The organism is Rheinheimera nanhaiensis E407-8, assembly GCF_000296695.1.
Taxonomy (GTDB): Bacteria; Pseudomonadota; Gammaproteobacteria; order Enterobacterales; family Alteromonadaceae; genus Alishewanella; species Alishewanella nanhaiensis.
In genome coordinates this window covers 115,344-171,499 of sequence record NZ_BAFK01000005.1, presented here as the reverse complement: position 1 = coordinate 171,499, position 56,156 = coordinate 115,344, and the positions used below count along the sequence as shown (strand labels likewise).

The following is a 56,156-nucleotide window of genomic DNA, read 5'->3' as shown; positions in this document are numbered from 1 at the left end:
GCTTCTGAGATTGAAATAAGCGTGTCTTTTATTCAAACCTCAGGCATACATTTATTGTTACCGGCACTTACAGATGCGCTTGCAGCCGGTGCCAGCATCAAAATTCTGACGTCGGATTATTTGCAAATTACCGCGCCGGAAGCGTTACGCCAACTGTTATTACTCTCAGAGCGCGGCGCAGCCATCAGGTTGTTTTGCTGTGGTGCCAACACTGCCTTTCATATGAAGGCTTATATTTTTGTCAAATGTCAAAACGGGACAACAGAGCAAGGTTGCGCTTATGTCGGTTCAAATAACATCAGCCGCACCGCCCTGTTAACTTCGCATGAATGGACCTTGCGGCATGATTTTGTCGCTGCCGAGGCTAATTGTCAGTTCACTGATATTCGCCGCCAGTTTGTCAGTATTTTTACTCATAAACAGAGCGTCCCACTGACCGAGCAGGTTCTGGCCGACTATCTTAAGCGCTATCAGCAAAATCGACAGCAACGTTTGCAGTTGGTTGGCGCAGAGCTTGAACAAGAGGCCGTCATCACACCTAACCCGGCCCAACAGGATGCCTTGGCAGCGCTACAACTTAGTCGTCAGCAAGGTTATAAACGTGGATTAGTTGTATTGGCTACCGGCATGGGTAAAACCTGGCTGGCGGCTTTCGACGCAAGACAAATTAACGCACAGAAAATACTTTTTGTTGCACACCGCGAGGAAATTCTGCTGCAGGCACAGCAAAGTTTTGCCCGCTTAAACCCGTTAAAGAGCAGCGGTTTATATTTCAGTGGCGAAAAAGCTGCAACTGCAGACATGGTTTTTGCATCCATTCAAACATTAAGTAAAAAAGAGCATTTACAGTTATTCGCTACAGATCACTTTGATTACATAGTAATTGATGAATTTCATCATGCTGGCAGCCCCAGCTATCATCAGGTGTTAAACCACTTTAAACCGAACTTTTTACTGGGCTTAACCGCGACCCCTGAGCGCAGTGATCAGGCGGATATTCTGGCGTTGTGTGATAACAACTTAGTGTTCGAGCGTAACCTGGTGCATGGTATTGAAAGTGGCATTTTGGTGCCGTTTCATTACTTTGGTGTTTACGATCAGTTTGTCGATTATCAGGAAATTCCCTGGCGTAGCGGTAAATTTGATGCCACAGCACTGGATGCTGCTTTTGCCACCCGCCAGCGGGCAAAGCATATTTTTGAACACTGGAATAAGCACAAACAACACCGGACATTGGCGTTTTGCGTGTCACGCAAGCATGCCGATTACATGGCAGGCTATTTTACCCAGCAGGGGGTGAAAGCGGCTGCGGTTTATCAGGGGAGTGCTTTGCGTCGCAATGAAGCCCTTGAGCAATTGGATAACGCAGTCATTCAGGTATTGTTTTCTGTCGACTTATTCAATGAAGGAACAGATTTACCCTCAATAGACACGGTGTTAATGCTTAGACCAACCGAGTCAAAAATCTTATTCTTGCAGCAATTAGGTAGGGGCTTGCGCCGCGCAGATGGGCTGGATAAGCATCATCTGGTGGTTGTTGATTTTATCGGTAATCATCAATCGTTTTTAAACAAACCCGCTGCATTATTTAATACCAGCGGCATTAAAAATATCAGTCGTAACATTACAGAGAAACCGATAATAGCACCGGGCTGCTACATAAATTTTGCGCCGCAAATTGTTGAGTTTTGGCAGCAACTGGTACGCAAAGTTAAAAACACAGCAGCAGAAGATTTTGCCCAGCTGACAGCTGAAATTGGTCGCCGCCCAACCGCTGCCGAGTTTGCTTTAGCCGGATATGATCTGCTTAAAGTGCGTAAGCAACATGGCAGCTGGTTTCAGTTGGTAGCAGAGCACACGCAGGATCAAGACTTGGCCGGTTTAGTGCAACGTTATGGTGATTGGTTGCTCGACGGCATTGAAACTACGGCTATGGCTAAGTGTTTCAAAATGGTTTTGCTGCGAGCTTTTCTGCAGTTAGATGGTTTTAATGCTGCGGTTAATACTGAAGAGTTGTCAGCACTGAGTTGGCAAATTATCCAGCGCAGGCCAGATCTGGTTGAAAAAGACGTACCAGCGGAGCTGCAACACCAAAAGGAAGCTAGCGTAAAATGGCATCAATATTGGTGTAAAAACCCGATACATTTTTACGCCAAACAAGATAAGCATGCGGCAAAAGCCTGGTTTGTGCTGAGCGAAGAGCGGTTTAGTGCCAACTTTAAAGTTAATCCAGATGATGTTGCCTTACTGACAGAGTTAAGCCATGAGCTAATTGATTTGCGCTTGCTGCAATATACCTTGCGCACGCCAGCTCCTGCGGAAGTCTCGAGCGAATTGGATCGTCAACAACAGAACGTGACCAATGTTTTGCCGTTTTATCCAGCGCTTAAAATTGCCTGTGGTCATTTCGGTAGGGGTATGCCGGATGATGTAAAAATGCTGAAACTGCCAGAGCATTATGGCCATTTAAACCCCATACAACATTTTATTGCGCCAGCAAAAGGTAACTCCATGAACGGTGGAAAGCAGCCTATAGCAGATGGTGATTTGTTGTTACTGGAGTGGGTTACACCTGTAAATGCAGGTTCAATCTCGAATAATGTTATGGCCATTGAGCGCCTGGACGATGTCGGAGATGCTGAATACTTGCTAAGGGTAGTGAAAAAGCAGGGGCATGGTGTTTACCTGCTTAAAGCAAATAACCCGGATTATGGCGACTTAGCAGCCAATGACACTATGCGCACCTTTGCAAGGTTAAAAGCTATAATTGCACCGCAAGATGTAACAGAAATTCAGTGATACCTTCAACACCTTTTTCGCTTCTTTACTGCTAAGCCAGTTTTCGGTTTCTTGCTTTTTATCAGTCATTTACTTAGCCATAACCATGCGAAAGCTTTCTGATACTACCGCTGTTAGTCTTTATTTAAAAGCTTCACAGTCGCAGTGCTTAATTGTTTTGAAAATGTAAATTATGTTATCTTTCTGCTTTTCACGGATGAGGCAGCCCTATGAAAACCCTTCACGATATTCAGCGCACAAACCAAATTCGCATGCAAGCGCAGCAAAACCAGCAAAAAGAAGCCTTAGCCAAGGCATTGGCAGCCAATTCACACACACTGTTTGTGATGAATGAAACCGAATTTTTTGAGCTGGCGGTAAATATTAAACGCCAGCAAGGTATGCAACAGGCTGAAATAAATGCCTGGATGAAGCAACTAGCGCTTCAAAACCCAGCGCTAGGGCAGTTATGGGAGCGGTATAATGAGCGGGTTAAAATGTTCATGTCCGCAATTCCGGTAACTGCAGATGCTGCTGCACTGGCCGTGTTGGCGAAAGATTTAAGTAAAAGCGGCAATTTACTAACGAAATACCAGATTAAAACTTACCATGGCCGCACTTATGTAATTATTAAAGGCTATCCAGCACTGAGACAGCATCTAACTGGTACCCGCTATTTGGCAAGCCATCCTAAAGTGGTGTCTATGGGGATTGGTAAAATGGATGCTGCGAAGGCGATTAAAGGCGGTTTTGTGTTGTCATTAGTGTTATCGGTTGGCTTTCATGCGGTTGACCAGCTGCTGAATGATCAGAAAACCTGGCACGACTTCGTCGGCGGTGTAGCGGCAGATGTTATTTATGCCGGGGCAGCCTCGGCGATTGCTCTGGGTTTTTTGTCCATAATTGCGGGCGGCTCCGCAACTTTAATTGTTGGACCACTTTTAATCGTATTGGCCGTTGGCGCACTCGCAACAACTCTGTTTTTGCTAATTGATGAGCATGTACAACTTGGGCGTCATATTTCACAGATGCTATCAGATGCTCAGAATCAAATTGAAAGTGACATTATGAGAGCGGAAATGAAGTCAAAAAGGCTGAAAACTCAATGGAACGAAGATACATTAACATTTTTACATGAGTTATTTGCTGTTCCGAAATGGAGTCTACAGTAATGCCACAGCAGAGCGCAGACTTTGAACGTAAAAAAGGGCTTGCAGTATTATTGTCATTTGTGATGCTGGCGATGACAGCAGGCTACGTCTTTTTTGCTACTGAGTTTTTACAACAACTTGTCAATTTAGATAAGCAAGCGTTTTACTTAAGAGTCTCCATGATGGTTATCCCGGGGTTAATTGCCACGCCCATTTTATTGATGTCAATCTACATTATGCTGCGGCGGCATTTCGGCAACTTGCCAGCGCAGCATTTTGCATTGTGGGTGAGGGTGTCGCTGGTATTGCTGGCCTTGGCTTTTATGATTCGCATCGTGTTGGGTTTTTGGTTACCCAATTATGTCGCTGCGAATGGTTTTACCCAATGCAGCAAGCTTGAGAATCCATCGCCTTTTGCTTCGCAGGTGTGGGTGCGTCAGCCGCAATACTGCCATGAATTATCCTATTTAGTTAACGTTGAAGTGCTGGAGTGGTTTGATGAACAGCAAGCTGCTGGAGCCAAACCTTCTACCGATGAAGTAGCCGCGCAGATTGAATTATTTATTGCAGAGCATAAACAGCGGTATCAGTAATGACGGAGAGCAGACCAGAACCCGGCACGCCGGAATTTGAACAATGGTTGTTAGACAGGGCCAAAAAGCGAGCTGACAGAATTTTTACTGTCGAAATACCGGAAGATTTAGCGCACGTTGATAGTGGCATAATGGCTGGCCCGGGCAGTTGGAAAGACATCATGCCGGAAAAAACCATCGCTGAAGATATTGCTATTGATAAGGCGCATAAGCGAAAACACCTTAAAGTAGTGAAGTAGTGCCGCAGCAGACTGAGGATTTTGAGCGTAAAAAAGGCCTGGCAGTATTTTTGTCTTTCGTGATGTTGGCTATGACTGCAGGTTACTGCTGGATGGCTTTCGACTCCATAGAGCAAATTATGTATATCGAACAGCGCCAGTTTTACTTTCGGATCTCAATGTATGGTTTGCCGGGACTTTTCGCGTTACCAATATTTTTAATGATTACTTATGCTTTGTTAGCACGGCATTTTTCAACCCTACAAGAGAAGCATTTCAAGTTCGGCGTAAAGTTATCACTGTGGTTGCTTGGTTTAGCCTTGCTTGCACGAGTAGCATTTGGCTTTGTTCTGCCCGGCTATTTGCAGCAGCATGGCTTTAGTTATTGCGCAGAGTTAACAGGAGCAGCTTTACATGCGAATGACGTATGGGTATCAAATGAAGAGTACTGCCACCCGTTATCTTATTTAGTCAGGGGAGATCTACTGGATTGGTTTGACGAGCAGCAAGCAGCCGGGGCAAAACCTTCCAATGATGAAGTGATAGCGAAAATTGAGTTATTAATTGCACAATATAAACAGCGTTATCAGTAATGACTGAGCACAAACCAGAACCCGGTACACCAGAGTTTGAAGCCTGGCTGTTGGCCAGGGCGCAAAAATGGTCTGATGAATTATTTACCACCGAAATCCCAGAAGAGCTGGCCGATGTTGGCAGTGGCTTAATTGCCGGCCCGCGCAGTTGGGCGGATGTTATGCCGGAAAAAACGATTGCTGAAGATATTGCTATTGATAAAGCACATAAGCGAAACACCCCAGAGTAGTCAAGTGACATTGCGGCGGCTTATAACCGGCAGCGGCTGGCCAAGATTGGCTGGAGCTACTACTGGTGTTGCTTAGGCTGTATTGATCAGAACAGCCTAACCAAGTGGATTATTTATTCAGCCTTATTTCGGCGCCCATGTAAATGAAACTGACGTCACAGAGTCCAAAAGCTCTTTGTTGTTTAATGGGTGGGAAAATTTAGCAGTAATTGAAAATTGTTCATCTATGACTAAATTAAAACCCGCATCGAAGGATGCGTATGCTTTATCCAGCTTGTCTTCGTTTTCAACAAGTTCAGGAAACAGTGAGCTGGCTTTCGCTGTATTAGCATAATACCCAGATAATCCTAAAGTTCCTACAAGCCTTCCTGCCTTCTTAATTTCAGTTGACTCTGTAATTGGAAATTCAAAAGCGAACTGAGCGCTTGAATAAAATGCGGCCATACGTTTATCGACCTCAAGTTCATTCTGATAATTTAATAACTTAACTCCTGCCTGTAAATTGATATAGCAACCACCATGCAGGTTATTTGCGCTACTACCACTACCTTTGAAGTCACATATGCCGTGACCATCATCTTGGTTAAAAGTATAAGTATCATCTGCGATCTTAAAGTTGACCAAGCCAGTATCAGTTCCGAGTAGTGAATTATTCAGTGTGTCTAAGTTGAAGCTTGCATCAGTACTAGCGTTAACAATTAGATATAAGGGCAAGTAACCGTGTGCACTATAATGCAGGTTGTATCGAATCAGGTTAATTTGAGCTTCGGCTCCGCCACTGAAGGATGTCAAAGACAGGTTGCCAAAACCCTGAGGAATTTTATCACTGGCTTGTGCGCACTTGTCTTTGGTGCATGCTGTAGTTATCCCTAATGTACTCAAAAGCTCTGAGGCCGAGCTTTTTCCTTTGAGGCCATAACTGTGTATATTGGCTTCGTACCTAATTACGTTATCCTGGCTATCAAGATATAGTCGGCTTGATAAAGGTGTTTGGCTAAATGCGTACGGTGAGGCGCTAATAAGCAAGGTGTATATCAATAGTTTTTTCATTTTTATTCCCTAAATTAATTTATGTTGTCTTTTTTCATGTGCTATTAATTAAATACTTTATTTTTGATTTTGCTTAATTTATGAAGCTATTTATTGTGCTTTTTTTGCTTTTGCCTCACGCCATATTAGCTGCGCCGCAGAAAGCGCTTGTTTTTCCTCTTGATGATGAGACAGTTGATAAGGAGCATAAGGAAGATACTGGGCGTACGCAGAGAGTATTCAGGCGATTTGAACAACATGAAAATAATGTTGTTTATGCTGATTATTGGCGGGGCGATAAGTTGGATGGCCATTTGGATGTCACTATAAGTGCACGATATTTGTTAACGACACCTTATGAGTCGGAACGGAATAAAACTTTTGACTGGGCGGCTTTTTTTGCCTTCACCGGTGAGTTCGATTTTTTTTACGGGACAAGGGCATCAGGACCTGTTGAGGGGCGACGCTTTAACCCCGGGCTTCATTTTGTATATGTGCCCAACCCAAAGATTAATTATGGCTGGCGGGAATGGCGCTTTTCGCTGGAGCATGAATCAAATGGTCAATCTGTAGATGACAATGATGCGCTGTCAGCACTGGCAGTACAATATTATGAAAAATATGCTGAATCTGAAGGTATCAGCCGAACTCGGTCATTAGAGCTCGCTACCGAAAGTGTTAGTCGGAGTTCTGATTTTATAGCGTTTGGTGGCTTGTATAGCGTAGCTGGAATTAACTGTCGTTTGTGCCCATATCAGTACAATATGCAGTTTAAATTGAGAAATATTATCGGTGAAGCTGAAGATAACGTGTTCTGGGTTATGGGTGAGACCTCCCCTAAAATTGAAGATTATCAGGGTAGTGAATTAACTTTTTCTTTTTACTGGTCACCTCAGCAGAGTGGTCCAAAGCATGAGCTAAGATTCAATTACAGAACCGGGCAGTTACTTGGTGCTGATACATTTAAGCGCAATACTTTTGATCTAAGTTATTACTATAATCTGAACGTTTTCAGTGTTACTTTACCTGTAACAATTACTTATCACCATGGATATCTTGAGGAGCTTTACCGCTATTCAGAGAAAAGCAGCTATCTTTTACTCGGTTTGCACTTTCTTTATTAAAAGCCAAGATATGTTACTGTCAGTAAAAGCTTGCCTGAAAACTAACCGACGTTGGCCTATTAACTAAAGCTGGTCTGCACCTCAGTCTTCACCGCCGTCATCAGTCTATGGATCGGGCATTTATCGGCAACGGCGGCCAGTTGCGCTTTTTGCTCGTCGGTTAAATTTCCCAGCAGTTTTAACTGCACCTTTAACACATAAGTGCCTTGCGCTTCCTGGCTGCTGTCGCGGGTTATGTCAATGTCGATGTAATCCAGCGGCAGTTGCTTGCGTTTAGCGTACATCATTACCGTAATGGCTTTGCAGGCGGCCAGGGCGGCGTCGTAGTAGTCGTGTGGGTCGGGCGCGCTGTTATCACCGCCCAGGTCTTGGGCCACATCGGCAAAAATAGTGTGTTGCTGAATGCGAAGGGTTTGGCGGTAAATACCGCTGTCGCTTTTACGTAATTGTATGCTCATGCGCTACCTGTGGTGAGTTAACAGCCTTACTGGTTTTCTCAGTCTATACTGCCCTGATGGTTATTGGTCAGCTTTTTTTTGCCGTTGGTCTTGGCAAAGTGGCTTTTAGCTTGATTACATACAGCCTTGTATGTATATTGCGCAGCCTAATCTGCCCCAGTTGCCCCTTGTGCTACACAGCACGGTGCGCTAAGGGGTAGCGATAACAGGAGAGGCTATGGGGTTTAACAGTAAAACGAAGGCTGCATGGGCAGCGGTAATGTTAGCGGCTGCCGGGTTATTAACGGCCTGCAGTGAACCACAACAGGCAGGCGCAGCGCAGGGCGCGCCCACACCCGAGGTTGAAGTGGTAACGCTGGCACACAGCGAGTTGGCGCTAACCACTGAACTGCCCGGCCGCACCACCGATTACCGCCAGGCTGAGATAAGACCGCAGGTAAGCGGGATTTTGCTTAAGCGTTTATTTACTGAAGGCCAGGTTGTACAAGCCGGCCAGCTGTTATACCAAATTGATGCGGCGCCTTATCAGGCCGCCCTGGCGCAGGCTAAGGCTAACTTAGCCAGCAGTAAGGCGCTGGCGCACAACGCTAAGCTTAAAGCCGAGCGCTTTAAAGGCTTACTGGGCAGCAAGGCGGTAAGCCAGCAGGATTATGATGACGCCAGTGCCGCCCTAATGCAGGCCGAAGCTGCCGTGGCCAGCAGTGAGGCGGCGCTGCAAACGGCGCAAATTAATTTAGATTACACGGCTATTCATGCGCCGATCAGTGGCCAGATTGGCCGCTCTCTGGTTACCGAGGGGGCGCTACTAACGGCGAACCAGGCGCAGGCACTGGCGGTTATTCGCCAGCTGGACCCGATTTATGTCGATTTAACCCAGTCAGCGACCGAGCTGTTGCAGCTAAAACGCCAGCATAACGCCGATAGCACTGAGGTGGTAGTCGATTTGCTGCTGGACGATGGCAGCCGCTATGCCCAGCAGGGCAGCCTGCAGTTTTCTGAGGTCAACGTCGACCCCAGCACCGGCATGGTGACACTGCGGGCGGTATTTCCTAATACCCAGGGTGAGTTACTGCCGGGCATGTTTGTCCGCGCCCGTTTGCAGCATGGTGTGGATAACCAGGCCTTGCTGGTGCCGCAGGCGGCGGTAAGCCGCACACCCAAAGGTGACGCGACGGTGTTGCTGGTAAATAGCAATAACGAAGTAGAGCAGCGCCAAATTGTCACCGGTAACAGCCGCGGCCAGCACTGGCAGGTGCTGTCGGGGTTAGCGGTGGGCGATAAAGTGATAGTGGCCGGCCTGCAAAAAGTACGGCCGGGTGCTCAGGTGCGGGCCGTGGCTGCAGCGCCAGCGGCCAGCCAGATGGCCATAGAGTAACGGGAGCAGTCATGGCGAATTTTTTTATCAGCAGGCCCATTTTTGCCTGGGTGATTGCGCTGGTGATTATGCTGGCCGGCTTATTGGCCATTAAGCAGTTGCCGGTAGAGCAGTACCCGCGTATCGCGCCACCGGCCATTAGCATTAGTGCCAGCTACCGCGGTGCCTCGGCGCAAACGGCCGAAGATGCGGTCACCCAGGTCATAGAGCAGGCGATGAATGGCCTGGATAACCTGATGTATATGTCGGCTAACTCGGACTCGTCCGGCAACGTTAGCCTGACGCTGACCTTTGAAACCGGCACCGATGCCGATATTGCCCAGGTACAGGTGCAAAATAAACTGCAGCAGGCGTTGCCACTGTTGCCGCAGGAAGTGCAGCAAAATGGTGTGCGGGTAGCTAAATCTAACGGCGCTTTTTTAATGGTAGTAGGCTTTATCTCTGACGATAACAGCCTGGGCCGTGACGATATCAGCGATTTTGTCGTTGCCAACGTTCGGGATCCGCTAAGCCGCACACCGGGGGTGGGCAACGTGGTGGTATTTGGCAGCCAGTATGCGATGCGGGTATGGCTGGACGCCGACAAACTAAACCAGTTTCAACTAACCCCGGCCGATGTTACCGCAGCCATACAGGTACAAAATAATCAGGTGACTGCCGGCCAGTTGGGCGGCGCGCCGGCCTTGCCGGATCAGCAATTTAATGCGGCTATTATTGCGCAAACCCGGCTGACCAATGCCGAGGAATTCGGCCAGATTTTACTGAGGGTAAATGCCGACGGCTCTACCGTGCGGCTTGCCGATGTGGCCCGTATTGAGCTGGGTGGTGAAGATTACTCGGTGATGGCGCGTTACAACGGCAAAGTGGCGACCGGCCTGGCCATTGAGCTGGCCACCGGTGCCAATGCGCTGGATACCGCTGCGGCAGTGCGGGCCAAATTAGATGAGCTGAAGCCGTATTTTCCGGCCGGCTTAAGCACGGTGATCCCTTATGACACCACGCCCTTTGTCGAAATTTCGATAAGCTCGGTAGTACAAACCCTGATTGAAGCCATTATCTTAGTGTTTTTGGTGATGTATCTGTTTTTACAGAACTTCCGTGCCACCCTTATTCCCACGCTGGCGGTGCCGGTGGTGCTGTTGGGCACCTTTGGCGTGATGGCGGCCTTTGGCTTTTCGATTAATACGCTGACCATGTTTGGTATGGTGCTGGCCATTGGCCTGTTGGTGGATGACGCCATAGTCGTAGTAGAAAACGTTGAGCGGGTAATGAGCGAAGAGGGGTTAGGCCCGGTAGAAGCGACCCGTAAGTCGATGGGGCAAATTACCGGTGCTTTGATAGGGATCGGCCTGGTGTTATCGGCGGTGTTTGTGCCGATGGCATTTTTCGGCGGCGCCACCGGCGCCATTTATAAGCAGTTTTCTATTACCATCGTTACCGCTATGGCGCTGTCGGTGCTGGTGGCGCTGATGTTTACCCCGGCGCTGTGCGCCACCATGTTAAAGCCGATTAAAGGTGAGCATCAGGCCAAGGGCGGCTTTTTTGGCTGGTTTAACCGCGGCTTTGACAGTACCAACAAAAACTATCAGCGCGGCGTGGCGGGCATGCTGGCCCGGCCGAAACGCTCGATGCTGGTGTACGGCGCTATCGTTGCGGTGATGGCACTGATGTTTGTCCGCCTGCCGACCTCGTTTTTACCGGAAGAAGATCAGGGCGTGTTTTTAACCCTGGTGCAGCTGCCCACCGGTGCCAGTCAGCAGCGCACCGAAGCGGTAATGGACAAAATTTCTGCCCATTACGCCAGCGAACAGGCGGTACAGTCGGTCTTTACCGTGACAGGCTTTAGCTTTGCCGGCCGCGGCCAGAATATGGGCCTGGCCTTTGTGCGGCTAAAAGACTGGAGTGAGCGCGGCCCGGCGGATGCCGTGCAGGCGGTAATAGGCCGTGCCTGGGGCTTTTTTGCCACGGTAAAAGAAGCACAGATATTTGCCTTTAACCTGCCACCGATTGCTGAGCTTGGCCGCGCCACCGGTTTTACGCTGTTTTTGCAAGACCGCGGCGGCCTGGGCCACGAAGCGCTGTTAGATGCGCGTAATCAGTTATTGGGCATGGCCGCGCAGCAAGCCAATTTAGTCGGTGTCAGGCCCAACGGCATGGAAGATGCGCCGCAGCTGCAAATTGAAGTAGACCAGCTTAAAGCGCAGGCGCTGGGGGTGTCGCTGAATGACATTAACCAAACGCTGGCGATTGGCTGGGGCTCGACCTATGTGAATGACTTTATCGACCGCGGGCGGGTGAAAAAAGTGTTTGTGCAGGCCGAGCCCGAGTTTCGCATGACGCCGCAGGACATCAAACGCTGGCACGTGCGTAACCACAGCGGTGAGATGGTCAGCTTTGCCTCTTTTGCCAGCAGCCATTGGGTTTATGGCCCGCAGCGGCTGGAGCGTTACAACGGCGTATCGGCGCTGGAAATTCAGGGTGAGCCCGCACCGGGTACCAGTTCAGGTGAAGCCATGGCTACGATGGAGCGCTTAATCAGCCAGTTACCGGCCGGCATTGGCTTTGAGTGGACCGCCACCTCTTATCAGGAAAAGCTGTCGGGCTCGCAGGCGCCGGCCCTGTATGCGCTGTCTATTCTGGTGGTGTTTTTATGCTTAGCCGCCTTGTATGAAAGCTGGAGCGTGCCCTTTGCCGTGATTCTGGTGGTGCCGCTGGGCATTATCGGCGCCTTAACCGCCGCTTATATTGGCGGCTTGGGTAACGATGTCTATTTCCAGGTGGGGCTGCTTACCACTATGGGGCTGGCATCGAAAAACGCCATCTTAATTGTCGAGTTTGCCCGCGAATTGCAACAGCAAGGCAGAGAATTGACAGCGGCCATTCTGGAAGCAGTGCGGCTGCGGCTAAGGCCGATCATTATGACGTCGATGGCGTTTTCGCTGGGCGTACTGCCGCTGGTGTTAAGCTCAGGCGCCGGCTCTGCCAGCCGCAATGCGATTGGCGCCGGCGTGCTGGGCGGTATGATCTCGGCCACGGTGCTGGCGGTGTTTTTAGTGCCGGTGTTTTATCTGGTGATCATGCGGCTGTTTGCCAGTACAACCGTGCCAGCGGCAGCAGGTACTGAAGTGCCGGCGAAATAAGCCAGCAAAAACGGGCAGCGCCTTGATTAACCAGCGGCTGCCCGTCTAACGCTTTTACCCCTGTACCGGCAGGTTGGCACTTTGCTACTTGCCGGTTTTTTTATGGCTGTTTCAGGCCCTGCAGCATAGTATCAATCAGTACCGGCGCGTGCTGGCGCAGGTCACACTGCTGCGGTTTTAATAAGAAGTGGCTGATAATGCCGCCGACATACATATGCATTGACATGGCGGCTAAGCGTGGCGATACCCCCTCCCGCAAACTACCAGCCTGTTGCGCCCGCTCAAAGGCCCGTTGTAGCACTGCTACGGCCTGCTCATCTAACTGGTCTTGCTGGTTAACGGCCGGGTTTAACTCGTCGATATATTCACAGCGGTGAAACACTATCGTCAGCACCCGGTGGTGCTGCGCGCTGCTGGCAATAAGCTGTAAGCCATTAATATACAACTGGCGGATCTGCTCGAAGGGTTCATCTGTGGTGTTATTGTCCAGCGCATCCAGCAAATGCTGAAACGGCAGCCGTACCCGCTCTAACATGGCATTAAACAGATCAGCCTTGTTTTGAAAGTGCCAGTAAATGGCACCCCGAGTCACGTTGGCTGCCACGGCAATTTTCTCCAGCGTGGTACGCGACACACCCTGTTGATAAAACAACACTTCTGCAGCATCTAAAATTGCCGCGCGGGTACTTTCAGCTTCGGCTTTGGTACGTCTGGCCATGCAACATCTCTAACAACGAACAAAGGATAAATTGGCGCCATGTTAACACAAAACCCTTGCTCAAGCTTTAGCTAATACGCTGCGGCGGTGTAAACGAAAATCCCGCCGTAGCGGGATTTTGGTGGTTTGCCTAGCGCGAGATAACCACGCTCTGGTTATTATGCCGGTCGTACTGTAGCAGCTTGTTTTGCTGGGTGGTCAGCAATTGGTTACTGTCTGTGATAGCAAGATCGATATGGGCGTCGCCATTGTTACCGTAGGCCACACAGCTGTTGTCGTCCAGGTCAACTTCCAGCACGGCATTGGCGCTTACCAGCAGGTTATCGCTGCCGGCGTCATAAATCATATGCAGTGGCGTGGTGTAGTTCAGATCCAGCATATTTTGCTGTGCAGCATTTAAACAGCTGCTGACGATGACCTGCGCTGTCGCCGTGGCGCGATCCATCTGATGGATCAGACCTTGCGACTGACTAAGCAGGTACACTTTATCTGCACTGCTATTGAGGGTGATATCCACAATGCCGCTAACAGCGTGATTGGCATCCTCAGGAGTAATACTGATCAGCTGATGCTGGTTGGTGATTAAGTCAAGCTCAACCAGGGTATTGTCTGTGGCGAAACTGCTGAGCAGCAGCATGTTATTAACGGGGTCGATCACACCGCCACCAAAAGAGTCGACGTTAATGCCGCTGTCACCACCGCGCTGTTTTAATAGGCTAACGGCTGAGGTGGTCAGATCTACTGCGACTATCTGGTTAGTGTAAATCACTATTAACCGGTTACGCGCTTTATCCAGTAACAAATCTGACGCTGTGTCAGCAGGCAGGTTTGCACTGGCTGTGACAAAACTGCGATTGGCACTGGTTAAATCAACCGCCAGCAGCGCCTGGCTGGCGTTGTTGTTCGCGTCCAGCACATAAACCTGATCGGTGTCAGGATCTACTGCCAGAAACTGAGGCATCAGCAAGTAGCGGCCATCACCGACGCCTGAGCTTAATACTTTGCTGCGAGTGCCCGTTGCCAGATCAACGGCTAATACCAAGCCGGCCATAGCGTCGCTTAACAGTAAGCGGTTTTGCTCGGCGTCAAAGGCCAGGCTTTCTATCTGGGCAGTGACATAAATATCCTGTGCCGCTTCAGCGGAAATCGTGTCGATGGTGGCTGTGGTTAAATCGACCCGGAAAACACCGGCAAAGCCGGCAACATAAACAACAGTATCCGTTTCACCTTTAGCTAATGCCATATTAAAACCAGGAATATCACTGACAACCAGGCTACGGTTACCGCTGCTGACATCAATACTGATCAGGCCATCGCGCTCCCAGGTAAACCCCAACAGCTTATCGCCAAGCCAGGCCAACTTGTTGGTTTCCAGCCTCGGGCCGTTGCCTTTATCATCGGATGACACCAGTGTCAGGGTATTGCTATTAAGCGCGAAGCTATATAGCTCGTGTAAATAGTTGGCCCGTTCATTGGCCGGATAAGCCAGCATAAAGAACAATGTTTGCGCAGCCTCGACGTACACCATATCGGTCAGGTTGATAAACTGTTGCTCTGCCAAGGGTACGGTAAAGCTATGTACCTGATTAACCACGCCGGTGGCGATATCGGTGCTGTACAGGGTAACGCTGTTATCCAGCGCGGTGGCATAAAACACTTTACCAATGTCGGCGGCGATGACCGGCCGGTCAGCACCTTGCAGCGTGCTGAGAAACTGATACTCATTGCTGGCCAAATCAATACTCACCAGCTCATTATTTTCTACCAGCGCATAAAGCCGGTTAGTTAAGGCATCGAAGCTAAAGGTGGAAGGCGCAAATTTACGGCTGACACTGACACTGGCTGCTTGCGTATTGCTGTTGCCGGCAGAGTCGGTTACCGCTACTGCCAGAGTCGTATCCGTATTGGCTGGCAGAGGTACTTCGGCCGACCAGTTTAGCTGATACTCCGGCGGGCTGCTGGCGATACCAACCTGCTCAGGGGCAAGAGCCGAGCTGCTGCTCAGCGTTGCATCAACACCGTTAATACTGATGTTCAGCAGGGGGCTGGTACTGATGGCGTTGCCGCTGACGGTGATGGTACTGCGCTCTGTTTTTGCCTGGCCCAGCGGAAACTGAATATTGACCTGTGCATCGAGTGTGCCGCCCGTTGCCGCCAATGTCGTACTGCTAAAGCTGGCACTAACGCCACCTATGGTCAGCGTGCTGGTGGTGGTACTGCCATTGGCGCTGGCAGCTCTGTGCCGCAACCTGACGGTGTTGCCATTATTCACCGTGCCATTACTGCTGCGGTAGTTGCCCCCATTAATAGCATATTCACCGTTGCTGACACTGATAGTGGCCGCGGCATTGATACCACTAACCGTAATAGCGGCAGATTCTACCCACTGGTCTAACGGGGTATTTACCTGAGCGGCAAAACTAAAGCTGTTCGGTGTGGTGTCAACGGTGACACCGCCGGTGCCGGTGTCTGTGTTGTCGCTACCGCCGCCACCACAACCGGTGAGGGCCAATAATGTCGTAAGTAATAGCCAGGGCAGCGCTGCTGCAGGCTTGCGCAGGGTTAACGGCATAATGTCGTCCTTGAGTAAAAGTAGGGAAACAAACAGGTTAAAAAATGTACCTTTTTTAAGGGTTAATGAGTGACAAGTCAATGCTTATTTTAATAAGGTGTAACTATTTTGTGGTGTTGTGCTTATTGCGATGCCAGCTGCGTTCTAGCGCACCACAAAATCAAAATAGGTATCGGTATATACCGGCGGCTGGTGGGTAAAATGCCACCACTCCATGTTGTATACCTTAAAGCCGCCTTGCAGCATCAGGTTTTCCAGTAGCTGGCGGTTAGCAGTTTGCGCCGCGTTAACGGCCGGGTTGCCGACATTGGATACCGGATCAAACATATCAAAGGGCGAGCCCATATCAATTGGCTGCCAGTTACCTTGTTCGTCCTGTTTGGCCAGGGTGAGGTCAAGGGTACTGCCGCGGCTGTGGCCGGACTTTTCGGCAATATATTCGCCTACCAGCTGGTCTTTATTCAAGTTAGGATAGTACTGCGCCTTGGTTGTGGTATCTGCTAAGTCGGCAGCCCAGCGCATAAAGTGGTTTACCGCCCGCTGTGGCCGGTAACAGTCGAAAATCCATAAGCTGTAGCCTTGCGCTCTGGCGGCTTGCTGCACCTTGATAAGCGCCTGGGCGGCGTTTTGTTGCAGGTAGCATTTGTTGGCTTCGTAGCCATCAACCGGGGTGCCGACAAAATTGTCACTGCCCAGATAGGCCATTCTTATCTGCGCATCCGGGATTAACTGGCCAACATCGCTAAAATCGGCCGGGATATCGCTGGCTGCTAACTGAGTGCTAAGCAGCAAGCTTGAGGCTAAGGCGGTTGTTTTCATCTGTACCTCGTTAAATCATCAGCACGCCGGCGATAAAAAACGCCAGCAGGGCCAGCACACCGCACAACAGCGCATACGGCAGCTGGGTTTTTACGTGCTCCAGCAGATCACAGCCCGAGGCGACCGAGCTTACCGCGGTGCTGTCGGAGATGGGCGAGCAGTGATCGCCAAATACGCCGCCGCTTAAAATTGCCGCTAACACTAAAGACGGTGGCAGCCCTAACAATTCCACCATCGGCATGCCAATCGGGATCAGAATGGCAAAGGTGCCCCAGCTGGTGCCGGTGGTAAAAGAAATTAACGCACCGGCCAAAAACAGCAGCGCCGGGATCAGTAGCAGCGGCAGATTGTCGTTAACGATAGAGGCGATAAAGGTGCCGGTGCCCAGCAGCTTTAAACTGCTGCCCAGCGCCAGTGACAGCAGCACTATAGTCACCAGCGGTAATAGCTCGCTCATGCCTTTAAAGCCGGTATCCACTAACTGCTGATGGCTAAAGCGCTTGCTAAACAGCATCATACAATAGGCTACCAGACAGGCCAGCGTGGTGGCGTAGAGCACCGATTGCGAGCCCGAGCCCGCCACCAGCCGGCCATTGCCGGTAAGCAGCATAAAGCCCAGCATAGAGGCCACCAGGGTTAGCAGCGGCACCAGCATAAAGGCCGGGTGGCTGGGGGTGACATCAATTTCAGTGTGATTCGCCAGTGTGTGCAGCTGCTGCTCTGATTTACGCATCGGGCCATATACCTTGCCGCTGATAATGGTGTACAGCACCAGAGCTAGGGTAAATAGCGCATAAAAATTCAGCGGTATGGTGCCGATTAATACCGACACCGCCGACTCGCCCAGCGAATAGGTGCTAAGTAAACCCAGTATATAAGCGCCCCAGCCATTTAACAGGATAATGATACAGATAGGTGCGCTGGTACTGTCGATAATATAGGCCAGCCGGGCCCGGCTCATTTTAAACTTGTCGAATAAGCCGCGTGAACTGATACCGGCGGTGAGTGAGCTTAAGTTAGATTCAATAAAGGTGACTGAACTGATAAAAAAGGTCAGCAAACCGGCCTGGCGCGGCGTTTTGGCAATGCCTTTTTCTATCAGCAGTTTTACCGTGGCCGACACCCCGCCAGAGTCGCGCATATAGGCCAACAGGCCGCCGACCAACAAGGAAAACATTAAAATGCGGGCGTTGTCACCATCGCGCGTTACTGCCACTATGCGCTCCAGCGTGGCGATACTGCCATCGAGCAGCAAGCCCGGGCCGGCATTGCCCGCTCGCAGGTAAATCAGCAGCTCAGCACAGCATAGGGATAACAGCAGCGCCAGGATCACTTCTTTGCGCCACAACACCACGATAATTGCTACCAGCGCCGGTAGCAGCGTAAGCCAATCAGCCAAGCTGGCCTCCTGTCATTATTATTCTAATTTGCTTCATTGCTGAATAATTTATACAGATTGTGTCGCGCCCCCGCAAGTTTTTCGCAAACAGCGCCTTGCGATAGCCGGTTATACCAGCCGGTTCACTGCCCGGCGAATGACTTGCAATTGTTAACAGTATTGCGCCATGCTAACAGCCTTACTGTTAAGTACAGGGTGTTGTATGCAGCGCGTCAGCAATTGGCTACTGATGGCCACTATGGGGGGAGCGATGACCTTGGCGGCCATGGCGTTTAAAACAGGGGCAGAGCAGGTGATGACACAGCAAGGGTTAACCGCACAGCAATATTTGCAGATAAAAGCTGCGGACCTGGATAAGGCGCAGCTGAGTTACCCCGATATAGCGCCGCTGCTGGAGCAACACCGCGCTAATACGCAGCTGCGTTTTAGCCAGCTAGGGCAGTCGGTGCTGGGGACGCCGATCTGGCAAATTGAGATTGGTAGCGGGCCGGTCAAGCTGCTGGCCTGGTCACAAATGCATGGCGATGAATCTACCGCTACCGCGTCGGTAATGGATCTACTGCAGCTGTTGGCCACGGCAGAGGGCCAGCAATGGCTGCAAGGCTGGCAAGACAAGCTGACACTGCGGCTGATCCCGATGGTAAACCCCGATGGTGCAGCGGCCGGTTCGCGTTTTAACAGCATGGGCATCGACATTAACCGTGACGCCAAAGCGCTGCAAACGCCGGAAGGGCGGTTACTGATGCAGGCCGCCCGCGATTTTAAGCCGGATTTTGGTTTAAACCTGCATGATCAAAACCGCTTTTATGCGGTGGGCGACAGCAATAAGCAAGCGACCATTTCACTGTTAGCGCCAGCCTTTAACGAGGCCAAACAGATAGATCCGGTGCGGCAAAAAGCCATGCAACTCATTGGCGAGATGCGCGATTTAATGGCGCGGGAGTTGCCGGGTTATCTGGCCAAATACGACGACACTTTCTCCTGGCGCTCTTTTGGTGACACCTTCGCCGGCATGGGCATTAGCACGGTATTAATTGAAGCCGGTGGCCACCCGGCTGATGACAACCGCCAGGTCGCGCGGCAGCTGATCACCCAGCTGTTGGTACTGAGTATTAACAGCCTTAGCAGCGGCCGCTATCAGCAGCAACCGTTAAGCGCTTATCAGGCTATTCCATTTAACCGCGACGGCGGTATTAAAGATTTGCTGATCCATAATCTGAATATAGAAATTAACGGCCAACGCGCCAAAGTGGATCTGGCGGTCGATCTAGACATTGAAGGCGCTAAACAGGCGCGGCTGCGGGATATTGGCGATTTATCGATTTACGGCAGTTACCATCAGTTTGACGCCCGCGGCTTAAGTTACCAGCCACCGAAAGCCTATGTGCTGACCAAGCCTTTACAGCTGACCGAGCAGGCGTATCTGGCGTTACTGCGCCAGGGCTATAGCCACTTTAGCGGCGATGAGCGCCTGCTGAGTATCGACACCCGCTTGCCGGTGCTACTTAACCCCGCCGGTTTGCCGGGCGACACACCACAGCGCCAGCGCAGGGCGACCTTTTTGCTGGCGAATGCGCAGGGTGTGCAACTGGTGCTGCTAAACGGCCAGTTGCTTGAGCTAAGCAGTGGCAAGTTGTTAAACCCACTGGGCACCTAGAGCATACTTTTTGAGTGTTGAGTGCTCAGGGTTTAGCCTCTTTGCTTTGGCCAAGTAAAAAGCTTAATGGCAGGGGCAGGCGCTCGGCCCAGGCATTTTCGCTGTGTTCGGCGCCTTCAAAGCGCAGGGTTTGCCAGTTATCAGCGTTATAGCCTTTGCTGGCGACAATGGCATCGGCCTGCGCCTGCAGCGGCGGGTACCAGGCATCCAGCGTGGCGGTGCCGTAATCAAAATACAGTTTGTGGCTGGCCGGGTGTGGCAGCTTTTGCCGCATATAGGCAAAAAATGCTGCCGGTACCGGGTTGTCGTCCTGCTGAAACACGCCGGGCCAGTGGGTAGATAAACAGGCCGCGCCGCCAAAAATATGCGGATACTCGCTGATGGCATACAGCGAGATTAAGCCCCCCATGCTGGAGCCCATGACAAAGGTATTGGCCGCATCGGTGTGCACCTGATAACGGCTATCGATATAGGGTTTTAGTTCCTCAACCAGAAACTTCAGGTAACGGTCTGAGTAGATGGCGTCACTGAACAGTGGCTGCTGGCTGTCACGTTGTAGCTGATACAGCTGTTGCTGCACCGCTTCTGGCAGGCTGTTAAATGGCTGCTGCGGAAAATACTCGCTGTGGCGGCGCGCGCCGCCGTTAAAAATGCCCACTACGATAAAAGGCCGGGTGGTGCCAGAGGCAATCAGCGCACTGGCCACTTCATCTACCCGCCACTCCTGGTTATTCCAGCTGCTGCTGCCGTCAAATAACATCTGGCCATCGTGCATATAAAGCACCGCATAGCGCTGGTTATCTGTGCTGCTGTAACCGGGCGGCAGCCAGATATCGACATGGCGTGAGGGAACCAGCGCCGAGCTAAAGTGCGCCAGGCGCTCGATAGTGCCGGCACTGACTTTGGGTAAGTCGGCCAGGGCAAAACAGCTAAACAGCAAAATAAGCAGTGCCAGTAATTTCAGCATAACAGGGCTCCAACGGCATAACATAGCAGCAATACTGCGGCTAATTTTAGCCCATGCTGCTGCCGGCGCCTGACTGAATACGAATTCAGCCGCTTTGCTATACTGTATCGACTCAATGCGAACTGATGCGGCCCAGGCTGCTATAGCCGGCTGATATAAACAAGAGGAAGATCTGATGCGCTACCTGATACTACTGCTGACCAGCCTGAGTATTTTTGCTGTTCATGCTGACCAAACCACGCACTGCCAGAAGGGTGAAGCCGTGCGGCTGATCGCGGTGGTGTATCCACAAGGCGGTGAACTGCCCTGTGAAGTGCAGTACCGTAAAGAGGGCAACACTGAAGTATTATGGCGCGCCAGTAATGAAGCCGGCTATTGTGAGCAAAAAGCCGCCGAGTTTGCCGAGCGCCAGCGTAGCTGGGGCTGGCAGTGTGTTAGCACCGCCAGCGGCGCTGATAAACCGCAGCCCACCCCCTAGCAGTTATTTTTTCAGCTGCAGCGCCCACTTTTGCAGGGCGCTAAGCTGTTTCACAATCAGGCCCTGGATGCGCTCGTCGGTAAGATTACCGTCGGTGTCAAAACTGCCGCTAAAGGCATTGGCAAACACTTCCGGCTGGTTTAGCGGGTACAGGTTTAAATATACGCACACCTGGCGTAAATGGTATTGCGCCCGGCTGGTACCCATGCCGCCACCCGCGCCCATGATGGCGACCGCTTTGCCACTTAGCAGGTGGTTGTCAGGCTCGCGCGAGGCCCAGTCCAGCGCGTTTTTAAGTGCCGGCGCCATCGAATAGTTATATTCGGGGCACGCCAGCAGCAGCGCATCGGCTTGCGCCAGTTGCTTTAGCAGCAGCTCGACGGCTGCGGGTTTGGCGGCTAGGTCGGCATTGTAAAAAGGGACATCCAAAATATCGGCAATATGAATTTTCGTGCCCTCGGGCGCATTGGCCTGAGCGTAACGCAGCAGCCCGCGGTTGGTCGACTTAGCCCGCAGGCTGCCACAAATCGCCAGTATATTCATCGTCATATATCTCTCCTTCGCTGAGTTAAGGTCAATTGTGCTGTGCTCTAGTGTAGTTCAGTCGCTCTGCTTCTGCTTTGGTTCAAAAAAACTGAACATTAACGGCAAATTATTCCGCTTTTTTAACGGTGCCTGGCTGGGTAAGCTTCACTGTAACGTTATGTAGCGACAAGCAGGAGTACCCAAATGTTTGAATTACGCCAAGCCAGTGCGCGCGGCCACGCCAACTTTGGCTGGCTGAACAGTTATCACAGTTTTTCTTTTGGCCGTTATTATGATCCGGCCCAGATGGGTTTTTCCGCGCTGCGGGTCATTAACGACGACACTGTGGCCCCCGGCGCCGGGTTTGACACCCACGGCCATCAGGATATGGAAATTTTAAGTCTGGTACTGCAGGGCAATATTGCTCATAAAGACTCGGCCGGCAATACCGAAGTGCTGCCCGCCGGCGAGTACCAGCTGATGAGTGCCGGCCGTGGTATTTACCACAGCGAGTACAATGCCAGTGCCACTGAGCCACTGAAGTTTCTGCAAATTTGGCTGCAGCCGAATCAGTTTGGCGGTGCACCGGGTTATCAGCAAAAAGCCTTTGGCGAGCACAGCGGCCTGACGCTGATTTTATCGCCGGATGGCCGTGATGGCAGTTTAACCTTGCGCCAGGATGCGCTACTGTATCAGCTGATGTTGGCGTCTGGTGAGACAGAGCACGTTAGCATCAGGCCCGGCCGTAAAGTGTATCTGCATCTGATAAGCGGTGAGCTGACAGTGCTGGGCCAGCGCCTGCAGGCGGGCGACGGCATAAAAATCGCTGACGAGACCAGGCTGGCGTTTACGGCGCAAGGTGCAGTTAAAGCGCTGCTGTTTGATTTACCTTAAGCTAAAGGGCGGCAGCGGGCTAACTTATCAAGCGAGCGGACATTAAGCTGAGATAAAAAAGGAGAGCCAAAGGTGAAAGGGTTAACACTTAGCAGCCTGCTGCTGGCCGTCGTGCTGGCTGGCTGTGATCGTAGCGTACCAACGGACAGTGACAGCAGGCAAAGCGAAAGTGCACAGACTGCCGGCACAGATACAGAGCGCACCGCAGCAGTACCAGATCCGGCCCATAATGCCCGCAACAGCCTGGATTGGGCGGGCACTTATCAGGGCATGTTGCCCTGCGCAGATTGCGAAGCCATTAATACTGAGCTGACATTGCACGACGATGGCCGTTATAGCCTGAGCCGGCAATATGTGGGTAAGTCGGCACAGCAGTTTACTGAACAGGGCCAGTTTAGCTGGAACAGTGCCGGCAACACGGTATTGTTAGACACTGAACCGCTGCAGCAGTTTTTTGTCGGCGAAAACCAGTTATTTATGCTGGATCAGCAAGGCCAGCGTATTGAAGGCGACCTTGCTGCCCGTTACCGGCTGCAAAAACAGCCGTAAGGTTTATCCGGGATCAGCCTTAGGGATACAGCAAGTACGGCTGGCGCTGACGTTTAAACTGCGCCAGTGCGCTTTGCCAGCTTTGGCGGATCTCTGCCTCAGACAAGCCCTGGCTGATTTGCCGGCGCAGCTGGTCGGTGCCAGCCAGTTTGTCCATAAAGTCCGGCGCGGTAAAAAACACTTCGTTGTGCTTGGCAAACAGCGCCTGCCAGCGCAGCAGATATTGTAAGCTCAGGCCCTGCGCTGCCACCTGGCGTAAATCTTCAGCTTTCACCTTTTTATGCATCAGTGGTGGCGTCAGCGCCGCGCCGGGGGTTGAGACCGGGGTAAAGTGAAAGTCTGCCGGGCCAAATTTGTCATAGCCCAGTACCTGAAAAGCAAAGCCGGTGCCGCGGCCGACACTCATTGGCGTGGCCTCAAAAAAGCCCAGAGACGGGTATAACGCTATGGCCTGATCATTGGGCAAATTGGGGCTGGGTTTTACCGGCAGCGAATAAGCCATATCGCGGCGGTAATGCTTAACCGGCACCACCTGCAAGCTCAGTTTATCCGCATCAGTAATCCAGCCTTCGCCTTTAATCATCTGCGCCAGCTCGGCCACTGTCATTCCATGTAGCAGCGGTATCGGGTGCATGCCAACAAAAGACTGAAAGGCCAAGTCCAGCACCGGGCCATCAACATAGGCACCGTTCGGGTTAGGCCGGTCCAGCACCAGCATCTGCACACCGTATTGGGCAGCGGCCTGCATCATATAATGCATCGAGCTGATATAGGTGTAGTAGCGCACGCCGACATCCTGAATGTCGAAAATAACGATATCCAGTTGTTGCATCTGCTCTGCCGACGGTGCTTTGCTGGCGCCATACATCGACCACAGCGGCAGGCCGGTTTTGCTGTCGGTACCGCTTTGGATATGGGCACCGGCATCCTTGTCACCGCGAAAGCCATGCTCGGGGGCGAAAATGGCCACCACCTGTACCTCGTGTGCTAACAGCACATCGACCAGATGCTGCTGACCAAGCATAGAAGTTTGGTTAACCAGCAGGCCGACTCTTTTACCTGTTAACAGCGGCAAGTACTGCTGCAGCTGTTCGGCGCCGGTTTGCAGGGCTGGCTGGGCGGCTACAGCAGGCCACAGGGCGGTTAAATATAACAAGCTGACCAGCCACAGTGCTTTCATAGTTATTGCTCCTGTCATTGTTGCTGCTGCTTCGCTGGCAGCGCGCGGCGGATAAAGCCCTGCTGCTGCGCCAGTTGCTGGCGACAGGCGTCAATGCTGTGGCCGGTTAAAATATGCAAAATGGCCAGCTTGGCGCTCATGCCGGCGTTTTGCAGCGCGTCGCGGGCGATGGCGGCGCTGCAGTCGGTGGCCTGCATCACTATGCGTACGGCGCGGGCCACCAGTTTTTCATTGCTGGCGTGTAAGTCGACCATCAGGTTCTGGTATACCTTGCCACTGCGGATCATGGCGGCGGTAGTGAGCATATTTAAAATCATTTTCTGCGCGCTGCCGGCTTTCATCCGGGTAGAGCCGGTAACCACTTCGGGCCCGACCACCGCACAAATGCCGGTATCGGCAGCCGCTAATACCGGCGCGCCGGCATTACAGCTGATGGCGGCGGTGTAGCACCCCAGCCGGCGGGCATAGGCCAGGCCGCCCAGCACATAAGGGGTACGGCCACTGGCGGCAATACCTACCAGCACATCGTTGGCGCTAAGCGCAATACTGGTAAGATCGGCCACGGCCAGTTCGGCGTTATCTTCGGCGCCTTCTACTGCTTTGTACACCGCATTGGCGCCACCGGCAATTAAGGCCACCACCTGAGTGGCAGGTACGCTGTAAGTGGGCGGGCATTCTACCGCATCTAAAATGCCAAGCCGGCCGCTGGTGCCGGCACCCAGATACACCAGCCGTCCGCCGTTGGCAAAGGCGGCGACAATCTTGTCGACCACGGTTGCTACCTGTGGCAGGCACTGCGCCACACTGTGGGCGACAGTCTGATCTTCGCGGTTAATCAGGCTGACAATGTCGAGGCTGGACAGCAGATCGATGTCGTGGCTTGCCGGATTGCGCGCTTCTGAGCTCATCGCAGCCAGTTGTTGGAGTAAGGCGTCCTGTTGCGTGTTGGTCATAGGGTTATCCTGCGGTAAAAGCGCTAAGTTGTTGTGGCAGTAAGCTGTTGTGCCAGTAAATAGGCGCCATCTAAGGCGCTGCCGCGCGCCGGCTGCAAAAGGGCGCGACAGGGCGCATCCAGCAGTGCTGTAGTGCGCCCGGCCAGGCCACCCAGTAATACCACCGGCAGGGCAAAGTGTTCGCGGCCGGCATATATTAATTGCTGTACTGCCGCGACGTGGCGCTGCTGCAGCTTGTCTGCAACCTTGCAGCGGCCGGCATAATCAAATACCAGCGGTGCCAGGGCAGCAAAATCGTTCGGGCTGGCGCTTTTCAGCCAGGGCAGCAGGGTGTCGGCATGGCTACCGATTTGTGCACCGGCCTGTTGCAGCAGCGGGCTTTGAATACCGGCCAGACTGTCTACCTGCCATAACAGCTCACGCACCAGTTGTTTACCCAACCAGGCGCCGCCGCCCTCGTCACCAATATTAAAGCCCCAGCCGCCAACCTGCTGCTCGCTGCCGTCGGCCAGTAAGCGCATGGCCACCGAGCCGGTACCCAATGCTACAACTAATACCGGCTGGCCTAAATTGGCACCGTACATGGAAGTGCGGGCGTCGGTGGTAATAAACAGCTGCTGATAGCGGCCAGCCAGTTGCTGCATCGCCTGTTGCTGCTGTTGCGGGTTGCCAGCGCCGGCCAGCCCCATTACAGCGCGCAGCTGTGCGCTGTTAACGCCGGCTTGCTGACACAGGCTGTCGGTAAGCTGGTTAATGTTGGCCAGCGCCAGGGCAAAGTCATTGGTCAGCGAGGCCGGGCCGGCTTGCTGCTGCCAATGCTGGCCGCTGGGCTGATGCGTTAACCGCGCCAGCGTTTTGCTGCCACCGCCGTCAACGGTAAGAGTCCACATGTTATTACTCCTTGCTGGCCGTTGCGGGGTTGCCCGCCAGACACACCAGTGTCGCGATCAGGGTGCCCAGACATAACTGCCAGGTAAAACCTAAGTCCAGTGCCGCCAGTGACGGGCTAAGTTGCTGCAGAATATAGGGTTGTAGCAGCAGGGTCACGCAAAATCCGCTGATAAGCGCCGCCGTCACCGAGTAGCGGTTGCCCCGCTTGCTAAACAGCGCGGTAAAAAACACGCCGAGCAAACCGCTGTACGAAAACACCATTACGCTTAAGGCAAACGCCAGTAGCGGCATGTCGGAATACTGCTGCCAGTAAAAACACAGTATGGCCATCAGCGACAGTACGACAGCGGTTAGCAGCATGCCAAACTGACCGGCGCGGACAAAATGCTGCTCATCGGTTTGCGCATGACGCGCCAGGCGCCAGGGTTTGTACATATCGGCCACCAATACCGATGACATCGAGTTAAGGCCCGAGGTAATGGTAGACAGCGCCGCGGCAATGACCCCTACCACCACCAGACCCCGCAGGCCGGATGGCAGCTCGTTTAGCACATAGTACATAAACACCGTCACTTTTTCGCCGGCAAAGCTGTCGGCAAAGCCTTGCGTTGGCTGGTACAGGTCGGGTCTTTGGTAAAAAATATACAGTAAAAAACCGATCAGAATAAACACCAGCATAGTGGGGATAACCATCAGGGCTGAGCTTAGCAGGGCGCGGGCACCGGCTTTGTTGTCTTTGCAGGTCAGTACCCGCTGTGTCATATCCTGATCCAAACCAAAGGCGGCAATATTCAGCAGAATAAAACCGGTTAGCGCCGAATACATATTAAACACGCCGGCTGAGCTGACATCAAAACGCCAGTCAAACAGCAGTAACTTAGAGTCACCCGCTGGTGGTGCGCTTAACGCCTGCTGCAGCTGCGTTACATTCAGCCCTAAGCTATGGTACAGATAACCCAGCACCAGCAGTGCCGCCAGCACATAAACAGCACATTGCAGTGCGTCGGTGTAAATAACCGAGCGGATGCCGCCTGCCACCGTGCAGGCCAGGCCCACCAACGCCAGCAGGATAATGGCCGCCAGCACACTTTGCGGCGCAATATTGTTAAACAGCAACATGGCCACGGCGATGGCGGCCATATACAGCCGGGCACCACTGGCAAACACCCGGCCGAATAAATACATTTTACCGGCGTGCTCCTTGGCGCTGGCGCCAAAACGCTGCTGCAGCAGCTCGTAGACGGTGGTTACTTTCAGCTGGTAATAACGCGGCAGTAAAAACTTAATTACGATAAAGGTGGCGATCAGGGCGCCGATATTGGTTGCCAGATAGGATAAATTGCCGCGAAAGCCCAGGTCCGGGCCACCGAGGAAGGTGGCAGCAGACTGCGAGGTTGCCAATACCGATACGGCCACCACCCATACCGGCATGTTGTTGCCCGCCAGAAAGTAATCGGCACTGTTGCCGGCCCGGCGCCGGTTTACCCACCAACCGACCGCAGAGAGCAGCGTGAAGTAACCAAAAAACACGCCCCAGTCCAGTACTGTCATTTGCATCGCTTCAGATCCGCCAGCCTAAGCCTCGCCATAAAGGCCTTTACCTTAGCATAAGCTGTGGTAGGTGAGTAAAGTATTCATCTAAATTTTTCTTGAATGAATAAATTATTTTTGTTGTACTGCCAGACGCTTTCGCCACAATAACAGGAATTCATCGTGTCCAGTGTCAGGAAACCTATGCCATGTTTTTATCGTGTTGTGCTGTTGTGTTGCGCTGTGTTCAGTTTGTCTCTGTCTTCTGCTGCTATGCCGGTTAAGTTACCTCAAGCCAGCGTTAAGCAAATGCTGGGGCAGAAACTGATGCTGGACTTGCGTTATTACTGTGACAGTGCGCCGCTGAACGGCCAGTGCCGCACGCCGATGACCACACTGCCGCCTGAGCTGGCGGCGCTTATTCGTGACCATGCGATAGGCGGGGTGATTTTATTTGCCGAAAACCTGAGCGGCACCGGGCAAACCATCACGCTAAACCGTGATCTGCAAACTGCGGCACAGGCCTCAGCGTTGGGCTTGCCACTGTTTATTGGCATTGATCAGGAAGGCGGTCGGGTGGCCCGTTTGCCGCGCAGCCTGGCCACCTCTTTTGCCGGCAATATGGCGATAGGGGCAACTTATCAGCGCCACGGCAGCCATTTTGCCACGCAAGTAGGTCAGATCCTGGCTGATGAGCTGTTAAGCCTGGGCATCAATGTGAATTTTGCGCCAACGGTTGATGTTAACGTCAACCCGCTTAACCCGGTGATTAATGTGCGCGCCTTTAGTGAAGACCCCGCCGTGGTCAGCACATTAGGTGGCGCCATGACAGCGGCGATGCAACGCCGCGGCATGATAGCGGCGCTAAAACACTTTCCCGGCCACGGTGATACCGAAGTAGACAGCCACCTGGGCCTGCCGCGGGTAGAGCACAGTCGCGCGCAAATAGCGGCGGTAGATTTAAAACCCTTTGCCGACATTATCGCCCAGCAGCAACCTGGCATGATTATGACCGCCCATATTCAGTTCCCGGCGCTGGATAGCAGCACCTTTGTGTCAAAAGACGGTGAGCAAATGCTAAAGCCGGCCACTTTGTCACGCAAAATCCTGCACGATGTGCTGCGCAGCGAGCTGGGGTATCAGGGGGTGGTGGTAACCGATGCGCTGGATATGGCCGGTATCAGCAAGTTTTTCAGCCAGACGGAGGCAGTGGTGCAAACCTTTGCTGCCGGTGCCGATATTGCGTTAATGCCGGTAAAGTTACAGCACCCGGGCGAATTAGCTGCGCTTGGGCAACTGCTTGATGCCCTCGCGCAGGCGGTAGAGCAGGGTAGCCTCAGCCTGGCAGAGCTTAATGCCTCTTATCAGCGTATAGTGGCGCTGAAACAGCGTTATCCGCTGTTACCCAGCGCCGAAACTGCTGCTGAGCAACTGAGCAAGGCGACCGCGCTGCTGGGCAATCCGGCGCACCGTGCCACCGAGCTGGCACTGGCGAAAGCGGCCGTTACCAGGGTAAAGCCGGCCACCGCAGACTGGCCGGTTACGCTTAAAGGCAAACAAAAACTGCTGCTCATTATGCCGGATAGGAGCAAAGCGCAGGCGTTAGCGGCGGCGCTTAAGCATTACAGTACGGCAGCGCTGCAGATTGACAGCATTAGCCTGCAGCAGACTGATTTTAGCCAGGCCAGCGCGCAAATTGCTGCGGCGGATCTGGTGATCAGTGGTTTTATTGCGCCAATGCAAAGCCTGGCCGATATGGGCGGCATGGATGATTTAACCGGCATTGCTAACCTGGCGGCAGCCTTTGAGCGGCAAAGCCGCAACTATGAAGCGCTATTGCCGCTGATTAGCCAAAACGGCAAACAGCATATTTTTATAAGCCTGCGGGCACCTTACGATATCAGCCGCTACGGCCAGTATGCGCAGTTGGTGCTGGCCAGTTACGCTTACAACACCGCAGAGGATGTCAGTGCCATCGGTGCCGGCAACGCCACCTACGAAGCGCTGGCCCAGGCGCTGTTGCAGCAATATTCACTTACTGGCACCTTGCCGGTGACGGTGGCAGGGTATAACGACTGATGCTGAGCCTGTACCGGCGCTATGCCGATGCCATTTTGGCTAAACTGAATACCAACCGTATGCTGGCACTGGATGTGCTGCGCGGTCTGACCATTACCGCGATGATTCTGGTCAATAACCCGGGCAGCTGGAATTATGTGTACAGCCCGCTGCTGCATGCGCAGTGGCATGGCTGGACGATAACCGATCTGATCTTCCCGTTCTTTATTGTCATTGTTGGTATGTCGTTGCAGTTAAGCCTGCGCCAGCATAGCCTGAATAATAAAGGCCCGCTTATTCGTCAGGCGCTGCTGCGCAGTGGCAAATTGTTCGGCTTAGGGTTGTTGCTGGCGCTGTTTTATTACAACTTCCGTGACCCAGAGTTTAATTATGTTGAAGACCGTTTATTGACCGTGCGCTGGCTGGGCGTGTTGCAGCGCATTGGCCTGGTGTATCTGGCTACGGTACTGATAGTGCTGTACTTTGGCCAGCGTGGTCGCCTGCTTTGGTTGCTGGGGCTGATGGCCGTGTATCTGGCCGGGCTCTGGTGGCTGCCGTATCAGGACGCGCAGGGCCACGAGTTTCGTGGCTTGCTGCTGTTTGGCAACAGCTTTGTCGCCTGGCTGGACCAACTGGTGCTGGGCGCCAACCATGTGTATTACCGCTCGGCCACACCTTTTGCGTTTGACCCTGAAGGGCTTTGGTCGACCCTGCCGGCGATTGCCAGTTGCTTAACCGGGGTGTTGATGGCGCAGTGGCTGCAAAGCGAGCGTAGCCTGGCGCAAAAAATTCGCGGCTTGTTGCTCTGTGGCGTGGTGGCCGTGTGGCTGGCTGAGCTGTGGCACTTTAGTTTGCCGGTTAACAAAAGCCTGTGGACGCCCAGTTTTGTGCTGTTAAGCAGTGGCTATTGTGCCATTGCGCTGGCTGCTTGCTTATGGCTGTGCGATGTCAAAGGCTGGCGCCGCTGGAGCGCCCCCTTTGTGGTGTTTGGCGCTAATGCCATACTGTTTTATCTGTTCTCGGCCGTGTTAGCCCGCATTTTGCTGATGGTGCCGGTGGCTGACAGCTCCTTGCATGGCTGGCTGTACAACAGCGTGTTTCAGCCGCTGTTTGGCGACTACAACGGCTCGCTGGCCTTTGCGGTAGCTTTTTTGGCGCTGTCGTACCTGTTAATGCACTGGTGCTTTAAGCGCGGCCTTATTTTAAAGGTGTAAGTTAATTTTAACGGCGGCGCTTAGCTGGCTGGCAAATTTCTTGCGGTGACGTAAGCTGTTCAGACTAGGCAAGAAATGAACTGCCGGAGACGGGATGAAAAGGTGTACGGCTTTATGGCTACTGTTGTTGTCGTATTGCCTGGCAGCAACGGCACAGGCGCGGCAAGTGGTGGTGGGGGTGTATCAGAATGCGCCGAAAATTGTCGCGGCAGCAGATGGCAGCCCGTCGGGCATTTTAGGCGAGCTGCTGCTGCAGATCGCCGCTGAGCAGCAGTGGCAACTCAAAGCGGTACAATGTGACTGGGCGTATTGCCTGCAGTTATTACAGTCGGGCGAGATTGACCTGTTGCCCGATGTAGCCTACTCCGAGCAGCGTGCACAGCAGCTGGACTTTCATCAAACCCCGGCGCTTTATAGCTGGTCACAGTTTTTTACTGCGCCGGGCGTACAGTTAAGCTCATTACAACAACTGGCCGGTAAACGTTTATTAGTATTGCAGGACTCTATTCAGCAACATTATGTGCAAAAGCTGGTTGCTGAAACCGGCTTACAGCTGCAGCTATTAACAGCACGCTCCATGCCGGAGGCGTTTGCGCTGGTGGCCGCGGGCCAGGCCGATGTGGTGGCGGCCAACCATTACTTTGGCTTAGCCCAATTAAACCGCTACCAGTTAAACCCAAGCCCGGTCACTTTTCAGCCGTCACGCTTATTTTATGCCACCAAAAAAGGCAGCAATCAGGATCTGCTGGCAGTGATAGAGACCCGGTTGGCACAGTGGCAGGCCAATGTCAGCTCACCTTACTATCAAATTCTGCAGCGTTGGGGCAGCGATGTGCCAAAGCCCCGCTTACCCGACAATATTGGCTGGCTACTCGCCGCGTTAAGCAGTTTGTTGCTGCTGTCGACGTTAGCGGTCTGGTGGTTTAAACGCCAGGTCAGTGAGAAAACCCGTCATTTGCAAGTCAGTGAAGCCAGGCTGAGTACCATTTTAAACAGTGTCGATGCCCACATTTATATTAAAGATTTAAAAGGCCGCTACGAGTATGTCAATCTAAAGGTGGCGCAGCTGTTCGGCTGTGCACCAACCGAGGTTATAGGGCGGCGTGATGATGCGTTTTTTGACAACGCCACTGTGGCTAATTTGCGGCAAAACGACGAGAAAGTGCTGCAGGCCGGTGAGCGTCTGGTGTCAGAAGAAGACAATGTATCACGCGATGGCAAACGCCGCCGCGTCTACTTGTCGGTTAAGCTGCCACTACGCGATGAGCGCGGTAACATCTATGCTTTGTGCGGTATTTCAACCGATATTACTGAGCATAAGCAGCAGCAACAGGCCATTCATCAGTTAGCCTTTTACGATGCCCTAACCGGGCTGCCGAACCGGCGCATGTTGCTGGACCGTTTGCAGCAGGCCGTTGGCAAGCATCAGCGCCAGAGCGATGCCACCCAGGGCGCCTTACTTTTCATTGATTTAGACCATTTTAAAGATTTAAACGACAGCCTGGGCCATGCGATGGGCGATGAGTTGCTGCAACAGGTGGCGCAGCGGCTGCAGAGCCATTTGCGCAAAGTAGATACGCTGGCGCGGTTGGGCGGCGACGAGTTTGTTGTGCTACTGACCGATCTACACCCTGACCTTGAGCTGGCCAGCCAAAAAGCCAACCTGATTGGCGAGAAAATTGTGCAGTTATTGTCTGAGCCTTTTATCCTGCAAGAGCGGCCTTACAGCTTATCCGCCAGCGTAGGCGTGGCCATGTTCAGCGATGGCTGTAACAGTGACGAGCTGCTGCAACGGGCTGATTTAGCTATGTATGATGCCAAAGAGCGCGGCCGTAGCGGCGTGCGGTTTTTTAATCAGCAAATGCAGGCCGATGTCAGTGCCCGTGCCCAACTGGCGGCTGGTTTGCGCCAGGCCTTGTTGCAACAACAATTTGTGCTGCATTTTCAGCCGCAAATTGAACACAGTGCCGGCGTAGTGGGCGCGGAGGTATTGATCCGCTGGCAGCACCCACAGCGTGGTTTACTGGCGCCGGGTGAGTTTATTGCGGTGGCAGAAAGTAGCGGCCAGATTTTGGCAATAGGTAATTGGGTGCTGCAGCAAAGCTGTTATCAATTAGCCGAATGGGCCAGGCAGCTACACAGCGCGCATTGGTACTTAGCGGTGAACATTAGCGCGCGTCAGCTGCACTCTGCTAGTTTTGTGCAAGATGTGCGCAAAGCCATCAGCGACAGCGGCGCCACGCCAACGCGGCTGGTGCTGGAAATTACCGAAAGCCAGCTACTGCAGGATATCGACAGCGTGATTGATAAAATGCTGCAGCTAACGCGGCTTGGCGTACGTTTTTCACTGGATGATTTTGGTACCGGTTATTCGTCGTTAAGTTACTTAAAACGGCTGCCGCTGGCGCAGCTGAAAATAGACCGCTCCTTTGTGCGCGATGTGCTAACCGATCCAAACGATGAAGTGATTATCAAAACCATGCTGGCGCTGGGGCAAAGCCTTGAGCTCTCGGTAATAGCAGAAGGCGTTGAAACGCAGGCGCAACATCAGAAACTGCTGCAGTTGGGCTGCCAGCAGTTCCAGGGTTACCATTTTGGTAAACCTGCACCGCTGACCGATTTTGAAGCGGCGCACTAATGCAGCATCAGCCCTGATATTTACTGACTGATCAAGCATTATAGCTATCACTATTGCCAACTAGTCCAGATTGCAGACACCTGTAACGCCGTGCGGGTGCTCAGGAAACTCTTGGTTAGGTAATTCGTAGGTTTTTCCGGTTGGGTTAATTCGCAGTGCAATTGTTGCATTTTCTCGGTCAACGTTTGCGCTGCTGAGGTGTTTAGCGTCGAGTAATACCACAGCAGGTAACGCTGGTTGTGGTAATCAAGGTACAGTACCTGACGCTTTGAGGTGTCAAAGGCACTGCCTGGCCGGTGTGAGCGGATGTTCTTCTCATCAAACGAAAAACGTCCCTGCGCATCGGTCATGGCGTAATCGAGATATTCTTTGTCATATGTCAGCTCGCGGAACACTTTGACGTTAGCAACAGGGTTACCATTAAAGCTAATATTACCCCGCACTGCCGGGGACAAATGCACATCGTATTTTTTGAACCAACTAAACATATCTGCCATAACGTGTTGCGGATAAATTAATGTCAGAGCTAAAGTAAGCAGAATTACCTTAATCGAAATAAGTATCTTCATTAGATAAAGCGGACCAGATAGTTAATTACTATCTGGTCCTGAGAGTTTATGAAATGCTTGAAATAGCGTTACGCGCACTGCGATAGAGTGCGCCAACTGTTTTTTCAAATACCCAGCGGATAAATTTGAATGTCAGCTCAGTCACTGTTGTAACGGCCTGCCGGGCAAAAGCAAGCATATGTCCGAGCAAGCCTTTGGTTTGCTCAGCAAACTGTGTTGAGGCCTTAGCAATACTCTCCAGTGAACGGGCTAGCAAGTCGTAGAAAGTTAATCCTGTACCAATTGCAGCTTGTGCCATGATGGCTGTGTAGTAACCTGCATCTTTTAACAGTGTGATCAGCGCAGCACTGATTTTGTCTGCCCAATAAGTAGAAAAGGACGCTTGATGTCGGTTTTCATACTTTAATCTGACCAGCGTGAAATTAAGTGATGAACGTTGGTTTAGTGCCTGCCAACTTCTGCTGTTGGCGGTGTTAAGGTAGCCAGGGGATTTGTGTTCTGCCATACCATGAGCCTCAACACTAATGCCAGAACCACTATCAAGCCGGTATTCAGTGCCCTCATAAGGTGCATGCACAAAGGGCCATAGTGGAATCATTGGCACAGGGTCTGCACCATGTGTGCAACGATAGATGGCATTTAGCGTACCAGTATGCTTTTTGGAGAACGCGTGCATGCCCACCCTTGGGGCACCAAAGGTGTACAAATTAACGTTACACTTAAAGCGGTTTTTTACCCAATCTGCGGTTAATGATGCTAAAGCGCCACCAAGGCTATGACCAACACAATGCACAGTAGCACTGCCATTGCTGGCAAGTAACGGAGCCAAAATTTTCTCTAAAGCCGGCTTCATTGATCTAAAAGTTTTATCAAAACCTGCATGCACTGCGGTGCCATTATCGCCGCCCGTTACACCAATATTGCCGTTTGTTAACCAGTCACGGTTTATGTGAGTGCCGCGAATGGTCACTACATAATCGTTGGAGAATTGGTTGATTCCTTTACCTACCAAAGCAAAACCTGTGGTCTTATTAAAAAGGCTGAAGAGCGAGCCGCCGGAAACGCCTTTTACCGGGCCTTGTGATAAGTCAAAGTTAAAACAGTTACGTGCTTCGTAGTTTCCCATATTTAACCGGTAAACACCGGAAGCTGATGGGCGCTCAATTTGGTAGACAATTTCGGCAAGTTCAGCGGCTACGCGCGGGGTAAGTGCAGACATTACATAGGTCCTTATATGCTGTAATTAATCAGCCCAGCGGCAAATACTAAATGTGCTGTGCGGGAAATCAGGTTTTTCGATATTAGAAAAAACATGCTCCTGTTCATCATTAGTTAGGTCGCAGTTCAACGAAGAAAGCCTTTGCACTATTGCTTGTTGCGGAGCAATACTAGAAGTTGTCAGATACCACAGCAGATAGTTTTTTTGTTGATGCTGCACAACAATTACTTGGCGTGTGCGCATTTCTGCCAGGCCACCAGGTTTGCGTGAGCGGATATTTTTTTCTGGAAAGCTGAAGTTTCCATCGCTGTCTGTGCTGGTTCTATCAACATATTCCTTGTCGTAATGCAGCTCTCTTGATACCACTGCATTGGCAAGTGGCTTGCCATCAAGTAACACGGTGCCCCGCACCGCCGGGGACAAATGCACGTCGTATTTTTTAAACCAACTAAACATATCTGCCATAACCTGTTGTGAAAAAACAAAAAATACTAAAAACCCTAGTGCTGCTGTGAGTAGCAGCCATGGCTTGCGCTTTGTACTCATACCTTGCATGGATAGCTCTGCACAAATGAAGTTGCTAAAAGATAACTAAAAGACAATATTTTGTAAATTAAATATTTGTTAACGAGGGCGAGAAAGGGATATGGCGCTGCGGTTGCAGCGCCTAAAAGAGGTGAGTTAGTAGTCGAATTTATGCGCGCTAAACAGTTGTTGTACCGCCAGCCAGACATCGCCGACCTCGCCGTTAGCCACCGGCTTGTCGTTGACAAACAGCACTGGCGCTATTTCTTTGCTGGAGCTGGTAAGCCAGATTTCATCCGCGGCTAATACTTCCGCTTCGCTGATATCACGCTCTTCTACCTTGATGTTGCTGTGCTTGGCGAGGATTGCCAGCAGCAGTTGCCGCGTTATGCCGGGCAGTAGTTTATGGCTAAGTGGTGGCGTGGCAATAACACCGTCTTTGACGATAAACACATTTACCGCCGCGCCTTCGGTTAGGTTGCCGTCTTGATCAAACAGTAATATTTCCTGCGCACCCTGGCTGTAGCCCTGCTGGTAATGCAGCACATTGCCAAGCAGTGACGTGGATTTAATATGGCAGCGCTGCCAGCGTAAGTCCTGGCCGGTGACCACGGCATAAGTGGTGACTTTGGTTTTATCTGCTACCGGCTCGGGCGGTATGGCAAAGGCAAAACCAAATACTGTTGGTGTAATATTGGCCGGGAAAGCATGGCCGCGTTTGCTGTCGGTGCCACGGCTTACCTGAAAATACACGCCGATATTATCACCCAGTTCAGCGCGGTTATCGGCCAGCAGTTGATCGGCAATGCGCTGCCAGTCGGCTTGGCTCAGCTTGGGGTCTATCGATAACTGCGCCAGGCCGCTGTGCATGCGGTCGATATGCGGGCCAAAGCCGACAAAGCGGCCGCCGTAGCTTGGGATCACTTCATAGATGCCGTCGCCGAATAAAAAGCCGCGGTCCATCGGCGATATTTTCGCTTCGCTGGCCGGTACAAAGGCGCCGTTTAAATATACTGTTGTCATTGCGGTTCTCGCTGTAAACACGGTTCTGTTGTGCACAATCGAACCGGTTCACCCACACCGACACGCCGTAAATACATCCCTGTAGGCTCGATTCGGCCATCCTGGCCTGCAACGGTCGGCTTAGGGTAAACCGATTCTCATTTTGTTAGTAATTCAAGATCCCTAATAAGCTGTTCGCCTTCGGTATGCGCCAGGCCATCTTCGGTGAGGGTATTTAACCGGGTCACCCCATCAACGCTGCCTTTGGCCGATAAATACTGCAAAATTGCCAGTGGCTCAGCGCCGCTAAGCAGGTTTTCCCCGCGCAATACCGACACCATGGCCGCTAACGCCCAGGCCGCCCAGTTAGACACATCAGCAACAATCAGCTCGTCACAGCGGGTCACACAGGGCGTAATATTCAGTGCACTTACCTGCTGATATAAATTGCCCATACCAATCTCATTACCGCCATCGCCTATACCAATGGTAGGGCAGGTCGCCTGGCTAACAAAATAGTCAAAGCTGGCGCAGCGCGCGCTAATATCTTCGCCGCGCATATTGGCGTAGCGCCCCTTGGCATTAAAGCCGGGCCGCTCAATCGAGATCACCAACTGCGGTTGTAGCTCAGCCAGCGCTGCGTTGGCAATCTCCGGTAGCGCATCATATTGGTTTACCCTGATGGGGTAGCACTGATAATCGGCTTTTAGCGCGCTGTATAGCGGGTCACCGCAAACGAGCACCGGCGTGGCGCCCAGTTTTTGCAACAGCTGATACAAGCCAATAGCGCCGACCGGGCCGTCGGTTTCAAAGGTATCCAGTACCGGAAAGCCGGTGCCAATCAGCACCTTGCCACGGCACTGGTTAAGCAGCTTTGCTGCCCGCAGAATGTAACCCGGCGCTAAATGCGGTTGCAGTGTCGCCATGCCGCGCAGGTTTTGCCGCACGAGTAACTGTTCAATTTGCTGGCTGATGGCCAGATAATCCACTGCTGCGTTGCTCATTTACAGGCTCACCAGTTGGCTGCGAATGGCAGCAGTACGTACTTTGGCCAAACACAACGCATTATGCGCCTGCTCGGGGCTGATTGGCGTAAAATACAGCTCGGTACCGGCGCCGGCCTGGGCCAGTAAGGCGCAATCCAGCGACAGCACGCTGCCGATCTTCGGGTAGCCGCCCAACGTTTGCCGGTCGTTCAGTAATACAATCGGCTGTCCATCCGGTGGAATCTGCACCGCGCCGTAGCAGATCCCCTCAGATAACAGTTGTGTTTGCTGGCACTGTATCGCCGCACCGCTCAGTTTATAACCCATGCGATCGGCCTGCGGCGTAACCTTGTAGCTATGAAGATAAAAACGCTGGCGCTCGGTGGCACTAAAACTGCCGGCCTGATAGCCTTCAATCAGCCGCAGCGTCAATGTCTGGTTAAACTGTGGCCGGTAAGACGCCGGCAAGCGCTGACGCTGAAGTTTGATTACGCGGTTGGCGCTAAGCGTATCGCCGGCTTGCAGTTTATTGCCATTTAAGCCGCCGATGCCTTCGCGCAGCACGGTAGCCGTGCTGCCAAACTGCGGCGTGATGTTAAAGCCACCGGCTACTGCCACATAAGCGCGCAGGCCTTTGCTTACCATCCCCAGCTCAATGACATCGCCTGCCTGTACCTGATGCACTGTCCATTGTTCTACCGCTTTACCGTTAATGCTCACTGGCAATATTGCACCGGTAATGGCAATAAAACTGTGGGTTTCAGCGCGCAGCTGCAGGCCACCGACACTGCATTCAATCAGCGTGGCATTACTAGCATTACCCAGCAGCCGGTTGGCCCAGCTGGCCGACGGCGCATCCATAGGCCCGCCGGTGGTTAAGCCGAGCGCACTTTGGCCAACGCGGCCGCTGTCCTGCAGTAAACTTAGTACGCCGGGGGCTATAACGCTAAAACTGCTCATGGTTTAGCTCCCGTAAGCTGTGCTGGCAGTTCACCACCTAAACGTAAGAATTCTGCCTTATCTATCGCCATAAAACGCACTTCATCACCTACCGCCACCGGCATCACCGGTTCGGCTTGTGGGTTAAACATCCGTGTCGGGCACAGGCCAATTAAATTCCAGCCACCGGGCGATGGCGCCGGGTACACCGCCGTTTGCCGGTCGGCTATGGCGACAGCACCGCGCGGCACCTTGGCCCGCGGTGTGGCTAAACGCGGCATCTGCAGCAGCGGGTCGACCTCGCCTAAATACGCAAAACCGGGCGCAAAGCCGATGGCATAAACGCGGTAACTGATGGCCTGATGCCGTTTTATCACCTCATCGATGCTGATGTTTTTTGTCCGGGCGATCAGCGCTAAATCCGGCCCTGATTCTTCGCTGTAATATACCGGCAGCTCGACGACTTTGCCGCTGTGGCTGTCAGCCGTTTGCAGCTGTGCCAAACAGTGTTGCAGCTGCGCCTGCACCCGGTATAAATCGGTACTAAAAGGGTTAAATATCACCAGAACAGAAGCATAAGACGGCAGAATATCGATTACATCTTCGCCTAGCTCGACTTTAATTAGCGCACAGGCCTGCTGCACCAGTGCAGAAATAGCCGGGTCAATACGCTGGTCAAAATACAGCATCAGTGCATTTTCACCGGCGACAGTCAGCTGATACTGCGGCTTGCTTATACCAACAGCGCTCATGCCAGCAGTGCCCGTATTTGTTGCACCTGGGCTATCGCCGCCTGGTTATCGCCATGTACACAGAGCGTATCGGCGTTAAGTGCCAGTTGTTTGCCAGAGGCGGTAGTCACACTGCCGTGCTTAACCAGCTGCCTGACCTGTGCCAGCATATCATCGCCATGCAATACCGCGCCGGTCTGGCTACGCGGCGTTAGGGTGCCTTCGTCGGTATAGCGCCGGTCGGCAAAGGCTTCAAACAACAACGCAACGCCCTGTGCTTTGGCCAGGGTGGCGAATTCCTGCTGGCGCGCAGTGGCTAAGATCATCAGCTTTAATGGCTTATAAAAACCGGCCACCGCATCCAGCACAGCGGCAAATACCGCGGGCTTGGCCATCATATCGTTATACAGGGCGCCATGCGGTTTCACATAGCTCAGTGTTACGCCGGCGCTTAATGCCATGCCATCCAGCGCAGCAATCTGATAACGCAGGCAATTAACAATCTCACTGTGCGACAGCGCCATGCTGCGCCGGCCAAAACCCTGTAAATCCGGGTAAGACGGGTGGGCGCCAATAGCGACGCCGTGCTGCTTTGCCAGCGCCAGGGTACCTGCCATCACATCGGCATCTCCGGCATGAAAGCCACAGGCGATATTGGCCATGTCTATATGCGGCATAACATCGGCATCCAGCCCCATTTGCCAGCTGCCATAACTTTCGCCCAGATCACAGTTCAGTTTCATCACCGCACCACCACTGCAGAAATAATTTATTCATGTTGCTTGCTTGTTTTGTAATAGTCTAGTCGGATGCGACCAATTTCTAGACAAAAAAGATAGTGTATTGGCAATAGACAGCGCCAGGCAGGCAAAAACGGTAATAACAAACGCAGAGCAATATAGCCAGGCTGTGCTAAGTGCCTCTGACAATACAGCACAGGAAATTAGCACAGGCTATGGTGTGGGCTTAGCGATAAAAAGCGGCAACTTTACCTTTTAACGTCATCAGCAGCGGCTGGCCACGGCGGTCCAGCGCCTTAGCGGCAGCTACTTTTACCCAACCTTCGCTGATGCAGTATTCTTCTACATCAAAACGGTCTTTGCCGTTTAAGGTAATACCAACATCGTACTGGAAAATCTCTTTAACATAATGCGGACTGCGCGGGTTAACCGACAGGCGGTCTGGTAACGCCGGGCGCTCTTGTTCATTGTTTACAGCATCTTGCGTTGTATCGTTCATGGCTTAGGCCTTAATCAGTAAAATGTGCGTCATTGTAGGCAAAGCGAAGCGCCGGCTCAAGTGTGGTAAAGCCTGTTTTCGCTTGCACTTTGCCGCCGGTTTTGCGACGATCGCAGGGTAATTTTCTGCTGAAGTGAGGACGACCTCACCGCTCTATGTCACACGGGGACGGCCCCAACTGAGATGGAGTGTACTATGTCTTGGCTGCTGTTAATTATCGCCGGTGTATTAGAAGCGGGCTGGCTGATAGGTATTGAAAAATCAGCGTCTTTTAGCAAAATCCCCTATGTTATCTTCGCCGTCGCCTGCATGAGCGTCAGCTTACTGCTATTTGGTATCTCGCTAAAACAGATCCCGGCAGCAACCGCTTATCTGGTGTGGCTGGCGGTAGGGGTAGTGTCTATCACTGTTATTAACCACCTGTTTTTTGGCCAGCTTATCAGCGGCCGCCAGCTGTGTTGTTTTGCGCTGATTATCTGTGGTGTAGCGGGGTTAAAGCTGTCTTCTTAACTCAGGCCCCGCCAACCTAGTTCAGGTAGGCGGGTGCTTAGTTAAGATTATTCGACGTTTTGGATCTACTTGTAGATTGCTAAATTAATTTATTTTTAAATCATGTAGATAGCTTTATTTTTGGTGGTTGTTATGCGGTTTTACCAGCCATTTTACCCACCATTTTTTGTTCGCTTTAAATACTCATTAACTGCTTAGATTCTAAAGCAGGTTATCAAAGTGTTGCTCTGCATAATCCAATACGTCATTCGACAACTTTGTAAAAACCGCTAACGCGTCGTGCCATTGAACAGGGTTTTCAGCATACACCATAGGGCTAACATAGCTGTTGTAGCGCTGCTCGAACTTTGGGTTAGTAGCTAATAGCTGCAGTCCGAAGCGCAATTCCTCGATAGGAGATTCGACCATCTGCGGGTGTTGATTACCATAGCGTTCAACATCGGTTTTAATGGCTCTGACTATGAGAGACCCAAGTTGTTTTATCTCGGAAGGTTGGGCAAGCTGGATATAGTAGGTGTCGTAAATATGCCTAACCAAGGTCTCATCATCTTCTCGTTCGCTGTTACGCGCCACACTGGCTGTTCTGCGCATCATTGACAGCAATTTTTCTGCCTGCGTCTCAATAATAACCGCACAAGACAACTGCTTAATCTCGATATCAGAGTTTAAAATTTTCGCGTAAATAGACTGGATACTCCTGGCCTCAGCCACGCTAAGCAATTCAGATTCGATAAATTCTAACTTGATAAATGGGCGAAGGCAGGGGGCTTGCTGGTATTCCTGTGGGTAACGGATATCGAAGCTAAAGTATCTGTATTCATCTAACGCTGTAGGTGCTGTCTCAATAGAGAATATCTTACTTTGCCCCAGTATTGCTTCAACCAGCTGTTTAGCAACCTTGCGCGCATTTCTCTTCGCATTTTTAGAGGCAATTTCAGAAAAGGCTGGCTTGGGGACGAGCTTCAGATCAATATCTTCAGACATGCGATACGTTTTGATAGCTGACTTTGCCAGTGCTGTTCCGCCAGAGAACACGATTTGGTGATACTCAAATTCAAGCGTGGATATGTGCTGCAGCAGTTGCACGACATAATAGTCTTTTTCAACAATAGCCGGGTTACCAAGCCCCAGGGCGTTGGCAACATCGACAAAAAGTGAGCTATCGAACTTCGTTGACACGCTGTTTCCCTACCGCAATCTTGCGGGTAAAGCGCGAACTTTTTGGAATAATTTTGACGTTTGCCGGAATTTGAGTGCTTTCGCCCGACAAACTTTTAAGAGATAAGTCATCAAGCTTATAATCAACTCCTAACCTTTCCATGGCCTCAATAAGCACCCCATCGTTACCGGCAGGGTTATCGGGCATTAACTGGCCAGTGATACGATTGACTCTGGCGCGCACATACAGGCCATAACCAATTTTCAGCAGCAAGCCCTCTTGCACCAGGCTTCTGAGACCTCTGCCTACCTGGTCATAATCAGCGATATCGGCAAAATCAGAGCGCAGGAAAACAGAGCGCTTAGAGCGTTTTACTCTGGTTTGTAGTCTGTCTTGTATCGTCATCTGATACCTCCTGCGAATAATGGTCATAGCATATGCAAAAATACGACATTTATCAAATGCAAAAATACGACCTTTAAAGGGCAATTTTCCTTATATCAATAGTGCTTTGGCTAAGAGTCAAATTCAGTTGAGTTTGCCTGCTTAGTGTTTAAAGTTAATTAATAATCTACCCTAGTTACGTTTGCTGAGGTGATTAGCCTTGCTATTCGCCTCACTAAATGAGCAGATTAGCTAATGTATTCACCTTAACAACGTAAGCCCGGCAACCGCCAGCCGACACTTGGCACAGTTGGTAGAAATGGGGTGTTTGGTGAAAACCGTTGCGGGGGGGAGAAGTACTCGCTATGTGATCTCGCAATGGCGGGTGTCTTAGGTTCGCTTAATTGCCGTCTTTGAAGTTGCCACCAATTTACCCACCGATGATGTTCGGCTTTTGGTGGGTAAAAGGCGTTGTTGTTGGTCGCAAACTTATATAATGCTTTGATATATATTACTTAATTAATGTTATTCCACGTTTTGGATTTGCTCACGCATCTGCTCGATTAACACCTTAAGCTCTACCGCGGCATTGGTGATCTCAGTGCTGATAGCTTTGGATGACAGCGTATTCGCTTCGCGGTTAAATTCCTGCATCATAAAATCTAACCGCCGGCCGCAGGCGCCGCCCTTTTTCAGGGTGTGACGGGTTTCTTTAATATGAGCGTCAAGACGGTCGAGCTCTTCGGCGACGTCGGATTTAGAGGCTAAAAACGCCATTTCCTGCTCGAGGCGGCTTTGGTCTAGGTCGGCTTTGATTTCATTTAAACGGTTAGTGATGCGGTCGCGTTGCCATTGCATGGCTTGGGGCAGATGGCTGCGAACAAAAGCGACTTGCTCTGAAATTGCGCTTAAACGCTGTTGAATCATATCTTCAATAGCCGCGCCTTCGCGGCCGCGGCCGGCTAAAAAGTCTTGTAAGGCAGCATCAAAACCGGCCAGCAATTCGGCTTGTAAGCTATCTACATCTTCGCTTGGGGTTTCCATCACGCCCGGCCAGCGCAGGATGTCGGCGATATTAAGCTGGGCTTGCGGCGCTTTTTGCAGTAATTGCTGGGCTTTTTGCAGCAATTGCTCGGCAAAGACTTCATTTAAGGTCAGCTCGCCGGCGGCCTGATTGGCGTGGTAGCGCAGGTTTACTTCTATTTTGCCGCGCTGCAGGGCATTACGCAGTTTGTCGCGCAGCAGGCTTTCTAAACCGCGAAACTGCTCGGGCAGGCGAAAGTAGGATTCCAGGTAACGCTGGTTTACCGAGCGGATCTCCCACTGGGCGGTGCCCCAGCTGGCTTTGGTTTCGTGGCGGGCGAAGGCGGTCATGCTGTGGATCATAATGAATTCTCTGGCGACAAATAAACACCGAGTATACCGCAGGAACACGGAATTTGGCGAATTGCTCGCCCTCAAACGGGATCCACCCTATAATAACCGCCATTGTTAATTTCAGGAGTGCAGCTATGCGTCCAAGTGGCCGAACCGCCAGTCAGATCCGCCCCCTTACCTTTACCCGTCAATTTACCGCCCATGCTGAAGGCTCAGTACTGGTGGAATTTGGTAATACCAAGGTTATTTGTACTGCCAGCGTCATCGAAGGGGTGCCGCGCTTTATGAAAGGCCAGGGCAAAGGCTGGGTAACGGCCGAATACGGCATGCTGCCACGCGCGACCCATACCCGGAATGACCGCGAAGCGGCGCGTGGTAAGCAGGGCGGCCGCACTATGGAAATTCAGCGCCTGATTGGCCGCGCGCTGCGCACTGCAGTCGATTTAAAACTGCTGGGTGAAAATACCATTACCATCGACTGTGATGTGATTCAGGCCGATGGCGGCACCCGCACGGCCTCTATTACCGGCGCCTGTGTGGCGTTGGTGGATGCGCTGAACTTTATGCGCGCTAAAGGCATGATTAAAACTAACCCGCTGAATTTTATGGTCGCCGCGGTTTCAGTGGGTATTTATAAAGGCACGGCGGTGGCTGATTTAGATTATGCCGAAGATTCCAACGCCGAAACCGATATGAATATCGTGATGACCGAAACCGGCAAGGTGATTGAAATTCAGGGCACCGCTGAAGAAGCCCCGTTTAGCTTTGAAGAAATGCAACAGATGCTGGATTTAGGCAAGCATGCCATCCGTGAAATTATTGACGAGCAAAAGCGCGTACTGGCTTAACTTTTACAGGTAATCTTCGAAGATGAAACCGTTTCAACGTGAATTTATTGAGTTTGCGCTGTCGCGTAATGTACTGAAATTTGGCAGTTTTACGCTGAAATCCGGCCGCACCAGCCCGTATTTTTTTAATGCCGGGCTGTTTAACACCGGCGGTGATTTAGCCAAGTTAGGCCGCTTTTATGCGGCGGCGTTGCAGGATAGCGGCCTTGAGTTTGATGTGCTGTTTGGCCCGGCCTATAAAGGTATTCCGATTGCTACCACTACAGCGGTAGCGCTGGCCGATCATTATAACCGTGATGTGCCGTACTGTTTTAACCGCAAAGAAGCGAAAACCCATGGCGAGGGCGGCAACTTAGTCGGCTCGCCGCTAAAGGGCCGCATTATGCTGGTGGATGATGTGATTACCGCCGGTACTGCGATTCGTGAGTCGATGACGCTTATTCAGGCGCAGGGCGCTGAGCTTACCGGGGTGTTAATTGCGCTGGATAGGCAAGAGCGTGGCCAGGGTGAGCTGTCGGCCATTCAGGAAGTGGAGCGAGACTTTAATACCAAGGTTATTTCGATTATCAGCCTACCGGATCTGATAAGCTACCTGGCCGATAAGCCTGAGATGGCACAGCACCTGGAAGCCGTGAAGGCGTACCGGGCGCAATATGGTGTTAACGCTTAAAAAAACTAGGCTTTAGAGTCAGGTACACTGATAGCCAGAGAGCAAAGTGTCAGGTGTGCTTTCGGAACAGCGGCATGGATGCCGCGCAGGCTGAGAGGGCACAGGGATGTGATCCTTGAAGCCGGTGCAGAAAGCATTTCCTGACACTTGGCTGTACTTCGGCGTTGATGCGAAGGGGGCAACACTCCCTGCTTCGAAAGCACACCTGACCCTGTACCTGATGTTTCGGTGTTAGCCCGATAAAAACAGCAACTAAGGACAGCAAAGATGTTGAAACCAAACGGCACCGGTTTAGGCCGCATTATCAAAGCGGCAAAATGCTCAATGCAGGGCTTTGCCGCCAGTTGGAAGTTTGAATCGGCCTTTCGCCAGGAAACTACTTTAGCCGTTATCTCTGTGCCATTGGCGGCTTGGCTTGCCACTTCGGTTAGTCAGTTTGCGCTGTTGGTCAGTGTTTGGTGTTTGGTGCTGGTGGTGGAACTGCTGAATTCTGCCATTGAATCACTGACTGACCGTGTGAGTTTAGAACGGCATGAACTCTCAGGCCGCGCTAAAGATATGGGCTCGGCAGCGGTGTTTGTCAGCTTAGTGATAGTGGCGCTGGTATGGGGCGCGGCGCTATATGAGCGCTTCGTTTAGCTGTTGTTAACCAGCCGAGTCTTCTGATTTTGGTTAAGGAAGGGATTAGGTGTGCTTTCGTAGCAGCGGCATGGATGCCGCGCAGGCTGAGAGGGCACAGGGATGTGATCCTCGAAGCCGGCGAAGAAAGCATTTCCTAATCCCTGACGTTATCTCCTGACTCGTGGCGTTGCTTAACCAAACAGTGTTTGTTGCAGCAAAGCCCACTGATTAGCCCAGTGCTGGGTGGGTAAGCGGGTAAAACCGGAGCGGACAAACTGGCTGAGTTTACCCTCTACCGTGGCCAGCAGCAGATTAGCCAGCTCACCTTCGTCGATACTAAAGCCTTTACCTTCACGCAGCTTACGTTCGCGCAGGCATTGTTTTAACTGGGTTTCCAGTTTTTCAAATAATTGAGCAACCCGCTCTTGCAGGCGTTCCTGCTCACCTTGCAGGGCATCGCCGGTTAAAATGCGGCAAATGCCGGGGTTACGCTCAGCAAACACTAAAATCAGCTGCAGAATTAATTCGCTGCGGCTGGCGGTGTCTTTGTGCTCATCCAATATCACATTAATGCGCGATAGCAGGGTGTCTTCAATAAACTCGATTAAGCCTTCAAACATCCGCGCTTTGCTGGGGAAATGCCGGTATAGCGCCGCTTCGGATACGCCGACTTTTTCTGCCAGCGCGGCCGTGGTAATGCGCTGGCCGTTATTGCTTTGCAGCATGGCGGCTAAGGCTTGCAGGATATCTTCTTTGCGGTTGGTACTGCGTGGTGCCGGCATTTAGGCTTTCCCTGAATGGCCAAAGCCGCCTTCGCCGCGCGCGGTTTGCTCAAAGCTATCAACGATATTAAATTCAGCCTGCACCACCGGCATAAACACCAGCTGGGCGATGCGATCACCCGGCTCAATAGTAAAACTGTCGTTACCGCGGTTCCACATCGATACCATCAGCGGGCCCTGATAATCCGAATCGATTAAGCCGACCAGATTACCCAATACGATGCCGTGTTTATGGCCCAGACCAGAGCGGGGCAGGATAGTGGCACACAGATTAGCATCGCCGATAAAAATCGATAAACCGGTTGGGATCAGTACTGTCTCACCCGGTGCCAGGCTTAAAGTGTTATCCAGACAAGCGCGCAAGTCTAACCCGGCAGAGCCGGCTGTGGCATAGGCCGGCAGTGGGAATTCGCTGCCAATACGCGGGTCAAGAATTTTTAAATCGATGGCTTTTTTCATTTACGGCGTAACTCTTCTATCAAGGTTAAAATTATTTGGCGCTAAACAGCTGCTTGATCTGCAGCAAAATAGCACTGGCCAGGGCAGTTTTGCTTTGTACCGGCAAGCTGTGCTGGCCATGCTGCCATAGCAAAGTGACAGCATTGTCATCGCTGTTAAAACCCAAATGCTGCGCTGATACGTCATTCGCGCAAATTAAATCCAGCTTTTTGCGGTTAAGTTTATCCTGGGCGTACTGCAGTATATTTTGCGTTTCAGCGGCAAAACCGACAGTAAAAGGCCGGTTTTGGGAAAGTGCCGCTACGCTGGCGATAATATCCGGGTTTTGCACCAGCTTAAGTTCAAGGGCGCTGTCGCCTTGTTTTTTCATTTTTTCATCAGCAATTTGCGCCACGCGATAGTCGGCCACCGCAGCACAGCCGATAAAGATATCGCTTTGCACTGCCTGTGCCATAGCGGCGTCATACATTTGCTGGGCGCTGGTTACGTCAATCCGCGTTACCCCTGCCGGGGTAGCTAACTGCACCGGGCCGCTGATTAGTGTGACCTCTGCGCCCATGGCGGCCGCTTGTGCGGCTAAGGCAAACCCCATCTTGCCGGAGCTATGGTTAGAGATGTAGCGCACCGGATCAATAGCCTCACGGGTGGGGCCGGCGGTTATTGTAACTTTAATGTTATTAAGTTGGCGTTCAGTATTAAAATGCTTTTCTAGCGCACTAACCAGCTCTAGCGGCTCCAACATGCGGCCTGCACCGACGTCGCCACAGGCTTGCTCGCCAGACGCTGGGCCATAAATGTAAAAATTATATGAATTTAACCTGGCTAAATTTTGCTGGGTGGCTATGTTTTTATACATCTGCTGGTTCATCGCCGGTGCGACAGCCACCGGTGCAGCCGTGGCTAACACACAAGTAGTGAGTAGGTCGTTGGCTAAGCCATGCGCCATGCGGGCGATAACATCGGCGCTGGCCGGGGCAACTAATACCAGGTCGGCCCATTTTGCCAGTTCGATATGGCCCATAGCCGCTTCAGCAGCCGGGTCGAGCAGGCTGGTGCTAACCGGGTTGCCAGACAGCGCCTGCAAGGTGAGCGGCGTAATAAAGTGCTGGGCGGCGTCGGTTAAAATAACCCTCACCTCAGCGCCACGCTCTTTTAAGCGGCGCACGAGGTCGGCACTTTTATAGGCGGCAATGCCACCACTGATACCCAGTAAAATGCGTTTATTGGCAAGCGTTTGCTGCATAACAGAGCCACCGGCAACAGGAAAAACTGGCGCTAAGATAGCACGGAAACACTAATTCAGCATCAATTCAGGGAGTGATTGCATGAGTATTCGACACTGGCCCGCCACCGAGCGGCCACGGGAAAAATTGCTCGACAGAGGGGCTACGGCACTGTCAGACGCTGAGCTGTTGGCAATATTTTTACGCACCGGCATTGCCGGTACTGATGCGGTCACGCTGGCGCGCCAATTACTCAGCCAGTTTGGCTCGTTACGGCGCTTACTGGGCGCCAGTCAGGCCGATTTTTGTGCCGCCAAGGGGCTTGGCGAGGCGAAATTTGTGCAACTGCAGGCGGTGCTGGAGCTAAGCAAGCGTTATTTACAGCAGCAAATGCAGCGCGATACGGTGTTTACCGAGCCTGCGGCAGTAAAACGCTATTTGCAGCATGCAATAAGCAGTGAGCAACGCGAAGTGTTTTTATTATTGTACTTAGACAGCCAGCACCGGCTAATTAAGGCCGAGCCGTTGTTTGCCGGCACTATAGATGCCTCGCCGGTGTATCCGCGTATTGTAGTTCAGCAGGCTTTAGCGCATAATGCCGCCGCTGTTATTCTGGCGCACAATCATCCTTCTGGCGTGGCCGAACCCAGCCGGGCGGATAAAGCGATAACTGAACGTTTGGTTCAGGCGCTGATGTTGGTAGATATCAAGGTGTTGGATCACTTTATAGTGGGCGATGCCGATGTGATCTCCTTTGCTGAGCGTGGCTGGCTGTGATGATCTGCGAAGATCCGCAGCGGATCCTTGCGCGCGGCCGAAAGATTTCGCTTGAATAAGACGGCTTATTCGTGTATAAATTGCGCCCTCTTGTTTTGGGGCAACCTTCTTGGCCGGAAGGGTGATGACAGCTCGAGCTGATGTAATTTTGGAGAACTATTGACATGTCTAGAGTGTGCCAAGTAACTGGCAAGGGTCCGATGGTAGGTAACCGTCGTTCACACGCCAACAATGCTACTAAGCGCCGTTTCCTGCCTAACCTGCAAACACACCGTTTCTGGGTTGAAAGCGAAAACCGTTTTGTTACATTACGTACTTCTACCCGTGGTATGCGCATCATCGATAAGAAAGGTATCGATGCGGTATTAGCCGAAGTGCGTGCTAACGGTCACAAGGTGTAAGGAAATAAAAAATGCGCGATAAAATCCGTTTAGTCTCTTCTGCAGGCACTGGTTTCTTCTACACAACAACGAAGAACAAGCGCACCATGCCAGAAAAGATGGAAATCAAAAAGTTCGATCCTAAAGTGCGTAAGCACGTGATTTTCAAAGAAGCGAAAATCAAGTAATCGAACAGCTAAACCCGGCCCACGCCGGGTTTTTGCTTTTTAGGCTCCGCCTGCGTTACTATGCCGCGTCATCTTTGCTGACAGGTATTGCCATGATTAAACTCTCCCGCCGTAACTGGAACAATGTACTGATCTTTGCCGTCCTGATCTTAATGTTTGTGTTATATGGCATACCGCAGCGTCTGGCAGAGCATACCGCTGACGAGTACCGGTTAATTCCTGCCGACGCTGAACTGTTAATGGTAGCCTTTGCCAATACACGATTAATTAAAGCCGGGCCGCAGTGGCAGCTACAACCCGCGCCGGCAAGAGCGGTAGATGCGGCTCAGCTGGCATTGGCCTGGCAGCACAGTTTACTAACGCCGGTAGAAGTAGTGTCAGATACCAGCCGGGTGCCGGTAGCGCAGGCCAGTGTGCAGCTGGTGGGGCAAGTGGCGCCGCTGATATGGCTGCTGTACCCCGCTGATGGCAGTGCTGAGGGCCCATACCTGCTGCAACAAGCCGGGGACGGGCAGTTTTATCAGTTAAGCGCCGCGCAAGCCGCACGGTTATTTTTACTTGATGTGACGGAGTAGTCGTGCCGGAATTACCAGAAGTTGAAGTGTCGCGCCAGGGCATAAGCCCACATTTATCTAACCAGCAGCTTGTTAAGGTGATAGCGCGCCAGCGCCAGTTGCGCTGGTATGTACCGGACGAGGTCTTAGCACAGCTAAACCAGCCAATATTGTCGGTAACGCGACGGGCGAAGTATTTGCTTATTCAGCTGCCACAGGGCGATATCATTGTGCATCTGGGCATGTCTGGCCATTTAAAAGTGCTAAGCGCCGATACGCCCGCCACCAAGCATGATCATATCGATTTGCTGCTAAGTAGCGGCATGGCGCTTAGGCTTAATGATACCCGCCGCTTTGGTGCTGTGTTGTGGCAGCACAAAGGTGAGGTGCATCCGCTTTTGGCCAGCCTGGGGCCAGAGCCGCTAAGTGATGCCTTTAATCCTGCACAACTGACACAAGCCCTGGCCAAGCGTGGCAGTGCAGTAAAATTGGTGTTGATGGATAACCAGGTGGTAGTAGGGGTGGGGAATATCTACGCCAACGAAGCACTATTTAAAGCCGGTATTTTGCCAACGCGGCCGGCCAAAAGCCTGACATCCGCTGAGATTAACGCTTTAGTACCGGTGGTTAAAGACACCCTGGCTGCAGCGATAAAACAAGGCGGTACCACGCTAAAAGATTTTAGCCAGGCCGATGGTAAGCCGGGCTATTTTGCCCAGCAGCTGTTGGTATACGGCCGTGGCGGCCAGCCTTGTGTCACCTGTAGTACAACACTAAACGAAATTCGCCTGGGCCAGCGCAGCACAGTATTTTGCCCTCAGTGTCAACGCTAACATAAGTGCCAATGCTGAGTGAGCTGCCAACGCTAAGCCAAGCGGCTGCGCCGGGCTAAAAGCCACGGGTGGCGGTAATGCGTAGCTCAACGCCCGATACATTGTCGTTATCGGTCATGGCTTTGGTCAGGTCGATATGAATTAAGGTGCCGCGGCTGGAATGGTTCGACAGCAAACGAATGCCAGCGCCTAAACCAATCAGGGTGCCGCCAGCTGAGGTGTTGGCGTCCTGCTCAGCGGTTTGCCAGATTTTGCCGGCGTCGATATAAGTGGCAAAGGCCACGTCCAGCAGTTGCCATAACGACCAATCGGTATAGCGGCGGTATTCCGCTGTTAACAGCGCCCGGGCTTCGCCGCTTCTGAAATAGTTGGGGTAGGCGCGTAGCTGGTCATCACCGCCAATATACAGCGGCTCATCACGGAACAAATTTTTACCTTTATCCAGATGTATTTTTCCTACCAGGCTGTGGTACTCATCTAACTGCTTAATCAGTTGCCAGTGGCTGCTAAGCAGGTATTGCGGCTGCGCAAACTGACGTTGCAGGTAGCGTGCATCGGCCAGTAAATACAGATCGGCTGCCAGTTGCCAGTTTTTCGCTGCGCTAAGCTGCCAGAACAGGGCGTTATTATCGGCACCTAATTGCTCGCTGTATTGGCCGAGGCGGGCATTAAACTGCCAACCAAAGTTAAAGTCTTCGGTGCGGTTAAACGAGTTAATATTAAACAGTTTTTTATAGTCGGCCCTTACCAGCTCATATTCCAGCCACAGTGCCGATAAATTACGCTGCTCTGGCAGGCCAAACAGGGTGTTGTCATTGGCGCTAAACTGCACATCTTCCAGCTCCAGCGCAAAGCGCAGCCGGTGAATATTGTGGCTGTCGGGGTACAGCCGGTAGCCAAATTCGGCTTTGGCATGGTCGCGTTGGCGGCTAAAGCTGTTGTACTCTTCGCCGGCGTCATATTCAAATACGTCTTCGGTGGTGCTCTGAACTTCAAAGCCCAGCGCCCAGGGCGAGGACAACCGGTAAAACGGCCGGTTAACACTAAGCAGGTAATTATCGCCGTCACTGTTGTTGCTATAGGCCAGAGTGCCGTTCCAAAACTCACCAAACAGGTTAGGTGAAAACAGCGTAAAGCCGACGCCACTGCGCTCACTGTCTCGTTTATACAGCAGGTTTAGCCGGTTGCCACTGCCGAGCAGGTTGTCTTCTTCAAAACCAATGGCGCTTTTGCTACGGCCACCCTCACTGGAAAAGTCCAGCGTGGGTAGCAGTGACCAGTTGTCCCAGGTGCTGACATTGACAATAACGCTGTTATCGCTGGCGCAAAAATGGCTAATGCGCACTTCGGCCTCCCGCAGGTAACGGCGGCTACGCAGCAACCGCTCGGTTTCTTTAAGCTCCTCTATATGCAGGGCATCGCCTTGTGCAAACAGTAAGTCTTCTTCCAGCACCGAGGTTTTGGTTACGGTATGGGTATAGTTGGCAAATTCGTGCAGCCAAAAAGAGGCAGGATCGTCCAGATCAAAGATATTATTTGGCGTGAAGCTGATGCTGCGGATCGTTATGCCGGCATCACTGGTTAAAAACTGGTTGTCGGCTACCGGCTGGCAGTCAGCATAAACCTGGCCACAACACAGCAACAACAGGCTTAGCTTTGCGCTTGCTCTCATAACCGGCTCCCTTGGCAGTAGGCTGTAAAGTGTAGTGCAGCAACCTTAAAACTACCTTAACCTCTGCCAAGGTGCCAATAAAATCTGTAATACAATTATTTAGTTGTATCAGCCTGTGCCTTGAGGGTGTCGGCTATTGTGGCAAGGTGCACAGTGCGCTGTGGAAACGGAATTTCAATACCGGCCTGGTCAAATGCCAGTTTAATCTCTTCCTGCAGGCTGTTACGCAGCTCTCTGAAATTTTCCCGTTTGCTCCATACCGAAAACTGGATATTCAGTGCTGAATCGCCAAAGCCTAAAAATAAAAACATCGGTGCCGGTTCGTCTAAGCACAGCGGGTTTTTGTCGGCAACCTCATGCAGTACCTTACGCACCGTGGCAATTTGCTCTTTGTACGCCACGCCCAGCAACAGGTCAAAACGACGGATGGGAAAGCGGGTCAGGTTAGTCACCTCGCTTTTAATCAGGCTTTCATTAGGAATACGCACAAACAGGTTATCAAAGGTGCGCAGCTTGACCGACAGCAAATCTATTGATAACACCTCGCCGGTGGTATTACCCACTTTAATGGTATCGCCCAGTTGAAACGGCTTTTCGCCGATTAAAAACAACCCGCTGATTAAATTCGACGCCGAAGTTTGTGAGGCAAACCCCAGTGCCACCGACAGCACACCGGCGGCGCCCAGTAACACACTTAATGAAAAGCCGAGCTGCTTCAGCGCCGAGGCCATAAACAGCGCTAAGATCAGCCAGTACAGCAAGCGTTTAAACAGCACCACATGGTGCTGCGAGAAATTAAGGTTTAAAAAACGCCCGGCCGCGCGCGAAGCCAAGCCGGCAACGACAAAACCCGCCAGTAATAAAATACAGGCTTTGAGCAGATGGCTGGCTTGTTCAGATTGCAGCCACAGCAACAGTTGTTCTGGCATAAATACCTCGGTTAATCGGTAAACATATGGGTAAAGGCCCGGATAAAATTATGTTTGTCGGGGACGGTACGGGCCGGGCTAAGCTGCGTCATGCTGCCAAGCTCAGCAGTGGATAGCTGGCCTGTTTTAAAGCGGGTTAAACCACCGGCGCTTTCATGTTGCAAACGGATGGGGTCGGTCCATAAATTGCCATCCGCCGAGCTATATACCGCCAGATAAGGTACCGGAATACTGATTTTGTTCAGGCTAAGCAGCTGGCGCGAGCTATTGTGAATGTGCACCGGGGTGATCGCCCGGTGTGGCCGCTTGGGCAGCTCGTCTTTACTAAAACGGGCGTGGGTTTTATCGGCATAACACAGCTCACCCACCTGGGTAGAGGGGCCAAACCAGGTGTCAGACAGCCGGGTGACGGCAATGTCCTGCAGTGGGCAGTCTGGCTGGCGTAAGGCTGCACGCACAGTCACCGGCGAGCTGATATACAACGTGATTTGCTCGCCAGACGGAATATGCAGCGGTTGCAGCGTTTTTACCACTACAGGGCGGTCAAGCAGCAGTGGTGTCAGGCAAAAACTGGCAGGGCTTTGACGGAACATATAACGCTCGGCGGTTAGCCCCGGCGGCATACACAGCGCCGCCGCGCTACTTAGCTGCTCACGATGCTCTGTCGGGCTAAGCTGTTCATACGCCAGTAACCACTGCTGTGGCTGGCGGCTAAGGTACAGGCTGAGCGGCCCGATATTGACATGCCAGCACTGGTGCTCGGCCAGTTCAACCGGTAACCACCAGGCAAAGGGAGTTGTGTTCTGTTGTGTCATCATCGTACTCAGTTAGGCTTGTCCGGTTAATACTAACATGAAGCTCTTTTGGCGTTTTTACCATATTCAGTGGAAATTCACCGCTATGCTTTATAAAATAACGCCATCTTTTGCTTATTGTGCAACAGGTTAATACCGTTAACCGCAAATGAGAAACCCTATGGACGTGCCCGGTAGCAGGTGCAGCCTGCCAATCATCATTCGTTACGCCATGTTCGCTTAGCCGGGTGTCCAACAGCCCTTGCTAAGCCAGTTTAGTAAGAGGTTGCTATGGAATTGCCGGCGCTAATCAGCACACTGCGCACTGCGCTTGAATCCGATACGGTGCATCTGCTGCGTGAGCAGGTAGAGGACGTACACCCGGCCGATCTGGCCACCGCCTTAGTGGAATTTGCGCCCGAAGATTTATGGACACTACTGACCGTGCTGCCACGCGCCGAGCAAGCCGAAGTGTTTGGCTATTTACCGCCAGAGCAGCAGGTGAAGCTGTCTATCCGCATCAGCCGGCGTAAACTGGCGCCTATTATCCGCCAGATGTCCTCTGACGAGCGCGCCGACTTATTTAACCGCTTAAGCGACGAGCAGCGCGAAACTCTGCTACCGGCGCTGGCGCAGGCCGAGCGTGAAGACTTACTGCGCTTAAGTTCGCACGAAGAAGGCACCGCCGGTGCCATTATGACATCAGACTATGCCATTTTGGCGCAGCAGCTGAATGTGGCGCAGGCGCTCGATTCCTTACGCCGCGAAGCACCGGATAAAGAAACCATCTATTCGGCCTATGTGGTAGACGATGCCCGTAAGTTAATAGGCGTGGTGACCTTGCGCGATCTTATTCTGGCGCCGGTGACGATGCCGATTGACGAGCTGGTAAACCATGATCCTATTTATGCCAGCGTAGAGATGCCACAGGAAGAAGTGGCGGCGCTGATTGCCAAATACGACTTAATGGCACTGCCGATTGTTAACAGCGAGCATCAGATGGTGGGTATTGTTACCTATGACGATGCGATGGACGTGGCCGCGCAAGAAGCGAC

56 protein-coding genes (2 of these 56 cut by a window edge) are annotated in these 56,156 nt (G+C 52.0%); 26 read left to right on the top strand and 30 right to left on the bottom strand.

Annotated features, from left to right (window positions below; translation table 11 throughout):
• The 6 genes from RNAN_RS05965 to RNAN_RS05940 all read left to right on the top strand — a co-directional run.
• On the top strand, positions 1-2,799 hold the 3' portion of the coding sequence (locus RNAN_RS05965) for a DEAD/DEAH box helicase family protein (RefSeq protein ID WP_008219820.1). It extends 93 nt beyond the left edge of the window; 2,799 of the gene's 2,892 nt are visible here — the last part of the coding sequence; its start codon lies off the left edge, out of view; it ends in the stop codon at positions 2,797-2,799.
• A gap of 209 nt (positions 2,800-3,008) precedes the next feature.
• On the top strand, positions 3,009-3,950 hold the full coding sequence (locus tag RNAN_RS18640) for a hypothetical protein (protein ID WP_008219818.1): 942 nt from the start codon (positions 3,009-3,011) through the stop codon (positions 3,948-3,950).
• 62 nt (positions 3,951-4,012) lie between these two features.
• Positions 4,013-4,522 (top strand): DUF1240 domain-containing protein, encoded by a 510-nt coding sequence (locus RNAN_RS05955; protein ID WP_237739896.1) that lies wholly within the window; start codon positions 4,013-4,015, stop codon positions 4,520-4,522.
• Complete coding sequence (locus tag RNAN_RS05950) at positions 4,522-4,761, top strand: hypothetical protein (RefSeq protein ID WP_008219816.1); 240 nt, start codon at positions 4,522-4,524, stop codon at positions 4,759-4,761. The genes RNAN_RS05955 and RNAN_RS05950 overlap by 1 nt, the downstream gene beginning before the upstream one ends.
• Complete coding sequence (locus RNAN_RS05945) at positions 4,761-5,333, top strand: DUF1240 domain-containing protein (protein WP_008219815.1); 573 nt, start codon at positions 4,761-4,763, stop codon at positions 5,331-5,333. The genes RNAN_RS05950 and RNAN_RS05945 overlap by 1 nt, the downstream gene beginning before the upstream one ends.
• A complete protein-coding gene (locus RNAN_RS05940; RefSeq protein ID WP_008219814.1) occupies positions 5,333-5,563 on the top strand; it encodes a hypothetical protein in 231 nt (76 codons plus the stop codon). Before RNAN_RS05945 ends, RNAN_RS05940 begins: the two co-directional genes overlap by 1 nt.
• Positions 5,564-5,686: 123 nt before the next feature.
• On the opposite strand, the gene RNAN_RS05935 is transcribed toward RNAN_RS05940, so the two are convergent.
• A complete protein-coding gene (locus tag RNAN_RS05935) occupies positions 5,687-6,613 on the bottom strand; it encodes a hypothetical protein (protein WP_008219813.1) in 927 nt (308 codons plus the stop codon).
• Between the two features lie 80 nt (positions 6,614-6,693).
• Here RNAN_RS05935 and RNAN_RS05930 point away from each other — a divergent pair, with 80 nt between their 5' ends.
• On the top strand, positions 6,694-7,716 hold the full coding sequence (locus RNAN_RS05930; protein ID WP_008219812.1) for a hypothetical protein: 1,023 nt from the start codon (positions 6,694-6,696) through the stop codon (positions 7,714-7,716).
• A gap of 59 nt (positions 7,717-7,775) precedes the next feature.
• On the opposite strand, the gene RNAN_RS05925 is transcribed toward RNAN_RS05930, so the two are convergent.
• Complete coding sequence (locus RNAN_RS05925) at positions 7,776-8,174, bottom strand: OsmC family protein (RefSeq protein WP_008219809.1); 399 nt, start codon at positions 8,172-8,174, stop codon at positions 7,776-7,778.
• Between the two features lie 217 nt (positions 8,175-8,391).
• Here RNAN_RS05925 and RNAN_RS05920 point away from each other — a divergent pair, with 217 nt between their 5' ends.
• Together RNAN_RS05920 and RNAN_RS05915 are read left to right on the top strand one after the other, a co-directional pair.
• On the top strand, positions 8,392-9,549 hold the full coding sequence (locus RNAN_RS05920) for an efflux RND transporter periplasmic adaptor subunit (RefSeq protein WP_008219806.1): 1,158 nt from the start codon (positions 8,392-8,394) through the stop codon (positions 9,547-9,549).
• Positions 9,550-9,560: 11 nt separating this feature from the next.
• Complete coding sequence (locus RNAN_RS05915) at positions 9,561-12,689, top strand: efflux RND transporter permease subunit (RefSeq protein ID WP_008219803.1); 3,129 nt, start codon at positions 9,561-9,563, stop codon at positions 12,687-12,689.
• Between the two features lie 100 nt (positions 12,690-12,789).
• Here the strand turns inward: RNAN_RS05915 and RNAN_RS05910 are convergent, their stop codons facing one another.
• From RNAN_RS05910 to RNAN_RS05895, 4 genes are all read right to left on the bottom strand, one after another.
• A complete protein-coding gene (locus RNAN_RS05910; RefSeq protein WP_008219802.1) occupies positions 12,790-13,407 on the bottom strand; it encodes a TetR family transcriptional regulator in 618 nt (205 codons plus the stop codon).
• 130 nt (positions 13,408-13,537) lie between these two features.
• Entirely contained in the window at positions 13,538-15,979 is a 2,442-nt protein-coding gene (locus tag RNAN_RS05905) for a YncE family protein (RefSeq protein WP_008219800.1), read from the bottom strand.
• Positions 15,980-16,123: 144 nt separating this feature from the next.
• Positions 16,124-16,798: a M15 family metallopeptidase gene (locus RNAN_RS05900; RefSeq protein ID WP_008219798.1), complete on the bottom strand. Its 675-nt coding sequence runs from the start codon at positions 16,796-16,798 to the stop codon at positions 16,124-16,126.
• 10 nt (positions 16,799-16,808) lie between these two features.
• Positions 16,809-18,197, bottom strand: a complete 1,389-nt coding sequence (locus tag RNAN_RS05895; protein ID WP_008219796.1) for a Na+/H+ antiporter NhaC family protein — start codon at positions 18,195-18,197, stop codon at positions 16,809-16,811.
• A gap of 202 nt (positions 18,198-18,399) precedes the next feature.
• Here RNAN_RS05895 and RNAN_RS05890 point away from each other — a divergent pair, with 202 nt between their 5' ends.
• A complete protein-coding gene (locus RNAN_RS05890) occupies positions 18,400-19,854 on the top strand; it encodes a M14 family zinc carboxypeptidase (RefSeq protein WP_008219794.1) in 1,455 nt (484 codons plus the stop codon).
• 25 nt (positions 19,855-19,879) lie between these two features.
• Here RNAN_RS05890 and RNAN_RS05885 read toward each other — a convergent pair whose 3' ends face one another.
• A complete protein-coding gene (locus RNAN_RS05885) occupies positions 19,880-20,821 on the bottom strand; it encodes an alpha/beta hydrolase (protein ID WP_008219792.1) in 942 nt (313 codons plus the stop codon).
• A 175-nt stretch (positions 20,822-20,996) separates the two neighbouring features.
• On the opposite strand from RNAN_RS05885, the gene RNAN_RS05880 reads away from it, so the two are divergent.
• Positions 20,997-21,299 (top strand): hypothetical protein, encoded by a 303-nt coding sequence (locus tag RNAN_RS05880; protein ID WP_008219790.1) that lies wholly within the window; start codon positions 20,997-20,999, stop codon positions 21,297-21,299.
• Between the two features lie 3 nt (positions 21,300-21,302).
• Here RNAN_RS05880 and RNAN_RS05875 read toward each other — a convergent pair whose 3' ends face one another.
• Positions 21,303-21,848 (bottom strand): NADPH-dependent FMN reductase, encoded by a 546-nt coding sequence (locus RNAN_RS05875; protein ID WP_008219788.1) that lies wholly within the window; start codon positions 21,846-21,848, stop codon positions 21,303-21,305.
• 180 nt (positions 21,849-22,028) lie between these two features.
• On the opposite strand from RNAN_RS05875, the gene RNAN_RS05870 reads away from it, so the two are divergent.
• Together RNAN_RS05870 and RNAN_RS05865 are read left to right on the top strand one after the other, a co-directional pair.
• The gene (locus tag RNAN_RS05870) at positions 22,029-22,718 is read left to right on the top strand and encodes a pirin family protein (protein ID WP_008219784.1); all 690 of its coding nucleotides are present in this window, start codon (positions 22,029-22,031) and stop codon (positions 22,716-22,718) included.
• Positions 22,719-22,790: 72 nt separating this feature from the next.
• Entirely contained in the window at positions 22,791-23,267 is a 477-nt protein-coding gene (locus tag RNAN_RS05865; RefSeq protein ID WP_008219781.1) for a copper resistance protein NlpE, read from the top strand.
• Positions 23,268-23,286: 19 nt separating this feature from the next.
• Here RNAN_RS05865 and RNAN_RS05860 read toward each other — a convergent pair whose 3' ends face one another.
• From RNAN_RS05860 to RNAN_RS05845, 4 genes are read right to left on the bottom strand one after another with little or no spacing between them, the layout of a single operon-like run.
• Complete coding sequence (locus RNAN_RS05860; protein WP_008219778.1) at positions 23,287-24,447, bottom strand: exo-beta-N-acetylmuramidase NamZ family protein; 1,161 nt, start codon at positions 24,445-24,447, stop codon at positions 23,287-23,289.
• Positions 24,448-24,461: 14 nt separating this feature from the next.
• A complete protein-coding gene (gene murQ / locus RNAN_RS05855) occupies positions 24,462-25,400 on the bottom strand; it encodes an N-acetylmuramic acid 6-phosphate etherase (RefSeq protein WP_008219777.1) in 939 nt (312 codons plus the stop codon).
• 23 nt (positions 25,401-25,423) lie between these two features.
• A complete protein-coding gene (locus RNAN_RS05850) occupies positions 25,424-26,290 on the bottom strand; it encodes a glucosamine kinase nucleotide-binding domain-containing protein (protein ID WP_008219775.1) in 867 nt (288 codons plus the stop codon).
• A 4-nt stretch (positions 26,291-26,294) separates the two neighbouring features.
• On the bottom strand, positions 26,295-27,848 hold the full coding sequence (locus tag RNAN_RS05845; RefSeq protein ID WP_008219773.1) for a sodium:solute symporter: 1,554 nt from the start codon (positions 27,846-27,848) through the stop codon (positions 26,295-26,297).
• Between the two features lie 177 nt (positions 27,849-28,025).
• Between RNAN_RS05845 and RNAN_RS05840 the strand changes: the two genes are divergently transcribed.
• The 3 genes from RNAN_RS05840 (at position 28,026) to RNAN_RS05830 (ending at position 33,731) form a co-directional block, all read left to right on the top strand.
• On the top strand, positions 28,026-29,900 hold the full coding sequence (locus RNAN_RS05840; RefSeq protein ID WP_008219771.1) for a glycoside hydrolase family 3 protein: 1,875 nt from the start codon (positions 28,026-28,028) through the stop codon (positions 29,898-29,900).
• Complete coding sequence (locus RNAN_RS05835; RefSeq protein ID WP_008219769.1) at positions 29,900-31,093, top strand: acyltransferase family protein; 1,194 nt, start codon at positions 29,900-29,902, stop codon at positions 31,091-31,093. The genes RNAN_RS05840 and RNAN_RS05835 overlap by 1 nt, the downstream gene beginning before the upstream one ends.
• A gap of 94 nt (positions 31,094-31,187) precedes the next feature.
• A complete protein-coding gene (locus tag RNAN_RS05830; RefSeq protein ID WP_008219767.1) occupies positions 31,188-33,731 on the top strand; it encodes an EAL domain-containing protein in 2,544 nt (847 codons plus the stop codon).
• A 50-nt stretch (positions 33,732-33,781) separates the two neighbouring features.
• On the opposite strand, the gene RNAN_RS05825 is transcribed toward RNAN_RS05830, so the two are convergent.
• The 9 genes from RNAN_RS05825 to RNAN_RS05785 form a co-directional block, all read right to left on the bottom strand.
• On the bottom strand, positions 33,782-34,228 hold the full coding sequence (locus RNAN_RS05825; RefSeq protein WP_008219764.1) for a DUF6795 domain-containing protein: 447 nt from the start codon (positions 34,226-34,228) through the stop codon (positions 33,782-33,784).
• Between the two features lie 118 nt (positions 34,229-34,346).
• Entirely contained in the window at positions 34,347-35,519 is a 1,173-nt protein-coding gene (locus RNAN_RS05820) for a lipase family protein (protein WP_008219761.1), read from the bottom strand.
• Between the two features lie 24 nt (positions 35,520-35,543).
• Positions 35,544-36,074: a DUF6795 domain-containing protein gene (locus tag RNAN_RS05815; protein ID WP_148275662.1), complete on the bottom strand. Its 531-nt coding sequence runs from the start codon at positions 36,072-36,074 to the stop codon at positions 35,544-35,546.
• 126 nt (positions 36,075-36,200) lie between these two features.
• Positions 36,201-37,067, bottom strand: coding sequence for a D-amino acid aminotransferase (locus RNAN_RS05810; protein WP_008219756.1), 867 nt, complete (start codon positions 37,065-37,067; stop codon positions 36,201-36,203).
• A gap of 137 nt (positions 37,068-37,204) precedes the next feature.
• On the bottom strand, positions 37,205-38,050 hold the full coding sequence (locus tag RNAN_RS05805) for a DUF4392 domain-containing protein (protein ID WP_008219754.1): 846 nt from the start codon (positions 38,048-38,050) through the stop codon (positions 37,205-37,207).
• Positions 38,051-38,992, bottom strand: coding sequence for a 5-oxoprolinase subunit C family protein (locus RNAN_RS05800; protein WP_008219752.1), 942 nt, complete (start codon positions 38,990-38,992; stop codon positions 38,051-38,053).
• A complete protein-coding gene (gene pxpB / locus RNAN_RS05795) occupies positions 38,989-39,723 on the bottom strand; it encodes a 5-oxoprolinase subunit PxpB (protein WP_008219751.1) in 735 nt (244 codons plus the stop codon). Before pxpB ends, RNAN_RS05800 begins: the two co-directional genes overlap by 4 nt.
• Positions 39,720-40,445, bottom strand: coding sequence for a 5-oxoprolinase subunit PxpA (locus RNAN_RS05790; RefSeq protein ID WP_008219749.1), 726 nt, complete (start codon positions 40,443-40,445; stop codon positions 39,720-39,722). Before RNAN_RS05790 ends, pxpB begins: the two co-directional genes overlap by 4 nt.
• Before the next feature lie 223 nt (positions 40,446-40,668).
• Positions 40,669-40,941 carry a DUF3297 family protein gene (locus RNAN_RS05785; RefSeq protein WP_008219745.1) on the bottom strand — a complete coding sequence of 91 codons (273 nt, stop codon included), beginning with the start codon at positions 40,939-40,941 and terminating at the stop codon, positions 40,669-40,671.
• A gap of 195 nt (positions 40,942-41,136) precedes the next feature.
• Here RNAN_RS05785 and RNAN_RS05780 point away from each other — a divergent pair, with 195 nt between their 5' ends.
• On the top strand, positions 41,137-41,451 hold the full coding sequence (locus RNAN_RS05780) for a DMT family transporter (RefSeq protein ID WP_008219743.1): 315 nt from the start codon (positions 41,137-41,139) through the stop codon (positions 41,449-41,451).
• 201 nt (positions 41,452-41,652) lie between these two features.
• On the opposite strand, the gene RNAN_RS05775 is transcribed toward RNAN_RS05780, so the two are convergent.
• The 3 genes from RNAN_RS05775 to RNAN_RS05765 form a co-directional block, all read right to left on the bottom strand.
• On the bottom strand, positions 41,653-42,630 hold the full coding sequence (locus RNAN_RS05775) for a nucleotidyl transferase AbiEii/AbiGii toxin family protein (protein ID WP_008219740.1): 978 nt from the start codon (positions 42,628-42,630) through the stop codon (positions 41,653-41,655).
• Positions 42,611-43,015 carry a DUF6088 family protein gene (locus tag RNAN_RS05770; protein ID WP_008219738.1) on the bottom strand — a complete coding sequence of 135 codons (405 nt, stop codon included), beginning with the start codon at positions 43,013-43,015 and terminating at the stop codon, positions 42,611-42,613. The genes RNAN_RS05775 and RNAN_RS05770 overlap by 20 nt, the downstream gene beginning before the upstream one ends.
• Before the next feature lie 504 nt (positions 43,016-43,519).
• Complete coding sequence (locus RNAN_RS05765) at positions 43,520-44,380, bottom strand: YicC/YloC family endoribonuclease (protein WP_008219737.1); 861 nt, start codon at positions 44,378-44,380, stop codon at positions 43,520-43,522.
• A 125-nt stretch (positions 44,381-44,505) separates the two neighbouring features.
• Here RNAN_RS05765 and rph point away from each other — a divergent pair, with 125 nt between their 5' ends.
• From rph to RNAN_RS05750, 3 genes are all read left to right on the top strand, one after another.
• Positions 44,506-45,219: a ribonuclease PH gene (gene rph / locus RNAN_RS05760; RefSeq protein WP_008219734.1), complete on the top strand. Its 714-nt coding sequence runs from the start codon at positions 44,506-44,508 to the stop codon at positions 45,217-45,219.
• 22 nt (positions 45,220-45,241) lie between these two features.
• Positions 45,242-45,889: an orotate phosphoribosyltransferase gene (pyrE, locus tag RNAN_RS05755; protein ID WP_008219732.1), complete on the top strand. Its 648-nt coding sequence runs from the start codon at positions 45,242-45,244 to the stop codon at positions 45,887-45,889.
• Positions 45,890-46,156: 267 nt separating this feature from the next.
• On the top strand, positions 46,157-46,528 hold the full coding sequence (locus tag RNAN_RS05750) for a diacylglycerol kinase (RefSeq protein WP_008219731.1): 372 nt from the start codon (positions 46,157-46,159) through the stop codon (positions 46,526-46,528).
• A 173-nt stretch (positions 46,529-46,701) separates the two neighbouring features.
• On the opposite strand, the gene slmA is transcribed toward RNAN_RS05750, so the two are convergent.
• Genes slmA through coaBC form a run of 3 tightly spaced genes read right to left on the bottom strand, consistent with a single transcriptional unit; the run spans position 46,702 to position 48,994 of the window.
• On the bottom strand, positions 46,702-47,292 hold the full coding sequence (gene slmA, locus RNAN_RS05745) for a nucleoid occlusion factor SlmA (RefSeq protein WP_008219729.1): 591 nt from the start codon (positions 47,290-47,292) through the stop codon (positions 46,702-46,704).
• Positions 47,293-47,751, bottom strand: a complete 459-nt coding sequence (dut, locus tag RNAN_RS05740; protein ID WP_008219727.1) for a dUTP diphosphatase — start codon at positions 47,749-47,751, stop codon at positions 47,293-47,295.
• 31 nt (positions 47,752-47,782) lie between these two features.
• Entirely contained in the window at positions 47,783-48,994 is a 1,212-nt protein-coding gene (coaBC, locus tag RNAN_RS05735; RefSeq protein ID WP_008219725.1) for a bifunctional phosphopantothenoylcysteine decarboxylase/phosphopantothenate--cysteine ligase CoaBC, read from the bottom strand.
• A gap of 82 nt (positions 48,995-49,076) precedes the next feature.
• On the opposite strand from coaBC, the gene radC reads away from it, so the two are divergent.
• From radC to mutM, 5 genes are all read left to right on the top strand, one after another.
• A complete protein-coding gene (gene radC / locus RNAN_RS05730) occupies positions 49,077-49,751 on the top strand; it encodes a RadC family protein (protein ID WP_008219724.1) in 675 nt (224 codons plus the stop codon).
• Positions 49,752-49,915: 164 nt separating this feature from the next.
• Complete coding sequence (gene rpmB / locus RNAN_RS05725; RefSeq protein ID WP_040551802.1) at positions 49,916-50,152, top strand: 50S ribosomal protein L28; 237 nt, start codon at positions 49,916-49,918, stop codon at positions 50,150-50,152.
• Between the two features lie 11 nt (positions 50,153-50,163).
• Complete coding sequence (gene rpmG / locus RNAN_RS05720) at positions 50,164-50,319, top strand: 50S ribosomal protein L33 (protein WP_008219722.1); 156 nt, start codon at positions 50,164-50,166, stop codon at positions 50,317-50,319.
• A gap of 92 nt (positions 50,320-50,411) precedes the next feature.
• On the top strand, positions 50,412-50,894 hold the full coding sequence (locus RNAN_RS05715) for a hypothetical protein (RefSeq protein ID WP_008219711.1): 483 nt from the start codon (positions 50,412-50,414) through the stop codon (positions 50,892-50,894).
• A gap of 2 nt (positions 50,895-50,896) precedes the next feature.
• Entirely contained in the window at positions 50,897-51,706 is an 810-nt protein-coding gene (gene mutM / locus RNAN_RS05710; RefSeq protein ID WP_008219709.1) for a bifunctional DNA-formamidopyrimidine glycosylase/DNA-(apurinic or apyrimidinic site) lyase, read from the top strand.
• A 55-nt stretch (positions 51,707-51,761) separates the two neighbouring features.
• On the opposite strand, the gene RNAN_RS05705 is transcribed toward mutM, so the two are convergent.
• The 3 genes from RNAN_RS05705 to RNAN_RS05695 form a co-directional block, all read right to left on the bottom strand.
• A complete protein-coding gene (locus tag RNAN_RS05705; protein WP_008219707.1) occupies positions 51,762-53,378 on the bottom strand; it encodes a BamA/TamA family outer membrane protein in 1,617 nt (538 codons plus the stop codon).
• A gap of 95 nt (positions 53,379-53,473) precedes the next feature.
• Complete coding sequence (locus tag RNAN_RS05700) at positions 53,474-54,307, bottom strand: mechanosensitive ion channel family protein (RefSeq protein ID WP_008219705.1); 834 nt, start codon at positions 54,305-54,307, stop codon at positions 53,474-53,476.
• A gap of 11 nt (positions 54,308-54,318) precedes the next feature.
• On the bottom strand, positions 54,319-55,122 hold the full coding sequence (locus RNAN_RS05695) for a DUF432 domain-containing protein (RefSeq protein ID WP_202802271.1): 804 nt from the start codon (positions 55,120-55,122) through the stop codon (positions 54,319-54,321).
• A 270-nt stretch (positions 55,123-55,392) separates the two neighbouring features.
• Between RNAN_RS05695 and mgtE the strand changes: the two genes are divergently transcribed.
• Positions 55,393-56,156, top strand: the 5' portion of a protein-coding gene (gene mgtE, locus RNAN_RS05690; RefSeq protein ID WP_008219701.1) for a magnesium transporter. It continues 580 nt past the right edge of the window; the window shows 764 of its 1,344 coding nt (coding positions 1-764); its start codon is at positions 55,393-55,395; its stop codon lies off the right edge, out of view.

Excerpts from the sequence above, each read along its gene's own strand:
- RNAN_RS18640 (WP_008219818.1), top strand. The coding sequence starts at position 3,009 with ATGAAAACCCTTCACGATATTCAGCGCACAAACCAAATTCGCATGCAA.
- RNAN_RS05955 (WP_237739896.1), top strand. The coding sequence starts at position 4,013 with ATGCTGGCGATGACAGCAGGCTACGTCTTTTTTGCTACTGAGTTTTTA.
- RNAN_RS05950 (WP_008219816.1), top strand. The coding sequence starts at position 4,522 with ATGACGGAGAGCAGACCAGAACCCGGCACGCCGGAATTTGAACAATGG.
- RNAN_RS05940 (WP_008219814.1), top strand. The coding sequence starts at position 5,333 with ATGACTGAGCACAAACCAGAACCCGGTACACCAGAGTTTGAAGCCTGG.
- RNAN_RS05935 (WP_008219813.1), bottom strand. The coding sequence starts at position 6,613 with ATGAAAAAACTATTGATATACACCTTGCTTATTAGCGCCTCACCGTAC.
- RNAN_RS05930 (WP_008219812.1), top strand. The coding sequence starts at position 6,694 with ATGAAGCTATTTATTGTGCTTTTTTTGCTTTTGCCTCACGCCATATTA.
- RNAN_RS05925 (WP_008219809.1), bottom strand. The coding sequence starts at position 8,174 with ATGAGCATACAATTACGTAAAAGCGACAGCGGTATTTACCGCCAAACC.
- RNAN_RS05920 (WP_008219806.1), top strand. The coding sequence starts at position 8,392 with ATGGGGTTTAACAGTAAAACGAAGGCTGCATGGGCAGCGGTAATGTTA.
- RNAN_RS05915 (WP_008219803.1), top strand. The coding sequence starts at position 9,561 with ATGGCGAATTTTTTTATCAGCAGGCCCATTTTTGCCTGGGTGATTGCG.
- RNAN_RS05910 (WP_008219802.1), bottom strand. The coding sequence starts at position 13,407 with ATGGCCAGACGTACCAAAGCCGAAGCTGAAAGTACCCGCGCGGCAATT.
- RNAN_RS05905 (WP_008219800.1), bottom strand. The coding sequence starts at position 15,979 with ATGCCGTTAACCCTGCGCAAGCCTGCAGCAGCGCTGCCCTGGCTATTA.
- RNAN_RS05900 (WP_008219798.1), bottom strand. The coding sequence starts at position 16,798 with ATGAAAACAACCGCCTTAGCCTCAAGCTTGCTGCTTAGCACTCAGTTA.
- RNAN_RS05890 (WP_008219794.1), top strand. The coding sequence starts at position 18,400 with ATGCAGCGCGTCAGCAATTGGCTACTGATGGCCACTATGGGGGGAGCG.
- RNAN_RS05885 (WP_008219792.1), bottom strand. The coding sequence starts at position 20,821 with ATGCTGAAATTACTGGCACTGCTTATTTTGCTGTTTAGCTGTTTTGCC.
- RNAN_RS05880 (WP_008219790.1), top strand. The coding sequence starts at position 20,997 with ATGCGCTACCTGATACTACTGCTGACCAGCCTGAGTATTTTTGCTGTT.
- RNAN_RS05875 (WP_008219788.1), bottom strand. The coding sequence starts at position 21,848 with ATGACGATGAATATACTGGCGATTTGTGGCAGCCTGCGGGCTAAGTCG.
- RNAN_RS05870 (WP_008219784.1), top strand. The coding sequence starts at position 22,029 with ATGTTTGAATTACGCCAAGCCAGTGCGCGCGGCCACGCCAACTTTGGC.
- RNAN_RS05860 (WP_008219778.1), bottom strand. The coding sequence starts at position 24,447 with ATGAAAGCACTGTGGCTGGTCAGCTTGTTATATTTAACCGCCCTGTGG.
- murQ (WP_008219777.1), bottom strand. The coding sequence starts at position 25,400 with ATGACCAACACGCAACAGGACGCCTTACTCCAACAACTGGCTGCGATG.
- RNAN_RS05850 (WP_008219775.1), bottom strand. The coding sequence starts at position 26,290 with ATGTGGACTCTTACCGTTGACGGCGGTGGCAGCAAAACGCTGGCGCGG.
- RNAN_RS05845 (WP_008219773.1), bottom strand. The coding sequence starts at position 27,848 with ATGCAAATGACAGTACTGGACTGGGGCGTGTTTTTTGGTTACTTCACG.
- RNAN_RS05840 (WP_008219771.1), top strand. The coding sequence starts at position 28,026 with ATGCCATGTTTTTATCGTGTTGTGCTGTTGTGTTGCGCTGTGTTCAGT.
- RNAN_RS05835 (WP_008219769.1), top strand. The coding sequence starts at position 29,900 with ATGCTGAGCCTGTACCGGCGCTATGCCGATGCCATTTTGGCTAAACTG.
- RNAN_RS05830 (WP_008219767.1), top strand. The coding sequence starts at position 31,188 with ATGAAAAGGTGTACGGCTTTATGGCTACTGTTGTTGTCGTATTGCCTG.
- RNAN_RS05825 (WP_008219764.1), bottom strand. The coding sequence starts at position 34,228 with ATGGCAGATATGTTTAGTTGGTTCAAAAAATACGATGTGCATTTGTCC.
- RNAN_RS05820 (WP_008219761.1), bottom strand. The coding sequence starts at position 35,519 with ATGTCTGCACTTACCCCGCGCGTAGCCGCTGAACTTGCCGAAATTGTC.
- RNAN_RS05815 (WP_148275662.1), bottom strand. The coding sequence starts at position 36,074 with ATGCAAGGTATGAGTACAAAGCGCAAGCCATGGCTGCTACTCACAGCA.
- RNAN_RS05810 (WP_008219756.1), bottom strand. The coding sequence starts at position 37,067 with ATGACAACAGTATATTTAAACGGCGCCTTTGTACCGGCCAGCGAAGCG.
- RNAN_RS05805 (WP_008219754.1), bottom strand. The coding sequence starts at position 38,050 with ATGAGCAACGCAGCAGTGGATTATCTGGCCATCAGCCAGCAAATTGAA.
- RNAN_RS05800 (WP_008219752.1), bottom strand. The coding sequence starts at position 38,992 with ATGAGCAGTTTTAGCGTTATAGCCCCCGGCGTACTAAGTTTACTGCAG.
- pxpB (WP_008219751.1), bottom strand. The coding sequence starts at position 39,723 with ATGAGCGCTGTTGGTATAAGCAAGCCGCAGTATCAGCTGACTGTCGCC.
- RNAN_RS05790 (WP_008219749.1), bottom strand. The coding sequence starts at position 40,445 with ATGAAACTGAACTGTGATCTGGGCGAAAGTTATGGCAGCTGGCAAATG.
- RNAN_RS05785 (WP_008219745.1), bottom strand. The coding sequence starts at position 40,941 with ATGAACGATACAACGCAAGATGCTGTAAACAATGAACAAGAGCGCCCG.
- RNAN_RS05780 (WP_008219743.1), top strand. The coding sequence starts at position 41,137 with ATGTCTTGGCTGCTGTTAATTATCGCCGGTGTATTAGAAGCGGGCTGG.
- RNAN_RS05770 (WP_008219738.1), bottom strand. The coding sequence starts at position 43,015 with ATGACGATACAAGACAGACTACAAACCAGAGTAAAACGCTCTAAGCGC.
- RNAN_RS05765 (WP_008219737.1), bottom strand. The coding sequence starts at position 44,380 with ATGATCCACAGCATGACCGCCTTCGCCCGCCACGAAACCAAAGCCAGC.
- rph (WP_008219734.1), top strand. The coding sequence starts at position 44,506 with ATGCGTCCAAGTGGCCGAACCGCCAGTCAGATCCGCCCCCTTACCTTT.
- pyrE (WP_008219732.1), top strand. The coding sequence starts at position 45,242 with ATGAAACCGTTTCAACGTGAATTTATTGAGTTTGCGCTGTCGCGTAAT.
- RNAN_RS05750 (WP_008219731.1), top strand. The coding sequence starts at position 46,157 with ATGTTGAAACCAAACGGCACCGGTTTAGGCCGCATTATCAAAGCGGCA.
- slmA (WP_008219729.1), bottom strand. The coding sequence starts at position 47,292 with ATGCCGGCACCACGCAGTACCAACCGCAAAGAAGATATCCTGCAAGCC.
- dut (WP_008219727.1), bottom strand. The coding sequence starts at position 47,751 with ATGAAAAAAGCCATCGATTTAAAAATTCTTGACCCGCGTATTGGCAGC.
- coaBC (WP_008219725.1), bottom strand. The coding sequence starts at position 48,994 with ATGCAGCAAACGCTTGCCAATAAACGCATTTTACTGGGTATCAGTGGT.
- radC (WP_008219724.1), top strand. The coding sequence starts at position 49,077 with ATGAGTATTCGACACTGGCCCGCCACCGAGCGGCCACGGGAAAAATTG.
- rpmB (WP_040551802.1), top strand. The coding sequence starts at position 49,916 with ATGTCTAGAGTGTGCCAAGTAACTGGCAAGGGTCCGATGGTAGGTAAC.
- rpmG (WP_008219722.1), top strand. The coding sequence starts at position 50,164 with ATGCGCGATAAAATCCGTTTAGTCTCTTCTGCAGGCACTGGTTTCTTC.
- RNAN_RS05715 (WP_008219711.1), top strand. The coding sequence starts at position 50,412 with ATGATTAAACTCTCCCGCCGTAACTGGAACAATGTACTGATCTTTGCC.
- RNAN_RS05705 (WP_008219707.1), bottom strand. The coding sequence starts at position 53,378 with ATGAGAGCAAGCGCAAAGCTAAGCCTGTTGTTGCTGTGTTGTGGCCAG.
- RNAN_RS05700 (WP_008219705.1), bottom strand. The coding sequence starts at position 54,307 with ATGCCAGAACAACTGTTGCTGTGGCTGCAATCTGAACAAGCCAGCCAT.
- RNAN_RS05695 (WP_202802271.1), bottom strand. The coding sequence starts at position 55,122 with ATGACACAACAGAACACAACTCCCTTTGCCTGGTGGTTACCGGTTGAA.